The organism is Amycolatopsis sp. NPDC005003 (assembly GCF_053600695.1).
In genome coordinates this window covers 1-57,671 of record NZ_JBSGAI010000013.1, presented here as the reverse complement: position 1 = coordinate 57,671, position 57,671 = coordinate 1, and the positions used below count along the sequence as shown (strand labels likewise).

Genomic DNA, 57,671 nt, shown 5'->3' with positions numbered 1-57,671 from the left:
CCCGACCGGCGGCATGGCCGCGACCAGCGCGTCGAACGCGACGAAGTCCACGCCCTGCAGCACCGGCCGCCACCGGGCCTCCGCCGCGTCGCCCCGCCGGAGGAGCGTCGGCAGCACCCGCCCGCGCCGCACCAGATCCGCGGCCAGGCGTGCCACGGCCCGCAGGTGGGTGACCGAGGAACCGTACGAGGCCGACTCGTCGAGGTCGTCCAGCTCGGCGACGTCCACGACCAACGCCGGCACCGACCACGGCCGCAGGGACGGCGCCGAGCCACGCCGCTTGCCGCCCGCCGCCGTCTCCGTCTCCGCGGAGGCGAGCGGCCGGTTCGTTCGCGACGGCAGCAGCAACGTCACCGACGTCGGCTTGCCGGGGTGCAGCGCGGTCAGGTCCGCGCTCGAGACCGCGAACGGGTGCGAAAGCGCGATCCGGGCGGAACGGCTCGACGTGCCCACCGGCCCTCGGTCGCGCTCCGCCCAGATGACCAGACCCCGGCCCGGCGACCACAGAGCGTGCACCACGGGCAAGGTCCGGGCTCCTTCCACCGATCCGGGATCCCACAGATCGTCGCACGGCGGACTGACCGGTGTTGTGGTGGTTCACGGGTGCGTGCCGCCCGCGTGCGCTTGCCGCCTTCCGGGGGTTTCCGGAGCTGGGCGCAGGATCCGCCAGCACAAGTAGACGCACACACCCAGCGTCGGCGCGCCGCCCAGGAGGGTGGCCGCGATGCCGAGCGGGATCAGCTCTTCGGCCAGGTACAGCGGCACCAGCACGGCCGCGGCGATGGCGTACTTCGCCAGGAACACCGCCGTGCACACGTAATAGCGCCGCCGGTCGCGGGGATCTCGCCGCCAGGCCGTGCGTTCACCGCGCGCTGTGCCCACCACCAACCCGATGAGCGGCCGGCGCACCAGGATGGACACCAGGAACAGCACGCCTCCGGCCAGCTGCCAGAGGATGGACGTGAAGTAGAAGTCGACCGCGTTTCCGGTGCCCCCGGCCAGCAACGCCGACACCCCGACCACGATCAGCCCGACCGCCGGCTGCCAGGCCTTGCCCGCGGTGCACAGCCGCACCACGGCGAAGGCGAACACGGCTCCGACCGCGATCAGCGCGGCGGTCAGCACCTGTGCCGTCGACAAATACGCGACGAGGAACAGTGCCCGTGACGCGACGCTCTCGGCGACCGTGCGCCAACCGCCCACCGCGCCGAACAACGACAGGGACTTCTGAGTGAGCATGCCGAAGCTCATGCGGGCGCCTTCGCCGTGGCAGCCGGGAAGCTGTTGCGGCGCATCGTGTCTTCGTAGGCGCCGATCGCGTCGAGCAGGCCGAGCCGGCCGCGCCGCACCTCGGTGAGGGCCTGGCAGAGGCGGCGTGCGTCCTGCATGGCCAGGTTGCCGCCGAAGCCCGGGGCCAGGTGGATGGCGTCACCGATGACCGTCACCGGACTGGCCGGCCAGCCCGGCATCGGCGGGATCGTGCCGCTTCGCAGCGCGACGGTGACGTCCGGCCACGCCTCGGCGACGATCGCCCGCAGGGCCGCGGGCAGGTCCGCGGTCAGCTCCTCGGCCCGGCGCCTCACCGCCGCCGGTGATCCGGCCGGTCCGAGCCGCTCCCGCGTGCTGGGCACGGCCCACATCACGTAGTCCTCGAGCCCGGCGACCGCGCCGGGGTGCAGGGCAGGCAGCCACCGCCGCCGCGCGGCCACGGGAGACTCGGTGAACCGCAGCACGCCGAACACCATCATCGTGCCGCGCACCCGCACGGCGGCGGGGCTGTCGCCGATCAGGCCGGGCAGCCCGGCGCCGGCCACGGCCCGCAGCGGAGCCGCGCCCATGATCATGCGTCGTCCCGTGTCCACCACCCGCACGTCGGGCAGGTACCGGCGGCGCACCGCCGAACCGACCCCGTCCGCGCCGACCAGGACGTCCGCGGTGTCCGTGCCGCCGTCGGCGAACCACACCCGGACGCTGCCGTCGGCGCGTTGCTCGAACCGCGTGAACTCCGCCCCGAACCGGACCACGTCCTCCAGCCCCGTCAGCAACACCGCCCGCAGCAACGGCCGGTGGACCTGCCGGCCGGGCCGCGGCCGGCCCGCCGTCCCGTCGGACGGCTGCCTGCCCGCGACGGTGAGCTCTCCGTCCACATCGGACAGTGTCAGGGTCTGCTCCCGCGGCCCGCCCGTGGTGGCCGTCGCCATCGCGAAGTGCGCCGGAGGCAGGCACGCCCGCAGCGCCGAAACGCCCCGGTCGTCGACGTGCAGGCTGATGCCCTGGGGACGTCCCGCCGCGCCGTCCCGCTCGTACACCGCGACGTCGATCCCGGCCCGGCGCAACCCTTGAGCCAGCGTCAGGCCGCCGAGACCGGCGCCGACCACCACCACTCTCATCTCGCCATCCCCATTCTTCATCGCTTGGTGAAGACCACCGTACGGCGGGTTCGCGCAAAACTCCACCGAGCGATGAAGAAAGGTGTTAGGCTTCCGTGGCCATGACGGAACACGACACCCACCGCCCCGGGCGCTGGCGGTCCGGCGCGGAGAGCAAAGAGCGGATCCTGCGGACCGCCCGCGAGCTGTTCGGCCGGCACGGCTACCGCGGCACGACCGTGCGCGCCATCGCCACCGCGGCGGGCGTCGACCCGGCGATGGTGTTCTACTTCTTCGACACCAAACAGGGCCTGTTCAGCGCCGCGATCGACATGCCGGGCAGCGTCCCGCCCGCCATCGCGTCGATCTTCACCGGCGACCTCGCCACCCTCGGCGAGCGCATCGTCCGGACCCTGGTGGAGAACCTCGACAGGTCCGATCGCACCCCGCTGGTGATGCTGACCAGGTCGGCACCCACCGACGCGCAGTCCGAAGCGCTGCTCCGCGAATTCATCGACCGGGAGATCACCGACCGGCTCGCGGCGCTGCTCGGCACGCCGGACGCCGTGCAGCGGGCGAGCATGGTGAACGTCCAGATCCTGGGGCTGGCGGTGGCCCGGTACATCGTGCGCATCGAGCCGATCGCGTCATCGCCGGTCGACGAGCTGGCCGCCACGTTCGGCCCGCTCGTGCAACACTGCCTGACCGGACGAACAGCACCATCGTGAGCGCGGGCAAGTGCGTCCAGGTAGCGGATTGGACGGCGCCCGCGCTTCGCTTAACGTTGTTCCCTCGTCGTTCTACCGGGGGAGCCGGAATGCGGTGCTGGGGAAGTCTTTGCGTCGTCGCCCTGGTTCTGACCGGCCTCACGGTGCCGTCGGGCCCGGCGCACGGCACCGTGCCGGAGACGTCGTTCGCGGCCACCGCGGACCACTCGACGCCGGTCAAGGCGATGGTGGTCGGCGACTCGATCAGCCAGGGCAGTGCGGGTGACTTCACCTGGCGCTACCGGTTCGACAAGCACGAAACCGCGGCCGGCGCCCAGCTTTCCCTCGTCGGCCCGCACGACGACCTGTTCGACAACGTGGCGGACACCTGGAACGACAACCACACCTACGCCGATCCCGCGTTCGCGCAGCGCCACGACGCCGCCTGGGGCGAGTCGATGAGCGGGGCCGCCGCCCACATCGGGTCCGACGTCGCCACCTACCACCCGGACTACCTGCTGGTTCTGCTCGGCAACAACGACCTCGCCTTCGGCATCAGCGATCCCGCGGGCACCGAGGCGAGCCTGCGCACGTTCGTCGCCAATGCCCGCCAGGCCGGCTCCGGCGTGCAGTTCGTCTTCGGCACCCTGCTGCCCAGCCAGCGCACGCAAAGCGACGCCGGGTACGCCGCCGCCGTGGCCGATTTCAACACCCGCCTCCGGCGCACGGCCGCCGAACTGTCCACAGCGGACTCGCGGCTGTCCGTCGCGGAAACCGGCCGGGACATCGACCCGTCGGCCGACCTGTGGGACGGCGCGCACCCGAACGCACAGGGCGAAGTCAAGATCGCCGCGGCGTTCGCCGACGCATTGGCGGGCAACCTGTCCGTCGGAGCGCCGTATCCGCGGCCGTACCCGTCCGTCCCGCTCGGACCGCAGGTCGCCCCGCGGCTGACCGCCACGCCGGGCAACGGGCAGGCCGGCCTGTCGTGGACGCTCTCCCCCGGCGCCACCGGCTACTACGTCCACACCAAGGACCTCACCGCGGGGGAAACGACGTTCACCCGGCTTCCGTTCCCCGTTCCCGGACCGGCGTGGACGGCCGGCCTGCTGACCAACGGCCACACCTACGAGTTCCAGCTCAAGGCCACCAAGGGAACGGCCGAAGGCGTGTTCTCCACCGTCGCCACGGTCACCCCGGCCGGGCCGGCCCCGGACGCGGTGACCGACCTGTCCGCCAGTCCGGGCAACGGGTCCGTCACGTTGTCCTGGACACCGGTGGCCAACGCGACCGGCTACTACGTCTACCGCAAGAACGTGACCGCCGGCGAGACCACCTTCACCCAGCTCCCCTGGCCGGTGCCGGGTCCGACGTGGGTGGCCGAGCTGCTGAACGCCGGCGAGACGTACCAGTTCCGGCTGCAGGCCACCAACGGCGACGTCCGCGGCGGGCTGTCCGATGTCGCCACGGCCACGGTCACCGGCGTGACGCCCGACGCCGTCACGAACCTGTCGGCGAGCCCCGGCAGCGGGAACGCGACGCTGTCGTGGAGCCTCTCGCCGGGCGCGACCGGCTACTACGTGTACCGCAGGAACGTCACCGCGGGCGAGACGACCTTCACCCAGCTGCCCTGGCCGGTGTCCGGCCCGTCCTGGCTGTCCGAAGGACTGACGCCGGGCGGCACGTACCAGTTCCAGGTCCAGGCGGCCAACGGCCGGCTCCGCAGCGGACTGTCCAACGTCGCCACGGCCACCGTGGCCGGGCCGGTACCGGCGGCGCCATCCGACCTGACCGCCCGGCCGTCCGGCCGCGGTGAAGCGACCCTGTCCTGGACGCCGTCGGCGAACGCGACCGGCTACTACGTGCACGTCCGCAACGTCAGCGCCGGCGAAACCACGTTCACCAGGCTCCCGTGGCCGGTCGGCGGACCCACCTGGGTCAGCGCCGGTCTCGTGCCCGGCGCGCGCTACCAGTACCGCGTCCAGCCGGTCAACGGCTACCTCACCGGCGGCCTGTCCAACACCGCCGACGTCACCTTGACCGCCGCCGTCACCGAGCTGCGGGCGACCGCGGGCGCTTCCGGGCCGCGGCCGGCTCGAGCACGGTGAAGGTGGTGTCCGCCGCGACGATCGGCCGGGTCACAGTGCCGGGGGCAGGCCCAACCAGGGTTTGCCGCCGGCGTCGAACCCGGTGAGCTCGGCGATCTTCCCGTCGACGACGTGCAGCGCCGCGACGGCGAACAGCCGGTGCTCCGGGTCGCCGGGGGTGCGGAGGTACAGCGCGGCGGCGGGCATGCGGTTGACCGTCGTGGTGGTGCCGCGCCAGTCGTCGTGGCCGGGCCGGAAGAGCCCGCCGGACACCCAGCCGTCCACCGCGGCTTCGGCCGTTGTGGTCACCGCGCCCGAATCGGGCAGCATCGCGAAGCGCAGGTCGTCGCGCAGCAGGGCGATCAGCCCGTCGAGGTCGTTGCGCTCATGGGCGTCGATGTACGACTTCACCACGCCGCGCTCGTCGTCCGACAGCTCGTGGGTGGCGGGGCTGCGCCAGTCGAGGCGGCGACCGGGCAGTTGCCGGCGCATCGTCACGCGCGCCCGCTGCAGAGCGCTGGTCACCGAGGCGACGGTCAGCTCGAGCGAGCCGGCCGCGGTGGAGGCCGGCCAGCCCAGGACGTCACGCAGGATGAACACCGCTCGCTGCCGCGGCGGCAGGTGCTGGACGGCGACGACGAACGCCAGCTCGATCGTCTCGCGCGCCACCACCGAGTCCTGCGGGTCGTCCGGCAGCATCCGATCGGGGTACGGCTGCAGGTGCCGCAGCTCCGAGGCCGTGCCCGGCATGGGTGTGCGGTCGGTGCGCTTCTCCAGGAAGTCGAGGCAGGCGTTCGTCGCGATCCGGTACAGCCAGGTCCGCAGCGCGGCGTGGCCCTTGAACGACTCCCGCTTGTTCCAGGCCCGCAGGAACGTCTCCTGCGTCAGGTCCTGGGCGTCCTCGTAGTTCGCGAGCATCCGGTAGCAGTGCACCTGCAACGCACGCCGGTGGCGCTCGGTGACGAGCGCGAACAGCGCCGGGTCACCCGCGCGGACCGCCGCGATGAACGTGGCCTCGTCGGCGCCCAGCGGTCTGGCGTCGGTCATGGTCGTCGATCCTTCCACCGGTTCGAGGGTCACCAGAACCGACGGCGGGGCGCGGAATTCTTGATCGGTGAGCCGGGCGTACGTGACCCACGCCACATCTTTCGTCGCCCTGCTCGGGGCGGCACGTCCGTGCTCAGCCGGCCGCCCTGTCCCCGGTGCGCAGCCGGCGCAGGCTGTCGACGATCAGGTCGAGGCCGAAGGTGAACTCGTCTTCCAGTGGCACCGGCAAGGAGTCCGCTACCGCGTGGGTGGCTGGGAAGTCCGCGGGCGGCAGGTCGTGGAAGTGTGCCGAGGCTCGCGCTTGTTCGGCGTCGTTCGCGGTTCCGGTGAGCTGGATGGCGAAGCCGAGGACGTAGCGCGAGAGGGTGGCGTAGGCGCGTGCCGCGACGCTCGGGGAGAGCCCGCCGTCGAGCAGGACGGTCAGGCAGCGTTCGCGCAGCATCATGGCGTTCGGTCCGGTCGGGGTCTGCTCGATCAGCAGGGGTGCGAGCTTCGGGTGCCGGCCCAGTGTGTCGAACATCGCCTGGGCGACGGCCCGGCAGGCCTGGTCCCAGCGCAGCTCGGCCAGCGTCTCAGGGTCGAGTTGGACCTCGCCGAAGACCCGGTCGATCACCTGGGTGATCAACGCCGCCCGGTTGCCGAAGTGGCGGTAGAGGGTGGCCGTGCCGGATTCGAGCCGTTGGGCGAGCGTCCGCATGGACAGCGCCTCGGCGCCTTCCTCGTCGACGAGTTGCAGCGCCGTCGCGAGGATCCGGTCGAGCGGGACGGCGGGGCGGCCGCGGGACCGGCGGGCGGCCGCGGCCGGCGAGGACGAGCTTGTCACCCGGTGATTATGGCCGCTGTTGACACGCCGAACAATAACGGCAACACTGTTGCCATTATGGAGAGCACGCAGTCTCTGGCCATCGACGGCCAGCGCATCCACTACGTCCGCGCGGGCCGGGGGCCCGCGGTGGTGCTGTTGCACGGCAGCGGGTCGTCGTGGCCTCCGCGGAGGGAGGTGGCCGGATGAACCGCGTCCTGCTGCGCGGCGCGCGGGTCGTCACCATGGCACCGCACCGGCCCGACGCCGAACACGCCGACATCCTCATCGACGGCGACACCATCGCCGCCGTCGGCGGAAACCTCGGGAAAACCGGCGCGGAGATCGTCGACGTCACCGGCCGGATCATCATGCCCGGCCTGGTCAACACCCACCTGCACACCTGGCAGACCGCCCTGCGCGGCGTCGGCGCCGACTGGACGCTCGCGGACTACCTCGGCCGCATGCACGGCGCCGTCGCCCGGCACTACCGCCCCGAGGACATGCGCATCGGCACCCTCGCCGGCGCGCTGAGCCAGCTCGACCGCGGCACCACGACCGTCGGCGACTGGTGCCACAACACCCCCACCCCGGACCACACCGACGCCGCACTCGACGGCCTCGCGGCCTCCGGCATCCGCGGCGTCTTCCTGCACGGCACCCCCTACTCCGCACCCGACGCCACCCACCCCGTCAGCGAGATCGACCGGCTGACCACCGGCCCGCTGCTCACCATCGGCATGGCGATCCGCGGCCCGCAACTGTCCACTTCGGACGCCGCGGTCGCCGACTTCCGCGCCGCCGCCGAACGCGGGCTCGTCGTGTCCATGCACCAGAGCGGCGGCGCACCCGGGCCCGCCTGGGCGGCCGTGCGGGCCGCCGGGCTGCTGGGCCCGGCCACCAACGTCGTCCACGGTGCCGGGCTCACCGAAGAGTGGATCAAGATCCTCGTCGACGCCGGCGCAAGCCTCACCAGCACGCCCGAAAACGAACTCGGCCAAGGCCACGGCTTCCCCGTCACCGGGCACCTGCTCCGGCTCGGCGCCGCACCGTCGCTGGGCACCGACACCGACGCCGTCACCCCCGCCGACGTGCTCTCCGCCGCCCGCATCGCCCTGGCCCACCAGCGCGGCCACGACCACGACCACCACCGGCAGACCACCGGCTCCTTCTCCCTCACCGCAACGATCACCGCCAAGCAGGCACTCGCCTGGGCCACCGTCGAAGGCGCCCGCGCACTCGGCCTCGCCGACCGCGTCGGCCGGCTCGAGCCCGGAATGCAGGCCGACCTCGTCGTCCTCGACAGCTCCGGTCCGGATCCGGTCGCGGCCGCGCTGTACTCGAGCGCCGCCGACATCGAAGCGGTCATGATCGCGGGGCGCTGGCGCAAACGCGCTCACACGCTCGTCGACGTGGACCTCGACGTCGTGCGGGCGCAGTTGCGGGAATCCACGGCCCGCCTCCTCCCCCACGCCGGCAGCTGATGGGCAGGCGGGACGAACTCGCGAGCCGCACCCGCAGCGATCTGCTGGCCGCGGCGAAGCGCCTGTTCGCCGAACGCGGCTACCTCGACACGAGGGTCACCGACATCGCCGCCGCGGCCGGCCGCGCCGTCGGCTCCTTCTACTCCCATTTCCGCGACAAGGAACAGCTCCTCGCCGTCCTGCGCAGCGAACTCGGCGCACCGGCCGAGCACGCGGCCGGGGCGGACGCGCTCCGCGAGCAGGTCACGGCCTGCTGGACCGCGCTGCGCACCCACCGCCCCACCGCGATCGCGCTGCTGCAGTCGGCGATCGCGGAGGCCCCGGCCTCCGGACGGCTCTGGGACGAGCTGACCGCACGGACGGCACCCCTGCGGCGCGTCCTCGAAGACCGCGGCGACCCGCTCGGCGATCCCGAGCTGTCGGCGGCGGCCGTGGGCGCCATGCTCGCCGGCCTCAACCACGCCCTGCCGGTCGACGACGGCCGCGTCGCCGAAACCGTCGTGAACCTCGTCCTCTACGGCCTGCACGGTCGTCCTCGGTGAAACTTTCGCGGTGACTTGACGCTCGCCGCGCGCCACTCCACCATGCTGTCGGCCAGGAAATCCAGCCAGGGGAGGCTTCCGTGACGGCTGCTCGGCGACGGCGGAAGCGGCGAACGGTCACGGCGGCCGGCCTGGCGACGTGCCTCCTGGCCGTCACGCTCACGGCCCCGCCGGTCTCGGCGGCGACCGGGCCCGCGCTGGCGGTCGACGTCTCCGCCGCCCGGCACCCGATCAGTCCCGGCATCTACGGCCTCAACGGCGGCGATCCGGCGTTCAACGCCGAAATCGGCCAGACGGTCGCGCGGTGGGGCGGCAACGCCACCAGCCGGTACAACTTCCGGAACCGCACCTACAACACCGGCAGCGACTGGTACTTCGAGAACATCGTCGCCGACCAGGAACACTCCGTCGAAGGCATGGTCGGCGCCAATCTCGGCCGCGGCATCAAGCCCGTCGTCACCGTGCCCCTGAGCGGGTGGGTGGCCAAGGACTCGCCGTCGTCGCACCCGTTCGCCTGCGGCTTCCCGGCGACCCGGTTCCCGCAGCAGGACAGCTTCGACCAATGGGACCCCAACTGCGGCAACGGAAAGCTCGGCCAGCAGAACCTGACCGGCGTGCCCGCCGACACCTCGATCGCCGTGGACGCGGCGTTCGACGGTGAGCTGGTGTCGCACCTGGTTGCGCAGTTCGGCACGGCGGCGCAGGGTGGCGTGCCGATCTACGAGCTCGACAACGAGCCGGTGCTCTGGTCCAGCACGCACCGCGACGTGCACCCCGAACCGGTGTCGAACGACGAACTCGGCGGCAAGGGCACCGCGGCCGCCGCGGCGATCAAGGCCGCGGACCCGACCGCGGCGGTCCTCGGCCCGTCCGGCTGGGGCTACTGCGAATGGGTCGCGTCCGGAGTGGACGGTTGCGGACCGGGGGCCGACTCGGCCGCGCACGGCGGGCTCAACCTCTCCCAGTGGTACCTGAAGAACATGAAGGACTACAGCGACGCCCATGGCGGGCAACGCTTCCTCGACTACTTCGACCAGCACTTCTACCCGCAGATCAGCGGCGACAAGACGCCGGAAGCCAATGCGCTGCGGCTGCGGTCGGTCCGGTCGCTGTGGGACCCGACCTACGTCGAGGAGTCCTGGATCGGCCCCAGCGGGGTCAACGCGCCGCCGCTGCAGTTCATCCGCACGATGAAGTCGTGGGTCGACCGGTACTACCCCGGGACCAAGACCGCCATCACCGAATACAACTGGGGTGCCCTGGACGACATCAACGGCGCGCTGGCCGAGGCCGACATCCTGGGCGTCTTCGGCCGCGAGGGCCTCGACCTCGCCACGATGTGGGGCGAACCCAAGCCGACCGACCCCGGCGCGTATGCGTTCCGGATGTACCGCAACTACGACGGCGCCGGCAGCCGCTTCGGCGACGTCAGCGTGTCGGCCACCGCAGCCGACCAGGGTCAGCTGGCCGTGTACGCGGCGCAACGGTCCTCCGACCAGGCCCTGACCGTCATGGTCGTCAACAAGACCGGTGGCGACCTGACCTCGCCGCTGTCGGTGGCCGGGTTCGACAACGCCGGTGCGGCACAGCGGTTCACCTACGGCCCGGCGAACCTGAACGCCATCGTGCGCGGCGACGACCTCCCGGCGAGCGACGGCCGGATCGACGCGACCTACCCGGCGAATTCCATCACGCTGCTGGTGCTGCCCGCCGCCGGCTGCACGGCGAGCCTGCAGGTCAACGGCGGCTGGAGCACCGGGCACGTCGCGACGGTGACCGTCACCAACAACCGCCGCACGCCGATCACCGGCTGGCGGGTCGGCTGGACCTGGTCCGGCGACCAGCGGATCACCAACTCGTGGAACATCGCCGTGAAGCAGAACGCCGCGAGCGTGGTCGCCACCGACGCCGGCTGGAACGGCCCGATCGGCGCGGGTGGCAGCACCACCTTCGGGTTCCAGGCGACCGGGGCGCCACCCACGAGACTGACCTGCACACCTGCCTGAGGACGCCGGAGTCTCAGGTCACCTTGATGACGACCTTGCCCGCGGCGTGCCCGGCCTCGACGGTGGCGAGGGCGGCCGGGGCGTCGGACAGGGGGTGGATCGCCGTGATCGGTGGGGCGAGCACTCCCTCGAGCGCCAGGCGGGCGGCGCGCTCCAGGTTCTCGCGGTCGAGCCGGCGCTCGACGAACCGGCCGCCGATCCCGGACACGGACTGGTCGCCCACGGCGATGACGTCACGGCGGTTACGCGCCAGCGGGGCGACCGTCCGCAGCGAGGCACCGCCGACCAGGTCGACGATCCCGTCGAAGCCGTCGGGAACCAGCTCGCGGGCCGCGGCGACGACGTCCTGCGTGGTGTAGTCGACGAACCGCACCCCGGCGGCCTCGGCCTGGGCGCGTTTGGCGGCGCTGCCGGTGCCGATCACGTGCAGCTCGCGCGCCGCGGCCAGCCGGGCGACGGCGAGGCCGACCCCACCCCCGACGCCGTTCACCAGGATCGTGGCGCCGGCCGGCAGGCCGAGCTGGTCGAGCGCGTCCACCGCGGTCGTCCCGGCCACCGGCAGCGTCGCCGCCACGGTGGCGGACAGGCCCGCCGGGATGCGCGCGGTGTTCGGCGCGGACAGCACCGTCGTCTCGGCGTAGGTACCGCCGCCGGTGAGCGCGAAGCCGAAGACCGCGTCCCCCACCTCGAGCCCGTCGACGTCCTCCCCCAGCGCGAGCACGGTGCCCGCTGCTTCCATGCCCAGCACGTGCGGGAACGGCCGCCCGCCGTCGAGCCCGGGGACCAGGCCCGCACGCAGGAGGTGGTCGAGGGGGTTAACCCCGGCGACGTCGACCCGGACCAGCACCTCACCGCGACCGGGAACGGGATCGGGGCGGTCGAAGAACTCCTGCACCTCGGGTCCGCCGTGCCTGCCGAAACCCCACGCCTGTCCCATTTTCCGCGCCTTCCGGATGTCCGGCCCGGTGGTTCCGGGCACTGCGGCCATCGTGATCCTTGACATCGGTGTCAGGGGCAACGGGCTGAGGCGCGGGTCACACTCCTCAGGCCAGCTTCGCCCGGTGCCGGCTGTTGGCGCCGAGCAGCTCGTCGAGGGCGTCCCGGGTCTCGGTCAGGTGCGCGATTTCCGCGTCGATCCGGTCGCGCTCGCGCTGCATCGTGGCGAACGCGAACTCGGCGACCCCCAGGTCGCCGGGCATCTCGACGCACGGCAGCACCGTCGCGATCACCCGGCTGGACAAGCCGGCCTCGAACAACTGGCGGATGAGCGACACCCGCTCGACCGCGGCGTCGGAATAGTGCCGCTGCCCGGCGCCGGAACGGGTGCTGGTCAACAGGCCCTGCGTTTCGTAGTACCGCAGGGAGCGCGGACTCACGCCGGTGCGCCGGGACAACTCGCCGATCCTCATGCTTCGAAGTTACGCCCGGCCACGACGCCGCCGCCTGGCCAGGTCAGTCCCCGCTCCCCTCGATGGCGGCCAGCGCCTCGACCGCTTCGGGCGAGCCGGCCTCGGCGGCCTTGCGGATCCAGTCCAGTCCCTCGGCCTGACGGCCCGTCTCCCACAGCAGGTAGCCGAGCTGGTACTTGATGATGGGCTCCGGACGCTCGATCGCGCGCCGGTACCACGTCTCGGCTTCCTCGAGCCGGTCCTGCTCGTGGAGCAGCGAGCCGAGCATCGCCATGAGCGTGGTGTCACCGAGCTCCGCGCCCGCCCGGTACCGGCTCTCGGCCTCGTCGAGCCGGCCCGCCTCCGCGGCCTCGTAGCCGGACGCCCCGAGGAGGCCGGGGTCGAGTTCGTGGACCCGGCGGAACCACCGCGCGGCCGGTTCGCGCTGCCCGTCCCGCTCGTGGAGCGTCGCCAGGTTCAGCGCGGCGTCGGCGTCCCCGCCGCCGGCGGCCCGCTCCCACCAGGTCCTGGCTTCGTCCATCCGCCCCGCGTCGGCGAGGACGGCGGCGAGGTTGTTCATCGCTCCGGCGTCGTCTTGGTCGGCGGCCTGGCGCAGCCATTCTTCCGCTTCGGGGTCGCCGGCCAGGTAGAGGTGGGTGCCGAGTTCGAGCATGGCGGCGACGTAGTCGCGCTCGGCGGCCTGGCGCCACCACCGCATGGCCTCGGCCGGCCGATCGGCGTCCCGGCAGAGGATCCCGAGGTTGTACATCGCTTCCGGCCAGCCGTCTTCGGCGGCGCGACGCCACAACTGTTCGGCCTCGTCCACCGCCCCGGCCTCGTGACGCAGCGCGCCGAGGTTGATCGACGCGGTGACGTCGCCGCTCTCGAGGGCCCGCCGGTACCAGTCCTCGGCCTCCTCGAGCCGGCCGGCTTCGGCGGCCAGCTCGCCGAGGCAGGCCATGGCTTGCTCCTGACCGGCGTCGGCGGCGCGCCGGTAGAGCTCCACCGCCTCCGCCGTGCGGCCCGTCTCCCGCAGCAGGTCCGCGAACGGGTACACCGCGGCCCAGCCTTCGCCCTCGATCGCGGTGCGGTACGCCGCTTCCGCTTCGGCCGGCCGACCCAGGTCGTGGAGGACGACGGCCCGGTTGTACCGCGCGATCCCCCGGACCGTCTCGTCCCGCGCGTCGACCAGCCGGGCGTACCCGGCCAGCGCCTCTTCCACCCGGCCCGCTTCGGAATGTTCACCGGCGACGGACAGCATGGCCCCCTCGTGGCCCAGTTCGGCCGCGCGCCGCGTCCACTCCCGGCTCTCCTGCCGTTCTGCGTCGCTGACGTCCTCACCGATCAGCTCGGAAGCCACCACCAGCAGGCCGAAGTGGTTCATGGCATCGGCATCGCCGGCTTCGGCGAGCCGGCGCCAGATCGTCCGCGCGATGCCCTTCTCTTCCCGGCGCGGGAGGTTCTGGCTGTACAACGCGTTGAGCACCGCCCGGACGACGGCGACGTCCGCGTGCTCCGCAATGGCCGTCCACAATGGAGCGTCCAGGGCCCGGTTGGGTGGTGCGCCGTCCGCCGCCGCGTCCTGCACCAGCGCGTCGGCGACCTGGTAGCCGTCGGTCGCCCCGGGCGCGGTCCCGACCGCCCACAGGAGACTGCTCTGTCCCCGCACCGGTTGCTGTGCCCACGCCAGCGCGTTCGCGAACCAGTCCGCCCGCGCCTTCGGCCGCTGCCGTTCGGACAACAAAGCGGTGGTGACCGCCTCCAGCAGCCTCCGGGGCACCGTGTCCGGGTGCCCGGCCCGGCGGCACAGCGTCGCCGCCGTCACCACGAGCACCCCGAACTCGTCCGGCCCGTGCCGCCAGCGCCGGATCAGGTCGGGCACCGCGGCCAGCGCCTCGGTGACCCGGGGGCCGGCTCGCGCCGCTTCGTGCAACCGGGGGTCGGGGATCGCCTCCAGCCGCGCCAGCTCCGCCGCGGAAAACGTCGCGGAGACGTCTTGGCGGTGCGCGCGCCGGAGGATCAGCCGGGCGTCCTTGAACAGGTCGCGGTCCGGGTCGGCGGGGGCCGCGGAGAAGCGTTCGACCGTGTCCGGCCAGCCGGTCCCCACCAGGATCACCCGGTCCGTGTCGAGCAGGCGGTCGACGGTGGCCGCGGTCAGGGCGTCCGAGCCGGCGAGGAAGTTCTGGATCTCGTCGAGCCACACCACGGTCCCGGGCCGTCCCGTGGTCAGGGCGGTGACCTCGCGGGCCGATGTGGGGTGCAGGAACCGCCAGCCGCGTAGCGGCTCCTGGTCGAGCGCCTCCACCGCCATCCGGGTCTTGCCGGCCGCGGAATCCCCGACCAGCAGCAGGAATCCGCCCGACGCCGCGGCGCCGGCCAGCCACGCCCGCACCCGTTCGTCGGCGTCACGCGGCACATAGCGCGGCAAGGACGGCGACAACGCCTCGTCGTGGTACTCCGGCAGGGGGATGGCGGTGTGGACGCCGAGCCTGGTCCACCGGTCGCCGCCCTGCTTCCGGGCCGCGGCCAGCGCCTCGGCCACGGTCGGCAAGCGCGTCGAGCGGACCACCGCGGGCAGCTCGGCGGGCCGCGCGTGCTTGCGCAGCCGCTCGATGGCCAGGGGGACGACCACCCCGAGCAGCGCCGTGCCGGCGGCCGCCACCGCGGCCCAGAGTGGCGAGCCCACCACCCGCAGCATCGAGAACCCGGCGAGTCCCGCCAGCAGAACGGAGACCAGTGTCCACAGACGGACGGCTTTCCAGCCCAACCGGCTCCCCCTCGGTCCGTTTCACCCGCTCGACGCTCCGGGAATCGTACGCGCGCCGCGGGCGGCCGCCCGCTCGCGAGGCGCGCCACCCCGGGTGCCATCTGCACGTAACCGCAGGTCAGCTCCCTGTCACTACGCCGATCGGATGTGACAACTGAGCCGTTCGTCCCGACATATCCGGTATGGGCACACCCCAGCGCCCGTATCCGAAAGGAAGTGGACAACGATGTCCCACCACCTCAGGAAGAGACCGCGCGCCGCCGTCGCGGCGGTCGCCGGCCTGCTCGTCCTCCCGGCGATCGCCGCCGTCTCCGTGCCGGCCTCGGCCGCGCCGGCCGGCTGTGACACCCGGACCAACAACACCGTGCAGCTGATGCTCGAGTGCGTCACCGTCGGCGGGGTGCGGGTCCACCAGCAGGCGCTGCAGAACGCCGCCGACGCCAACGGTGGCACGCGGGCCTCGGGCACGCCCGGCTACACCGCGTCCGCGGCCTACGTCGAAAGCCAGGCGCGCGCCGCGGGCCTGAAGGTCACCACGCAGGACTTCGACTTCCCGTTCTTCCAGCTCAACAGCCAGGCCATGGAGCAGGTGGCGCCGCTCTTCCGGCTGTTCACACCGGGCACCGACTTCAGCACCATGACCTACTCGGGCAGCGGGAACGTCACCGCGGTGACCCAGGCGGTCGACCTGATGCTGCCGCCGGCCCCGGTGCCGTCCTCGACGAGCGGGTGCGAGGCCGCCGACTTCGCCGGCTTCGTCGCGGGGAAGATCGCCCTGCTCCAGCGCGGTACCTGCGCCTTCGCCGACAAGGCGGCCAACGCGCAGGCCGCGGGCGCGAGCGGCGTGATCATCTTCAACGAGGGCCAGCCGGGCCGCACCGACGCCTTCGGCGGCACGCTCGGCGCGCCGGGCATCACGATCCCGGTGGTCGGCACCAGCTTCGACATCGGCGTCAGCCTCCAGGGCGCGACCGTGCACCTGGCCACGAGCACCGTCAGCCAGATCCGGCAGACCCGCAACGTCCTCGCCGAACTGCCCGGCGCCCGCACCGGCGGCAACGTCGTGATGGTCGGCGCGCACCTGGACTCGGTGCTCGCCGGACCCGGCATCAACGACAACGGCAGCGGCACCGCGACGATCCTCGAGGTGGCCAGGATGTTCGCCAAGGCCAAGCCGACCAACACGGTGCGGTTCGCCTGGTGGGGCGCCGAAGAGCTCAACCTGCTCGGGTCGGCGCACTACGTGCAGGGCCTGACCCAGGCCGAAGCGGACCGGATCGCGTTGTACCTGAACTTCGACATGGTCGCCTCGCCGAACTTCGTCCGGTTCGTCTACGACGGCGACGGCTCGGCCGGGCTCAGCGCCCCCGGTCCCGCCGGCTCCGGGGCGATCGAGAACGTCTTCCTGAAGTTCTTCGCCGGCCGCGGGCTCGCCACCGAGCCGACGGCGTTCGACGGCCGCAGCGACTACGGCCCGTTCATCGCGGTCGGCATCCCGGCCGGTGGCCTGTTCACCGGGGCCGAGGGCGTGAAGACCGCGGCGCAGGCGGCGACCTACGGCGGCACGGCCGGCGTCGCCTACGACAGCTGCTACCACCAGGCGTGCGACACGTTCGCCAACAACAACCTCGTGGTGCTGGACCAGAACGCCGACGCGATCGCCTACTCGACGGTCACGCTGGCGTACAGCACCGAGCTCGTCAACGGCGTGCCCGGCCGCACCCCGCCGGGCTCGTCGCGTGGGCCGGTCGCCGGAAAGCCGGGCGACGCGGCGAAGTAGGGCCGAAAGCACGGCGGGCTCCCGGCATCCGGGCGCCCGCCGTGCGCGGCGATCCGAAGCCTGCCCCCCGGCGGTGACCATGCCGGCACGGACCGCGCTCCGGCGCAGTCACCCCAGCATGGCCTTGCCGACGTGGTCGCCCCCGCCCGTGGCGCCCGGCAGCACGAAGTAGTACCCGCCGCCGAAGGGCAGGGTGTAGCGCTCCAGCGCCTCGCCCGCCAACCGCCGCTGGATCGTCGCGAAACCCCGCTCCACGTCGCGTTGGAAGCAGACGAAGAGGTGGCCCGCCCGCCCCTCGCCGTCGGTCGACGAGTAACCGCGCCGGAGGATCCGGTGGGCTTCGCTCTCCGGCGTCCGCGGGTTCGCCCGCCGGATGTGGGCGTCCAGGGCGATCACTTCGCCCCGCGGGTCACCCGCGTAGTCCGGCGCGTCCTGTTCCCGCTCCCGGCCGAGCGGGGCGCCGCTTTCCTTGGCGCGGCCGAACACCCGTTCCTGGTCCGGCACGGGTTTCGCGTCCCACGTCGGCGTGGCCAGGCGGATGAGCCGGACCACCTGGTAGGTGCCGCCCGCGCACCACGCGGGCTCGTCGTCGCCTGGCTGGACCCAGACGAGCCGGTCCATCAGCGCGGGGTCCGCCGCGTCCGGGTTGCCCGCGCCCTCGCGGAACCCGAACAGATTCCGGACCGGGCCGTCGGGGTGGAACCCGGCCTGGCGCCAGCGCGGCACCAGGCCGGGGATCTTCGCGCCCAGCGCGCGTTCGATCGGCCCGGCCGTCGCGGCGCCCGCCTGGACCAGCAGGTCCCCGTGACACCAGTCGGGGTCCAGCACGTCGCTGCGGAACGCCGGCATCGGGGTCAGCAGGCGGGGCCGTTCGATCCCGAAGCGCCCGTCGAACAACGACGCCCCCACCGCGACCGTCAGCGTGACGCCCGGTACCGGGGCGCTCAGCGCCCGCAGGATCGCCGCGAGCCCTTCGCGGTCGCGCGCGGTCACGTCGAACGCCGCCAGCTCGACCCGGGGCGGGGCCGGCGTCACCACGCCCGGCTGCCGGGGACCGGCGGCCCGGCGGGGCGGCTCCGCCGCGGGGGCGCACCCGGCCAGGCCGACGGCCCCGACCGCGGCCAGGAACGCCCGCCTGCCGACCGTCACGGTTGCCTCGCCAGGCCCACGGCGATCGAGCCGGTCGAGGCCGACCAGGGCTCCACCAGCACCACGTAGGTGCCGGCCACCGACAGGGTGGGCAGGTCGTACGGCGTCAGGTTCGTCCGCGGGGTCCGGTCCACCAGCCTGGTGCCGTCCGGCCGGAACACGGTCACGTTGAAGGCCGTGCTCGGGGTCATGGTGCTGCTGCCGAACGTCAGCCGCAGCCGGTCGCCGCTCGCGCCGGTGAACGAGAGCTGGCCATCCTGCCCGGCCCGGCTCACCGTCACCGTCGCCGCCGCGCCGCCGGCCGTGATCGTGCCCGCGACGACCGGCTCGGACAAGGTCAGCGTCACCGTCCCCGTCGCGCTCCGCATGGAGCTGACCACGAGCTCGTACCGGCCGGTCGACGGCAGCGGGGCGAACGTGTAGCTGTCCGGGCTGTTCAGCCCCGCGGCGGAGTCGAGCTGCGTGCCGTCCGGGTTGTTCGCCGCGACGTTGAACTCGGTGAAGCCGGTGGTCCCGGCGGTCGTCGCGAGGCCGAGCCGCTGCCCGGCGGTGCCGTCGACGGTGACCCGCGCGTGCTGCCCGGGCCGGGTGAGGGTGACCGGCTTGGCCGCGCCGGTGGTCGTGAGGGCGCCGGCCGCCACGTCCTCCGACAGCCAGACGGTGACCGCACCGGTGCCGCCGCCGACCAGGAGCTCGTGGCTGCCCGTCCCGGTCAGCGCGGCGACGGACGCGCCGCCGCTGTGGGCGGTCACCGGAACCGGCGCGCCGTCCGGTCCGGTGACGGACGCGGTCGGGTTCAGGCTGGTGTCGGTGTACCCGATGCCCAGCCGCTGCCCCGCCGTCCCGTCGAACCGCAGCCGCGCGCTCTGGCCCGGCCGGGACAGCGTGAGGGCCTTCCCCGCGCTCGTCGTCGTCACGCTGCCACCGTCCACTTCGGACGAAAGCCACAGCTTGCCGCCGCCCGCTTCACCGAAGTAGAAGCCGAAGACGAGCCGGTACCGGCCGGTGGTGGCGGCCCGGAAGCGGCCCGAGTAGCGGCTGAAGGCGAGCTGGGTGCCGCCGACCTTCGCGTTGTCCTGGTCGAACACGTCCACCGACAGCAGCTGGAACTCGGGCTGATCGGTGAACCCGAAGTCGTACCAGGTCCCCGCCGCGGCGTCGAACCCGACTTCGGCGAGCTGACCGGCCTTGGCCAGCGTGAACGAATAGCCCTGTGCCGCGGTGTCGGTGCTGCCGGCCAGCTTGCGGGCCAGCTGCGCGGTGACGCTACCGGTGCCGGCGCCGTTCGGGTCGACGAACAGCGAGTACCGGCCGGTCGCCGCCAGCGTCGGCAACGGCGCCGAACGGGCGTTGCTCGCCGTGATGAAACCCGGCCCGTTGTTGGGCTCCACCGTCGTCGCCCGCCCGGCCGGGTCGGTCAGCCAGAACCGCGCGTTGGTGCCGATCGAGTTCGCCGTCACGCCGAAGCCGAGCCGGTCGCCCGCCGCGCCGTCGAACCCGAACCGCAGCACCTTGCCCGCCGGGACGGCCGCGGTGACCGCCGCGCCTTCGACGGCGAGCGTTCCGCCGTCGACCACGTCGGCCGCCCCGGCGACGGTGAAGGAGTAGGTCGCCGGTGCCGACAGCACCCCGCCGTCTGCCGCCCGCACGGTCAGCGTCCGGGCCCCGGCCGCCGTCGGCGTGATCCCGACCGAAGCTCCGCCCGTGGCGGCCACTTCGGACGGCGACGCGTCGGTGTCGAGCTGGTAGACGTACTTCGTGACCGCCCCGGACCCACCGGGCTTGAACGTGAAGGTGCCGGGCAGGCCGACGCCGCCGTTGGCCTGCGCTTCGGCCGGGTAGTCCGACGAGGTCACCACCGGCGCCGCGGGCGGGGGCTGTTCGGCGACGATGAAGTCGTACACGAACACGTCGGACGGCTCGCCGACGCCGTTGAAGGCGCGCACGGTGAGGGTGCGGTGCCCGGCCGCGGCCGGGGTGACGGTGACGGTCGCGCGGCCGTCGGTGGCGGTCACCTCCCTCGCCGTCGCCTCGCCGTCGAGCTGGTAGGAGTACTTCGCGACCGGCACGGCGTCCCCCGGCGCGAACGAGAACGTGCCCGCCACGCCGGCGCCGCCGTGCGGCCGGCTGTCGGAGGGGTAGGTCGCCGACGTGACCACCGGCAGGCCGACCGGCGGCTCGGCCAGCACCAGCTCCCAGTGGGTCAGCGTGCCTTCGTCGAAGCCGAAGTTGTCGGTCACGACCAGCTTCCACGGCCCGTTGGCGTCCACAGAGGACATTCCGGTGAGCGGGTAGGTCGCGTCGAGGTCCGTCGCCGCGTCGTTCCCGTCGGCCTCCTTGAGCACCTTCTCCAGGCCGTTGGGCGCGGTGATCTTCACCGACAGGTCACCCCGGAACGGGTGTTCGGCGCGCACGCGCACCCGCGCGGTGGCCGCGACCTTGCGCGGGCAGGTGGTGACGTCGATCGTGCTGGTGACCGAACCCTGGTCGGGCACGGGACGGCGGGTGTCGTCGGCCAGCGCGCACACCGCCCGCGGCGGCACACCGGTGTAGAGCAGCTTGTTCGGCGAGCCCGTGCCGAGGTCGGCCGGCTTCAGCACGCCGGAGCTGGCCTGGCCGAGCAGCGTGGCGGTCACCTCGGCCGGGGTCAGGTTCGGGGACTGGGAAAGCAGCAGCGCGGCGGCGCCCGCCACGTGCGGGCTCGCCATCGACGTGCCGCGCAACGTCACCGTCGCGGTGTCGGTGGCGTTGTGCGACGACTTGATCGACTCGCCCGGCGCGAACAGGTCGAGGCAGGTCCCGTAGTTCGATCCGCTGGTGGGGCCGGTGGGGGTGTCCTTCCAGTCGCGGGCCCGCTCGTCGACCGGGTTGCTGGCCCCGACGGTGATCGCCTCGCGCAGGGCGGCCGGGCTGGCCAGGCAGGCGTCCCGGTTGTCGTTGCCCGCGGACACGACGTACGTGATGCCCGAGGCGATGGAGTTCTTGATCGCCAGTTCCTCGGCGTCCGACTTGCCGCCGCCGAGGCTCATGTTGACCACCGCCGGGCGCTGCGCGTGCTGGGTCACCCAGTCGACGCCGGCGATGATCTGGCTGACCGTCCCGAAATTCTCGCAGCTGAGCACCCGCACCGAGATCAGCTTGGCCTTCTTGGCCACGCCGTAGGTCGTGCCGCCGATCGTGCCCGCGACGTGGGTGCCGTGCCCGACGGTGCTGCAGTCCTGTCCGTTCCAGCCGTCGCCGATGGCGTCGAACCCGACCGTGGCGCGGCCGCCGAACTCCGCGTGCGAGACACGCACGCCGGTGTCCATGACGTACACCGACACCCCGGCGCCGGCGGCTTCGGCGTAGGTGTACTCGTCGTCGAGGACGGTGCTGTGCTGGTCCACCCGGTCGAGGTTCCACGGCGGAGTCGTCTGGGTCCCGGTGCCGCGCACGACGGTGTCGGCCTCGACGCGCGCCACGCGCGGATCGGCGGCCAGCCGCTTCGCTTCCGCCGCGGAGGCGTGCACCGCGAACCCGCTCAGCGCCGCCCCGAAGGTGCGGCTGACCCGGCCACCGTGTTTCCGGGTGAGCGCACCGGAACCCGAAGCCGCGGCGGTGCCGGGTTTCAGCGTGACGATGTAGCTGCCGTCGACGACCTGCGCGCCCGCGGGCTCGTGCACCTGCCCTTCCTGGGCCTGCGCCGCACCCGCGAAGACCCCCGCGAACACCGATCCCGCGGCGGCCGCCGCGAGCAGCCGTCTCCAGCCCGCCAACGCTTGCATTGCTCCCCCAGGTTCTCGGATCACTGCTTCGGAGATGTCACTGTGCGGTGAGCCGGATCCTCACCCGCTGCGCTTCTTCCGGGACGTCGAGCCAAACGCGGATCCGGGCGACACCGGGCGGCGCCGGGTAGTGGTGGCGGAATTCCTCACCCACCATGTCCGCCACCTCGAACCCGTCCTCGAGGATCCGGAACGGACCGTCGAAGACGAGGGTTCCCTCGTCTTCACCGTCGTCCAGGGAGACCCCGACGTCCACCGGCTCCAGGCCGCCCTGCGCGACCGCGACGGTGAGGCACTCCTCGTGGCTGTCCACCGGTGAACCCGCCGGATCCTTTTCGGGTATCCCGATGGTCGAGCCCACGGCTTCGATCCGGAGCAGGCCCCACGGCACGTCGACGCTGAATCGGTCCATTTCCTCAGCCAATCTGCACCGGCACCGGCACTAGTAGTCCGTGTACGGGTTTATCCCGTCGCGGCCCATCTGCGCTGCGGCCCGGCCCTGGTTTCCGCTGCACAACTTACAGTGGGGCAACAGTATCTGCGGTCCGTTGCCGGTGTTGAACGTGGACACCGGCTGGTGGTCCTTCACCCAGGTCCCGCTCGGGTAGCCCGACGACGTGGCGCCGCAGCTGTGGCAGCCGTAGGTGTTGCCGATCCGGTTCATCTCCCGGATCTCCTCCGCCGTCCAGTCCCGGCCGGGCCCGCGTGCGGTGATCCACTCCTGGGCGTTCGGCCCGGGGTAGAACAGCGCGCAGGCTTCCTCGCTGTACCCGCCTGCCTTGCCCCCGATGTTGTGGACGAGGACCGGCGCGTCCCCGGCGAGCACGTAGTACGTGTGCAGGCCGTCGACGGTGAGGTTGTGCACCCGCTGCACGGCCGTGCGCCGGTCGGTCGCGGTGACCTGGACGAACGTGCCCGCCGCGGTGCGCAGCAGGTCGCCGGGGCGCAGGTCCTTGGCCTCGCGCCATTCGCCGGGCCCGGCGACCCAGAACGGGTGGCCGTCGGTGCCGGTGATCGTGGAGTCGGCCCGGCCGTCGTGGTCGACGTCGACCGAGATGTCGACCAGGTTCTTCTGCCCGTCACCCGCGATGGTCGCGGTGACCACGCGCTCTTCGGTGCGGCCGGTCGCCGGGTCGGTGGCCAGCACCTTCTCGCCCAGCTTCACCTCGGCGATCGGCTTGCTCGAGCCGTCGGCCATCCGCACCCGGGTGTCGGGCGTGAAGCTGTTCGAACCACAGCCGTTGCCCGAGGACGCCGGCTTGGTGCCCAGCGGGTCGGTGAGCCGGGTCGGCTGGTTGCCCACGTAGCCGTAGAGGTTGTCGCCGCCCTCGAACCCGATCGGGTCCTCGCTGAGGAACCGCTGCAGCACGGGGCTGTAGTACCGGGCCCGGTTGAAGTACAGCCCGGTGCCGTCGTCTTCGCGCCCGGCGTACCGGACCGAGTTGCCGCGGTCGTCCCCGGTGACGTAGGTGCGGCCGAACGGTTCGTAGGTGTACGACGCGCCGGCACCCGTGTCGTCGACCACCCCGACCGTGCTGCCGATGTTGTCGGTCAGGTAGCGGCGGGTGACGCCACCGGATTCCCGCAACTGGAACCCGTCGACGCCCGCCGAGGTCATCGTCGCGGTGACCGTCCCGTTCACCTTTTCCTGCACCGGGTTGAGGCCGTCGTACAGGAAGTTCGTGGTGACGCCGTTGACCGTGCGGCCCTGGCGGCGGCCGTCCGCGCCGTAGACGAAGCCGGCCGTCACCCCCGGTGCGGTCTCGCCGGCCAGCTGGCCGCGGGCGTTCCAGCTGTAGGTGGCCGTCCCGTCGGAGATCAGGTTGCCGTCCGGGTCGTGGGCGATCGGCGTGGAGCCGATCGCGCGGATCCGGTTCGCCTGGTCGTACGTCGCCGAGCCGAACTGTTCCGGCAGCATCGCGCGGGAGTAGCTCCCGCTCGTCCTGATCGGCAGGCCGGCGCCGTCGTAGTCGTAGGCGAGCTGGCCCAGCACCGTCGTCCCGGACCGGTAGGTGATCGACTTGGTCTGCCCGGCGGCGTCGTAGGCGTAGGTCTGGGACACCCCGCCACCGGGTGCGCCGATCCGCTCCGGCCGCCCGGCGCTGTCCCGGCTGACCGTGGTCACCGCGGTCCCGCCCTGCTGCACCTCGGCGAGCGCGCCCGTCGCGTCGTAGACCTGGCGCACCGTGGCCAGGCCGGGCACCGTCATGATCCGGTCCCGCGTGCCCACGCTGTAGGCGTAGGACACGCTGCCGTGCGTGGTGGTCTCCGCCTTGATGCGGTCGAGGCCGTCGTAGTCCGTGGTCGCGACGCCCGCCACGGAGTCTTCGGTCCGCTTCAGCCGGCCGGCGAGGTCGTAGCCGAACTTCGTGGTGCTCTCGGTGCCGTACCGGCTCTCCTGGCGCCGGTCGAGTTCGTCGTAGTCGTGCTCGGTGGCGATGCCGCGACGGCTGGTGTGCTTCTTGAGGTTGCCGTTCTCGTCGTAGTCGGCCAGCTCGGACTTGCCGAGCGGGTCGGTCACCTGGTGCACCCGGTCCATCCGGTCGTACTCGAACACGGTCTGCCCGTCACGGGCGTCGGTGACCTTGGTGCGGTTGCCGTTCTGGTCGTACTCGTAGGACATCCGGCGGCCGAGCGGGTCGGTGACCGAGGCGATTTCGTTCACCGCCGTGTACGTGGTTTCCGTGATCGCGCCGCGGGGGTCGGCCGTCAGCACTTCCCGGCCGGTCGCGTCGAACCCGGCGGTCGAGACCCGGCCGAGCTGGTCGGTCGTGCGGACCGGGTCGGCGCCCACGTAGTCCGTCGTCGAAGACTTGTCCGCCGGATCGGTGACCTTGGTGACCAGTCCCTTCTCGTCGGTCACGTAGGTGGTCTTGCGGTTCAGCGGGTCGGTCACCGTCTGGACCGCGCCCCGCGCGTCCAGGCCGTAGACCGTGTCCTTGCCGTAGGAGTCGGTGTGCTTGGTCAGCTCCCCGTGCGGGCCGTTGCGCTCGAACTTCTCGGTGCGCGCGTCCGCGGTGCCCGCCAGTACGGTCTGCTCCTTGATCTGACCGTTGTCGTCGTAGACGTAGGAAGTCTTGCGCTGCAAGGGATCCGTGCTCGACTTCAGCCGGACACCGTCGGCCTCGTACTCGTTCGTCGTGGTCGCCGCGAGTGCGGTGCCGAAGGCCTTCGTGTCGGTGAGCACCGCGCCCGCCGCGTTGAAGGTGAACCGCCGGACGTGCCCGCGCGGGTCGGTGACCCGGGTTTCGGTGATCGCGTCGCCCGACTCGACGTAGTCGAACTTCGTGACCCCGTTGTCGGCCGCGGTCTGCTGCTTCACCCGGCCCTTGGCGTCGTACTCGTTGAGCAGGAACCGGATGCCGCGGCCGTCGGTGATGGTCTTGAGCAGCCCGTTTTCCCAGGTGTAGCGGGTGATCCCGCCGCCGAGCCCGGTGACCGACTCCAGGTGCCCGGTCGCGTCGTAGGTGTAGGAGACGCGCCGGCCGAGGTTGTCCTCGATCGAGGCCACCCGGGGCGGGTTCGCCGCGTCGTAGGTGAACCGCACCCAGCGGCCGCTCGGCGAGGTGATCTGGGTGACCGGCCCGTTGGCGCGGACCTTGCCGTCGGTGCCCGGCGGCGCGGTCGCCCTGGTCAGGGTGGTGGTGTTGCCGAACTTGTCCCGGATCTCCTGCAGCGGCGCCTCTTCGCCGATCACCATCACCGTGCCGTCGCGCAGGGTGACGTCCCAGCCGCTGTCGACCCACCGCACGACCGAGCCGTCGAACCGGGTCGGCGTCGGGTCGGCCTTGAACACCGCGCCCGCGTAGTCCTTGCCCGGTGACGTCCGGCGGTAGTGGATCTTGCTGCCGTCGGCCTGCACCAGGTCGAACTCCTGGAACGTGAACTGCCCGATGACCCCGGGCGACCACGGGTAGAGCCCGTAGTTGAAGCTCGTGCCGACGCCGAAGGTGCGGATGTCGGTGTCGCCCTGCTGGTAGGTGCGCTTGATCTCGATCGGCGCGATGTCGTCGACGACCATGTCGGTCGTCTCGTCGACCAGCAGCCCGGTCGACGGGTCCACCGGGTCGCCGACCCGGGCCCCGTTGGGCCGGGGCGCGATCCGCGGCGGGTTCATGCCGGGGACCGCGGTCATCGCGCCGGTCAGCCGGTAGAACCGCACGCTCGGGTCGGGCACGATCTGCGTGCCGTCGGGCGACACCGTGCCGTAGCCGTAGATGTGCCAGCCCTTGCCGTCCGGGTCGTAGTTCCAGAACTGGGTGCGGGTGCCCGGCGGCTCCTTCGTGTAGTTCGGGTAGACGATCGTGGCGCCCTCGGGGAAGAGGTAGCCGCCGCCCGGCTGGACGGTGAAGTACACCGGGACCTTCGTCGGCGGCAACGGAAACGGCGGCCGGTCGATCGGGATCGGCGTCAGGCTCAGCTCGGTGGCCACGGTGCCGTCGGCGTCGCGGACCACCGTGCCCGCCGGGAGGCGCACCTCGAGGCCGGGGATGGCCTTCGTGGTCAGCACCGTCTCCTTGGTGGTCGGGCTCGGGATCCGCACGGTGGCCGCGGCGTCGATCTCCGGCAGGAACACCGTGTACGGCAGCACCAGCACCTGGCCGTCCTGCAGGTCGACGCCGATGTCGAAGGCGCCGAACGGGCGCCCGCCGGTGCCGACCGCCGTCCGGCCGTCGACGCGGAGCACGACGTGGCCCGCGGCCAGGTCGGTCAGCGCGAACTTGCCCTGCTCGTCGGTGGGGACGTGGTGGCCCGCCACGCTGACCGTGACGCCGGTGAGCGGCTGCCCGGCGGTCGACTTGACCTGCCCGACCACGCCGGTGAAGCCGACCGGGAACTGCAGCGGCCGGTCCCGGACGGGCTGCGGGTCGTAGCGGGTGTTCCAGTCGGTGCCGTTCAGGTTGGCGCGGTCGGGCTGCCAGCCGCCGGACGGCGTGCAGTTCGACGGCGCCGGCGCCGGTTTCGGCGCGGGCGGCGCTTCGGGGACGCCCAGCGCCCGCGCCGGCTTGCCCACCGGGGGCGGCGGGTCGGCCGGGGTGCACTTCGGGGTGACCGGCTTCGGCGGCTCGGCCGGGGTCTGCGCCGAGGCCACGGCGGCGGCCGCGGGTTTGGAGATCGCCACGGTCATCGTGCCGGTGACGCCGCCCGCCGGGTCGAACACGAGCGTGTAGGTGCCGGTCTGCTTGAGCGCCGCCATCTTGAACCGGTCGAACGACATGAACGAGTGCCGCGGCGAGACCGTCCCGTCCGGGGCGATCAGGCTGTAGTAGGCGCCCGTGTTGTTCGGGAACGTGCGGGTGATGTCGAGCTGCAGCACGTCGTTGGCCGTGCCGTCGAAGGTCAGTTTCCCGTTCTGGCCCGGCCGCGCGATGGTGATCGTCCGCGCCGCGCCGCCGATGTCGGCCTTGCCGCCGTCGGCCTCGCCGAACAGGGCGACCGAAAGGTCGCCGGCGACCGGGATGCTGCCGTCGTCGATCGGCTCCAGCAGGACCCGGTACTCACCCGCCACCGGCAGCGCGATCAGGTCGAGCCCGGTGGCGCCGCCGCCCAGGTACTGCGCGGAGTAGAAGTCGAGCTGGGTGCCGTCCGGCTTGAGGATCTTCAGCTTGGCGAACGGGATGTTCGCCGACGCCAGCCCGAGGGTGAGCCGCTGCCCGGCCTGTCCGGTGAACTTCGCGGCGATGGTCTGCCCCGGCACGGTGACCGACACCGCCCGCGCGGGCGCGTCGAGCGTCAGCGCGCCGAGGTCCTGCGGTTTCGACGCGGCGATGGTCACGTCGCCGGTGGTGGCGTAGCCGGGGTCGAGGTGGATCCGGTACCGGCCGGTCTCCGGCAGCGCCGCGATGTCGAGGGTGTTCTGGAAGGTGCTGCTCACCAGCTTGCCGCCGGTCGGCTGGTACACCCGCATGGTGAGGGTGCCGGGCAGGCTCTTGAGCCGGGCGAACAGCCGCAGCGGCTCGTCCTTGACGCCGTCGTAGTCGAACCAGTACTCGCGGCCCGGCCGGTCGAAGGTGACCTTGGTCTGGGCGTTGACCGGCAGCGTGCCGCCTTCGATGCCCGTGGTCAGCCAGCCCTTGGCGGTGCCGACGGCCTCCCAGCCGCCCATGAACAGGTTGTGCTCGCCGTTCTTGCGGATCGGCAGCGGCTTGATCTCCTGGGTGCCGGTGCGCAGCTCGACCTGGTTGCCGTCCGGCTCCACCATGATCCCGCTCGGGTAGCCGGGGCGGCCGTTCTCGCGCAGCGTGTTCTCGGTGATGCCGAAGCGCAGCGGCTTGTTCTGCACGCCGGTGAACGGCATCCGCACGGACTGACCCGGCCGGTTGATCTTCATCAGCGTGCCGGCCCCGTCGACGGCGAGCCTGCCCGCTTCGATCACGCCGGACAGCCACACCTTGCCCGCGCCGAGCTCGCCGGGGGCGAAGGTGACGCCCAGTTTGAACGTCCCGGTCTGCTTGGCCTGGAAGACCATGGTCGGGATGTACTCGGTGAGCGAGGCCTTCCACTGGTAGGTCCGGCCGTCCGGCTCGGTGACCAGCATGTCCCACGTGTTGGTGGGCATGCTCAGGTCGGTCAGGCCGAAGCTGAGCCACTCGCCCGCGGTGGCGGTGAACGGGATCTCCGTGCGCTGCCCGGCGACCGACACGGTGAACGGCACGCCGGTGCCGTCGCGGGTCAGCTTGTCGCCGGTCAGCGTGTGGGACGCGGTGATCCGCACCTTGCCGGCGGCGTTGTCGTCCGGCGCCACCACGATCGTGTAGGTGCCGTTCGCGCCGAACACCGGGATGTCCTGGCGCAGCGTGCTGCCCGCCCACAGGTCGAGCGGGTCGCCCATGGTGCGGCGGGCGAAGTCGCCGCCGTGCGGGGTGAACATCCACATGGCCGAGCGGACCGGGACCGTGTTGTTCTCCAGGTCCAGGTGCAGCCGCTCGCCGACCTTGCCCTCGACCAGGACGACCGCCGCCTTGCCCGCGGGGATGTCGAGGTCGAGCGGCCTGCCGAGCTCGATGCGGCCGCCGGACACGAGCTGGTCGACGACGAACCCGCGCGGGGCGACCAGGAAGTCGCCCGTGCTCGTGGCCTGGCCGCCGGGCGTGCGCACCGAGATCCGGCCGGAGCTCGCCGCCGCCGGGACCTCGACGACCAGCTTGCCCGGGTCGGCCTGCTTGACGCGGGCAGTGGTCTGGTGGAACAGCACGACGTTGCGCGCCGGGTCCGGGTCGAACCCGGTCCCGGTGATGGTGACGGTGTCACCGGAGTTGGCGCGGTCGGCCGAGACGCCGGAGATGGCCGGCGCCGGGACGCCCCGGGTGACCGTGAACGGGCTGCGGCTCGTGGCCGACTTGCCGCCCGCGGTGACCTTCACCGCGCCCGCGCCGGTGCCCGGCGGCACGACGACCGAAAGCCGGTTGGTGCTGGCCGCGGTGACCTGCGCGGTGACGCCGTCGAACGTCACCTGGTTGTCGGCGGCCTGCACGGCGAAGCCGGTGCCGCTGATCTCGATCGTGCTCCCGATCGGGCCACGCGCGGGGACCAGCGCGAAGATCGACGCGGTGTCGGCGCGGTACCGGTCGGTCGCCTCGAGGTTGCCCGCCGCGTCGTAGCGGTAGGCGGCGGCTTCACCGGAGTTGTTGGTCACGCCGGCGAGCTGGCCGGCCGCGTCGTAGAAGTAGTCGCGCGGCCCGGCCGGCGCGCCCACCGCGAAGGTGTACTTCGCGGGTGCGGAAAGCACGCCGGACGAGGTGACCTTGGCCCACACCGTGAGCGTGCGCCAGCCGGAGCGGACCGGGGTGAGCGACAGCGTCGCCGTGCCCGTGCCCGCCGTGACCTCGGTCGGGGCGGCGTCGGTGTCGAGCTGGTACCGGAACGCGTCGGCCCCGACGGTTCCCTGCGAGCGCAGGGTGAACGAGCCGGCCTGGGCGAGGCTGCCGTGCAGCTGCCCGTCCGCCGGGTAGTCGGTGGAGCTGACGGTCGGCACGTCCGGGGTCGGGGCCGCGCCCGCCACCAGGAACGTGTAGACCGCCGGGGCGGAGGCCGAACCCGCGCCGCCGAGGGCCCACACGGTCAGCGTGTGCGTGCCGCCGGTCGGCGGGGTGACGCGCGCGGTGACCTCGCCGGTGCCCGGGACGTCGGTGGTCGCGCCGTCGTCGAGCTTCCAGCGGAACCCGGAGACCGGCGTCGTCCCGGACGGCCGGAAGGTGAACGCGCCTTCCCGGCCCGCGTCACCGTGCGGCTGCCCGTCGTTCGGGTAGTCCACAGAGGACACCGAGGGTGCGTCCGGCGCGGCGAGCTGGGCGACTTCGAAGACGTAGTTCGCCGGCGCCGAAACCGCGCCCGCCGCGGTGAACGTGCGCACGGTCAGCGTCTGCGTGCCCGCCGTGGCCGGCGTGATCTTGACCAGCACCTTGCCGGCGCCGGCCACCTCCGTGACCGGGCCGCCGTTCAGCTGCCAGCGGTAGCCGGCGATGGCGGTCGAGCCGGTCGGGCGGAAGGTGAAGGTGCCCTCCCGGCCGGGCGCGCCGTGGGGGGCGCCGCCAGCCGGGTAGTCGGCCGAAACCACCTGCGGCGCACCGGGTCCGCCCGGCGGGTCGGCGACGACGAAGGTGTACGTCGTCACCGGCGACACCGTGTTCTCGGCGCCGAGCGCCCGTACCGTCAGCCGGTGCTGGCCCGGGGTCGCCGGGGTGGCCTTGACCGGCACCTCGCCGGTGCCCGCGACGTCGGCCGGGCCGCCGTCATCGAGCTGCCAGCGGTAGCCGGTGACCGGCACCGCACTGCCCGGCTTGAGCAGGAACGTGCCTTCGCGGCCCGGCGCGCCGTGCGGCTGCCCGTCGGCCGGGTAGTCCGTCGACGACACGGCGGGCGCGGCGGGCGGCTGCGCCGGCTGGGCGACGACGAAGGTGTGGACCGACGGCGGCGAAACCAGGCCGCCGGGGGTGACCGCGCGGACGGTCAGCGTCCGGGTGCCCGCCGAGCCCGGGGTGAGGCTCACCGAGAGCTGGCCGGTGGCCGGCGTTTCCGTCGGCACCGGGTCGGTGTCGAGCTGGTACACGAACTTCGCGATCGGCACGGTGTCACCGGGCCGCAGGACGAAGGTGCCCGGCCGGCCGGCCCCGCCGTGCGGCTGGCCGTCGTTCGGATAGTCCACGGAGGACACGAGCGGCGCGGCGGGCGGCACCGGCGCCGGCGTACCGGGCCCGGCCGCGAAGATGCTGGGCCGCGGCACCTCGGACCCGGCCGCGAAGTGGCCGTGCCACTGGACGCCGGTGCCGAACCGGGCGCCGTCCGAGGGCGCGACGAAGACCTTCGACGTCGTGCCCCGGGTGAAGGAGACGACGTCGAACTTGCCGTCGCCGGTGAAGTCGCCGACGCCGGGCAGCTCGTCGCCCGGGGCGAACCCGGCGTGCCACTGGCGGGCGGTGCCGAACGCCGACCCCGTCGACGTCGCGGCCGTCACCTGGCCGCCGGTGAAGGCGACGACGTCGTCCTTGCCGTCGCCGTCGATGTCGGCGACCGCGCCGCGGGCCGCGTCCGGCGCGAAGTTGTCGTGCCACTTGACCGCGGACGACGCGAACTTGGTGCCGTCGGACAGCGCGACGAACACGTCGGCCGCGTCGCCGCCGGTGAAGGCGACGATGTCGTCCTTGCCGTCGCCGTTCACGTCGCCGGCCGCGGGCATTTCCGTGCCACCGGCGAAGGAAGCGTTCCACTTCACCGGGGTCGGCGCGAACTTGGTGCCGTCCGACAGCGCGACCCAGACGCTCTTGTCGGTGCCGCGGGTGAACGACGCGATGTCGTCGCGGCCGTCGCCGTCGAAGTCGCCGACCAGCGGGATCTCTTCGCCGGCGGCGAAATGGCTCTGCCACTTCACCGGGGTCGGTGCGAACTTCGTGCCGTCGGACCGGGCGACCCACACGCTCGCGTCCGTACCGCGGGTGAAGGAGGCGATGTCCGCCTTGCCGTCGCCGTCGAAGTCGCCGGTCAGCGGGATCTCGCTCTGCGCGGCGAACTGCTCGTGCCACCGCACGCCGTCCTGGACGAACTTCGTGCCGTCGGACAGCGAAACGTAGACGTCCGCGGTGTCGCCGCGGGTGAACGTGACGACGTCGTCCTTGCCGTCGCCGTTGAAGTCGCTCTTGACCTTCTTGTGCCGCGGCGCGTCGGCGACCACGAACGTGTAGGTGGTCGCGGCCGAGGAGTAACCGGTGGCGGTGAGCGCGCGGACGGTCAGCTTGCGGGTGCCGGACGCGGCCGGGGTCAGGGTGAGGTCGAGCTGCCCGGTGGCCGGCACCTCCGTCGGCTGCGTGTCGGAGTCGAGCTGGTAGACGAACTTGCTGATCGCCACGCCGTTGCCCGGCTTCAGGGTGAACGTGCCGGGGCGTCCGGCCGCGCCGTGCGGCTGCCCGTCGGCGGGGTAGTCCGCGGAGGAAACCACGGGCGCGGCGGGCTGCGCGGGCGGCGAGCCGAGGTAGGAGACGCCCAGCGTCGGGCGGAGCAGCGGTTCCGGCGCCTCGTCGGAGAGGAACAGCACGCGCTGCTGCACCGTCGCCTCGTCGCGCAGCTTGACCTCGAAGCCGTAGTTGGCCGACGGGGTGTTCACCCAGTTCTGCACCATCCCGGCGTTTTCCCAGACGTGCCAGGTCGGCCGGTCGGCGACGCCGGACACGAAGTCCGCGCGAGCGCCGATGTCCCCGCCGGGCGTGGTCCACGCGGTCGCCGTCGAGGCCCGGTTCCAGGTGGCCTGGTCCTCCACGAACGGCTTGGTGAGGGGGTGCCCGTCGAACGTCGCGCCCGACCCGTTGGAGTAGAACGCCCACAGCGACAGGTCCGCGTCGACGACGGTGGTGCCGGGCGGGATCGCCGAGACACCGTCGAACTTGACGATCGTCCGGGTCTTGCCGAAGGTGGTGCCGTTGTTGCCGACCTGCAGCCACGGCTGCCCGTTCAGCACGTTCAGGTTGGTGTTCGCCTGGGTGGCCGAGAGGGTGGTGTCCGCGCTCGCGCGGAAGATCTGCCGGACCTGGCCGGCCTTCGGCGTCCGGGTCAGCTGCGTCGCGCCCGGGATGACCTGGCCGTCACGGGTCTTGACGGCGATCATGTAGTAGGCGGCGTTCCAGCCGAGGTCCGGCGCGCTGTCCGGGGTGACCGGCGCGGTGGTGTCGACGAACCGGCTCGCCTGGGGCGCCAGCGAAGTGACCAAAGTGGACGCCGACGGCGTGTATACCTGCGAAACCGACCGGTGCACCTGGTATTCGACGATGTCGTCGTTCGGGTTGGCCGGATCCGGGTCGGTGTAGGGCGACCAGGCCAGTTCGGCGCCGGTGGCGTAGGTCTTGGTGATCGGCTCCAGCGCGGCGCCGGGGCGCCCGTAGGTCAGCAGCAGCTTCGGGAAGGTCTCGGTGTCGCCGTTGTAGACGAAGTCCCCGGCCAGGTAGATCGCCCCGCCGCGGCCCAGCGTCTCGTCGGTGGCCTTGAGCAGGAGGCCCTGGTTCTGGCTGGTGCCGGAGACCCACGACTGCGCGATGTTGCGGACGTCCCACTCGGACCAGGTGTGCGTCACGCCGTTGCGCCGGACCGCGGTGGACAGGCCGGCCTCGGCGAACGCGGCGGCGGCGGTGTTCCAGGTGGCGGTGCTCGCGTTCCAGGCGGCGGTGACCCGGCGCGCCTCGATCGTGACGTCGTTGGCGTCGGTGTAGAGCTCGTTGTCGTAGTAGGCGCGCAGTTTCGCCGAAGCGACACTGGTGCCCGCGGGCACCACGGACGTGTCGAACCGGACCAGGCTGCGGGCGACGCCGGAGTTGTCGGTCCCGACCGACAGCTGGTACGACCCGGCGTCGTTGCGGGTGGGGGTGTCCGACCACAGCTGGACGTCCTGGCCGCCGTTCGACGACGTCTCGATCTTGATGGTCGGGTCGATCACCACGGGGTAGGTGCGCTCCGGCGCGGCCAGCCACCCGCGATCGGCCTCGACCACCACGGTGATCCGGTCGCCCTGCTGCTCCACGCGTTGGGAAACGGCGTCACTGCGGGACTTCCCGTGCACCGACTTCGAGCCGGGGGTGGCGTCGGTCATGAACGGCTTGGGCATCACGTACAGCGGCGGCCCGTCGGACGTCGCGGGGAAGAAGCCGATCGACCCGTCCGGCTGGGCCCGCGCGATCACCCCGCCGAGCCGCAGGGTGAACCGGTAGGTCGCGTCCTTCGGCGGCGCGGCGAGGACGATGTCCTCCTTGAGCGCGTCCGGGGTCACCCGGTAGGTCACTTCGGCACCGTCGAAGGCACCGGGGTAGCTGACCGAGTTGCGGGCGACCTTCGGCTCGATCCCGCGGGGCGGCCCGTCGATCCCCAGGTCGACCTGGGTGCCGCCGAGGGCGAAGCTCGTCAGCCGGTCGGTCCGGTTGCCGAACCGGCTGGCGAAAGCGTTGGTGTCGTTGGCGAAGACGTAACCGTCGCGCGCGTCCTCGCGCACGGTCGGGTCGATCGGCTGCCAGGCGCCTCGGCCGTCCCGGTAGTTCTGCGCACGCGCGGAGACTTCGGCTTCGTACTGCCCGTTGGACAGTTCGAAGACCCGCGCCCCGGCGGTCCGCCGGTCGGCCAGTTCACGCACGCGCTTCGGCGGCCCGGCGTCCTTCCCGGCCGCCGCGCTCTGGTCTGGACCTTGGGCGACGAAGGGCGAAGAAGCCGGCAGCCCGACGGACACGACCGCGAGCACCAGTGCCAGGACGCAGACTTTTGACAGCACGAAAAAACGACGCGACTCGCGCACCGATCCCCCCACGTCATGGACCGGCGGCCACCCTCCCCCCAAGGTGGAGAAGCCTACCGATCTTGCGTGGACGAGCCTAGCGAACCCGGCAATCCACCCCACAGGGCCAAACAGGCTATTTCGTCACCGCGAACCGGCGGCCGCCTTCAGGCAGCCGACCATGGCGGTCCGGGCCTTTTCCCCGGCGGCCGGCGGCACGGCCTGGCCGTTCAGGAAGGCGGCGCGTTCTTCCTCGGTCGCGTAGGTCACGTACCAGTCAGCGAGACACTCGACGGCCTGGTCCGGCGTTCCCTCGGTGCGGGGGTCGGCCTTGAGCTTCGCGACGAAGGCTTCGCGAGCGGGTGGCTCGTCCGCGCAGGCGGAGAGCGTTCCCGCGAGGACGAGCGCAACGGCCGCACCGGCCAGCCGGGCGAATCGGGTCATCAGGCCAGGGTAGCGGCGAAAGCAAGAGGCGGGTGGCAGATCGTCGTCGGGGCGAACCTCGGAGTCCACAATGGACCGTTTCGGAGCTTCAGCCCACCACGTCGAAGGCGGCCTCGCGCAGCTGACGCCGTGAGGTGATCCCCAGCTTGCCGAAGACCTTGCGCAGGTGCCATTCCACGGTGCGCGGGCTGAGGAACAGCCTCGTGCCGATCTCGGGGTTGGACAGGCCTTCGCGGGCGAGGCGCGCGATCTGGAACTCCTGGGCGGTCAGCTCCTCGGCGGTCCCGGCGGTGCGTTTGCGGACCGTCTCGCCGGTCGCCAGCAGCTCGCGGCGCGCCCGATCCGCGAACGCCTCCAGGCCCATCGCCGACGTCATCGCGTGGGCGGTGCGCAGGTGTTCCCGGGCGTCGGCCCGGCGGCCCTCGCGCCGGAGCCACTCCCCGAACAGCAGGTGGCTCCGGGCCAGCTCGACCCGCAACGGCGTGCCGGTGAGCAGCGCGATCGACGCGGCGTAACACTCTTCCGGCGTGTCGCCGGCCAGTGCACGCAGCCGGGCGTCGAGCGCCCGTGTCCACACCGTCGGGCGCGGCCGCGCCCGGTCGGCCATCCGGTTCCGCGCGGCGGCGACCAGGTCGTCGTCCCCGGTGCGCGAAGCGGCTTCCGCCAGTTCGGCCGTCGCCAGGGCCTGGTGGCCGACGGTGTCGTGCTCGAACACCCGGTGCGCCGCGTCGCGGGCGAGGTCGTGGCGGGCGAGGCCGTTGCCGAGCACCGCGGTCGCGTAGTCGGCGAACCGCACGACCCGGCCTTGGCCGCGCTCAGCCGCCTCCGCGGCCGCCCTCGCGATCTCCGCGGTGTCGCGGCCGCGCAAGGCGGCGAGCAGGATCGCGCTGTACCCGACCGGACGGCCCCCGGTGACCTCGGCGAGCAGGCGGTCCTCGTCGACGAGCGCCTGTGCCGCGGGCAGGTCGCCGGCCGCCAGGTCGTGGTTGGCCAGGAAGTTGAGGGCGAACTGCAGCTGGACGAGCGCGCCGGTCTCCCGGGCCAGCCGGACCTGACGCTCGGCGAACGCCCGGCCGGCCGGGTAGTCCAGCAGCTCGGTCGCCAGCGTTCCGCCGGCCCGGTTGCCCAGCAGCCACAGCAGGCGCCCGGGGTGCTCACCACCGGTGTCCAGCGCCCGGACGGCGTCGATCGCCTCGGTCATCAGCGGGACGGCCGCCGCGTAACCGTCGGTGAGCCGGGTGGCGAGCGCGTCCAGCACGAGGTCGACGGCGGTCGGTGGGCCCTGGGCCGCGGGTGCCGCACGCGCCCGCTTCGCGGCTTCGAGCCCGGATCCCGCCCACACCGCGGCGCCGAGCGCCTCGAGGTACGTCTCGCGGGCCTGGTCACCGTCGAAGCGTCCGGCCGCGCGCAGGAGCAGCTCCGCCGCGTCGCCGCCGCGCCGCTGGTCGAACGCGATCTGCCCGCGCAGCCGTTCGACCTCGGCGTCCCGCACCGGATCCGGCGGGCCGGCCTCGGCCGCGCCCAGCAGGCTCAGCGCGGTTTCCAGCGCGCCCGCGCCCCGCTTGGCCCGGGCCGCGGCGAGTTCCCGCCGGGCGCGCCGCGCCGGATCGGGCGTGAGCGTGGCCGCCTGCTCCAGCAGTGCCGCGGCGGCGACGAGACCGCCGCGGGCCTGGGCCCGGCCGGCGGACCGGTCCAGCTCGGCCGCGACGTCTTCGTCCGGGACGACGGCCGCCTGGGCGCGGTGCCACGCCCGCCGGTCCGGGTCGACGCCGGCGTCGGTCACCGCGGCCAGGGCCCGGTGCACCGCCCGCCGCTCCCGGGCCTCGGCGGACCGGTAGACGGCCGAGCGCACCAGCGGGTGCCGGAACCGGATCCGCGCGCCGAACTCGATCAGCCCGGTCGCCTCGGCGGCCGCGGCCGGGTCGGCGCCCAGGCCGAGCTCCCCGGCGGCGCGCCAGAGCAGGGTGGCGTCCCCCAGCGGCTCCGCCGCCGCGACCAGCAGCAGTTTCCGGGTGTCGGGCGGCAGTGGTGCGAGCTGCTGCAGGAAGCAGCGCTCGAGGCGGTCGGCGAGCGCGTCGCCGCCCGCGCGGCGGAGCCCGTCGGTCTGCTCGGCGGCGGTCCAGAACCTCGGCAGCTCGACCAGCGCCAGCGGGTTGCCGCGGGTCTCGGCGACGATCCGGTCGCGCACCCGGGCGTCCAGCGGGCCCTTGAGCGCCGAGTCCAGCAGGGCGTTGGCGGCCGCGTCGCCGAGGCCGCGGACGGCCAGCTCCGGCAGCCCGCCCAGGTCGAGCTCCTCGGCGGGTTCGCGCACGGCGAGGACCAGGGCGACCGGCTCGGCCAGCAGCCGCCGCGCGACGAACGCGAGGGTCTGCGCGGACACCCGGTCGAGCCACTGCGCGTCGTCGACCAGGCACAGCAGCGGCCGGTCCTCGGCGGCTTCGCCGAGCAGGGTCAGCACCGCCAAACCGACCAGGAACCGGTCCGGCGGGTCGCCCACGGTCAACCCGAACGCCGTGCCGAGCGCGGACCGCTGCGGCGCCGGCAGGTGCTCGATCCGGTCGAGGAAGGGGGCACACAGCTGCTGCAGCCCGGCGTAGGGCAGCTCCCGCTCGGACTCGACGCCGGCCGTCCGCGCGACCCGGCAGCCCGCCGCCCGCGCGGCCACGTGCTCCAGGAGCGCGGTCTTGCCGATCCCCGCCTCACCTCGCAGCACCAGCACCCGGCTGTGCCCCGCCCGCGCCGCCGCGAGCACGCCGTCCAGCGCGGCGAGCTCGTCGCCGCGGCCCAGCAGCTCCGGACCAGCCATCCCCGGACCCTAGCGCGAACCCCGGGCCCCCGGCCCGGGCAAGACCAGGGTGTCTCACGGGGGCGAACGCGTTCCCGGGAGACGAGGGTGGTGGCGAGCGGCGAGACCCGCCACCACCCCCGAAAGGAGCCCGATCATGGACATGAAGCTCGAAGTCGTGGTCCTGCCCGTCACCGACGTCGACCGGACCAAGCACTTCTACAAGACCCTCGGCTGGCGCGAAGACGCCGACATCGTCTTCGGCACCTCCCGGGTGGTGCAGCTGACCCCGCCGGGATCACCCACCTCGGTGCACTTCGGCACCGGCCTCACCGACGCCGCCCCCGGCTCGGTCCGCGGCACCTACCTCGTGGTCGAGGACATCGAAGCCGCCCGCAAGGAACTCGCCGAGCTCGGTGTGGACGTCAGCGAGGTCTTCCACCGCGACGAGACCGGCGCGTTCGCCCCGGGCGTGCACCCCGGCCGCGGCACCTACTCCTCCTTCGCCTCCTTCAGCGACCCCGACGGCAACACCTGGCTGCTGCAGGAGATCACCACCCGCTTCCCCGGCCGCGTGACCGGCGTGACCTACGGCTCGACGCAGCAGCTGGAGCAGGCGCTGCGCGAAGCCGCGGCCGCCCACGGCGAGCACGAGAAGGAAACCGGGCAGTACGACGAGGAATGGCCCGTCTGGTACGCCCAGTACATGGCCGGCCACCAGGACGCCTGAGCCCGGCCCCCTGCGCCGGCCGCTTCGAAGCGGTCGGCGCCCCGTGACTCCCCAGCGGCCCGCACGGCGTCCAGTCGCCGTTGGCGGCCCGGCGGCGTCGCGGTTCCCGTCGCGGACCGCCGCCGTGCCGACCCGTCGCGGCTGCCGCTCGCCGGGCACCGCGACGCGGGTGGTCGCACCGGTGAACTCGCTCCGGTTCAGCGCAACCCGCTTGCCGCCGAACTCACGCCGTTCTGCTCGGCCCCGGCCTGCGCGGAACCGATCTGGGCGGAGCTCTGGCCGGCCGCGGTGCCCTGGACGGCGAACTCCGGGGCGACCCCCTCGCCGGCCTCCGCGGACGCGCCATCGCCGACGTCGAACGTCGCCACCAGCACGGCCACCCCGAGCATTCCCCGCAAGAGCATGGGTCTCATTCTCCTCTTCGACGGTCGATCGCCTGCGCCCGGCTTCCGGATCCGGGCACCGGAAATCTTCCACCGTGCGGGGTGGCCGGTGCTTGGAAAAAACCGACATCGGCCGGCAGGGGAACGCTCGTCACGTCGCCGATCACCCGTTGCCGGACCAGTGGCCCGGATCCGGTCGTCCGGTGTTCGGCGAGGAACCGGGAAACCGACCGCCCGGTCATCGACCGGAACTCCCGGTCGAGGTGGGCCTGGTCGAAGAAACCGCACCCGGTCGCGGTGCCCGCCGTCGGTGCGCAGGCGAGGAGCTCGCGCAACGCCCGTTGGAACCGCACGATCCGCGCGGCCGCCTTCGGCGTGTGGCCGACCTGTTCGAGGAACCGGCGCTCCAGCTGCCGTTCGCTCCAGCCGACGTGGCCGGCGAGCTTCGCGATCGGCACCGTTCCCCCGGAGTGCGCCAGCACCTGCCACGCCCGCACCACGTGTCGCGAGCACGCCGGGCCGGCCGCCCGCCACCGCCCCAGCACCGAGTCCAGCAACGCGAACCGGCCGGCCCAGCCGTCCGTCGCGGCCAGCGCGTCCGTCAGCCCCCGCACCCGGACGTCGAGCAGGTCGGACGCGTCGACGATCCGGTTCTTCAGGTCCCGCAACGGGGTGTCGAACAACGTGAAGGCGGCCCACGGCTCGAGGACCACCTCCACCCCGTGCAGGTGGCCGTCGTGTTCACCCACCGTCGCACAGGTGCGCACGCCGGACACCAGCGACGTGAGCGATCCCGGCGTCGGGACGGCGCTGGACAGGCTCGCCAGGCGCAGCCCACGGTCGAAGTTGAGCACGATCGTCACGAAGCCGACCGGGACCTCGAGCCGCCGCCGCACTTCGCCGTGCGCGAAGCGAAAACCCCGGTAACAACGGACACCCGGCCACAGCGGCCGACCGGGAACCGCCTCCACCACCTCCCAGGTCCCCCTCGGGCAGGCGTGACGCAGTCCCGGTGTCATGTTCCTCCCCCGTGAACACGGTTTCGGCAATGCTGCCGAACCAGCCTGCCAGACGACCGCGTCACGACGCCACGAAGCTCGATCACGAAAGCAATTCCTTGCCGTGGCGCAGAACCACCGATTCCGGCCGGGGCAGCTCGACGGTCTCCCGGCGCACCGCGAGCCGCTGGTGCGCCACCGGCTGGACGACCGTGGTCGTCACCGGGCGGAGAACTTCCCCGAGCCTTGCGCGAATCGGCGTTTTATGACCTCCCCCGGGGGCCGATACGGTCGGATTCATGGAGTGGAACTTTGCGTCGGCCGGGGAACTCATGGCCGCTCTGCGTGCCGGTGAAGTGACCTCGGCCGAGCTGACCGAAGAGGCGATCGCCCGGATCGAGCGGGACGACAAGGTGATCAACGCGATCTGCGTGCGCGACTTCGACCGCGCCCGCGCCGCCGCGCGCGACGCCGACCAGGCGCGTGCCCGCGGGGAAGACCGGCCGCTGCTCGGTCTTCCGGTGACGGTCAAGGAGAGCTACAACGTCGCCGGGCTGCCCACGACCTGGGGCATCCCGTCGCACCGGGACTTCGTGCCGGCCGAGGACGCGGTCGCCGTGTCGCGGGTCAAGGCCGCCGGGGCGGTGGTGCTCGGCAAGACCAACGTGCCCTTGGGGCTGCAGGACCTGCAGAGCTTCAACGAAATCTACGGCACCACCAACAACCCGTGGGACCACGAACGCACGCCGGGCGGGTCGTCCGGCGGGTCGGCGGCGGCGCTGGCGGCCGGGTTCGGGGCGCTGTCGCTCGGTACCGACATCGGCGGCTCGCTGCGCACCCCCGCGCACTTTTGCGGCGTGTACGCCCACAAACCGACCCTCGGGCTGGTGGCGAACCGCGGCATGGTCCTGCCCGCCACCCCGGCCCTGCCGGTCGAACTCGACCTCGCCGTCGCCGGTCCGATGGCGCGTACCGCCCGCGACCTCACGCTCCTGCTCGACGTCATGGCCGGGCCGGACCCGTCGACGCTCGGGGTGGCGTACGAGCTGGACCTGCCGCCGGCACGCCACGACCGGCTCGGGGACTTCCGGGTCCTGGTCCTCGACGAGCATCCGTTCCTCCCGACCGGATCCGCCGTGCGCGCGGGCGTGCACCGGGTGGCCGAGGCGCTCGCCGACGGCGGCGCCCGCGTCGAACGGCACAGCCCGCTGCTGCCCGACCTCGCCGAAGCCGCGACGCTCTACACGCAACTGCTGTTCTCGGGCACCGTCGCGCAGTTCCCCGTCGAGGAGTACGACCAGCTGCGGATCCACGCCGCCGCCCTGAGCGAAGACGACCGGAGTCTCGACGCGGCGCGGCTGCGCGCGATGGTGTTCACCCACCGCGAATGGCTGGAGGCGAACAGCCGCCGCGAACTCCACCGCCACGGCTGGCGGCAGGTCTTCGCCGAGTTCGACGCCGTGGTCTGCCCGATCACGCCGACGCCCGCGTTCCCGCACGACCACACCCCCGACCTGCTGGCCCGCCGGATCGACGTCGACGGCGTGGAGTTCCCGTTCTTCGACCAGCTCGTCTGGGCCGGCCTGGCGACGATGCCCGGCCTCCCGGCCACCGCCATCCCGGCGGGCCGGTCCCCCGAGGGCCTGCCGGTGGGCGTGCAGCTCATCGGCCCGAGGTTCGAGGACCGCACCCCGCTGCGGCTGGCCGAACTGCTCGAGCAGAAGATCGGCGGCTTCCGGGCGCCTGAGTAGCGCTCGCGCGGCGCCCGGTCAGCCCGTGCGCCGCTCCGGGAAGCCGATCGGAGTCGCCTCCCGTCCGCGCGCGGCGCCTGCTCGAGCAGGCGCTGCGCGCCCGCCGCGGCGTGGACGACCACGGTCTCACCGGTCACAGCGGCTTGAGCGCGGTGGGCCGGTTCACGGCCAGGCCCAGTGCCTGCTCGGCCGTCCGGCCCGCCAGCGCGGCCGCCGCGGGTAAGACCACGCACTCGGCGAACACACCGAGGAATCGGTCAGGCCGGTGCGTGCCCCGCGGACTTCCCCGGCGGACGTCGCCTGCCACGCAACGACTCCGCCGCCGCGGCCGCCACCGCTTCGGCCACTGTGGACAGTGCGGGCAGGTCGAGCTTCCACTGCTGCCAGTAGAGCGGCACGTCCACCGGCCGGTTCCGCACGAGGGGCACCAGCGTGCCGTCCCGCAGCCCGGGTGCCGCCTGCACCTCCGGCACCATGCCCCACCCGAGGCCGGCTTCGACCGCGGCGACGACCATCTCCGACGCCGGGACGTAGTGCCGCAGCGCGCTCGCCCCGCTCCCGCCGAGCAACCGGACGAACGCGTCCTGCAGGTCGTCGTGGTCGTCGAACACGACGACCGGCGCCGCCGACAGGTCGTCCCGCAGCGCGCCGGTCACCCACCGCGCGACGAAGGCCGGGCCGGCCAGCGGCAGGTAGCGCAGGGCACCGAGCGGGCGCACGGAGCAGCCCTGCACCGGGGTGGCCGAGGACGTCACCGCCGCCATCACGCGGCCCTCCCGCAGCAGCGTGGTGGTGTGCTCCTGGTCCTCGCGGTGCAGTTCGAAGCAGATCGGCGGATCGGCGGCCACCCCGGCGAGGGCCGGCAGGAACCAGGTGGACAGCGAGTCGGCGTTGACCGCGATCGGCACCCGGACGGGCTCACCGCTCATGCCCAGCTCGGCTCGCGCGTCCCGCTCGAGCGCCGCGAGCCGCCGCGCGAACCGGACCACGACCTGCCCGGAGTCGGTGACCCGCACCGGTTTGGTGCGGGTCACCAGCACACTGCCGGTGCGCTGTTCGAGTGCCTTCACCCGCTGGCTCACCGCCGACGGCGTCACGTGCAGCACGGCCGCGGCGGCGTCGAAGGTCCCGGCATCGACGACGGCGAGCAGGGTCCGGACCTGGTCCAGCGGCAGATCGGTCATCACGGTCACTGATGTTAACGGGAAATCGTTAGCTGCCCTGTCGACGCCGGGCCGCCGGCCGCGTTCCTTCCGCCTGGCGTGGCTATGGTCGGCCGGTGGCCGCCTTCGCTCGATAAGTCGACTTCTTCGCCTGGTTCCCGCACACGTCCATCGAGCACCACCGCCGCGTCCCCGGCCGGGACGTGTCCAGGAACAACGCCCCGCAGCGGGCTCCCTCGCACCGCCGGACCCGCGCGAACTCCGGCGACGTCACCAGCTCCAGCGCGTCCCGGGCCAGCAGCGCCAGCATCGCCGACGCGGGATCCTCCGCCTGCCAGCGCAGCTCCCCCGACGGCGTCAACGCGGGCGCCGGCACCGGCAGCGCCGCCGTCCGGTTCAGCAGCTGCCGTGTCGACGGGCGCGCCGGCCCCGTCAACAGCTCGTGGATCGCCTCGCGGACCGCGCGGGCTTCGCCGGCCGACGCCGGCCGGACCGGGGCGGAGAAGGGGCCGAACTGGTCGATCCACGCTCCCCACGCCGACGCGTCGGGCAGCTCCTCGGTCTCCGACGGCGTCCCCCGGTACCGGAGCGTCCGGATGAAGTCGAGGCACCGGCGGCCCGCGCCCGAGCGGAATCTGTCCGTCATACGGGTCACAGTACGCCGGAACCGGTTTGACTGGTACCGTCGGGAACCGATCAAACCGGTTCCGACCCTGGGGGCGCAGATGACCGAGACCGAGCAGAAGGCCCCGCCCGGCTGGCTCGTGCTGCTGCTGGCCGTCTCCTGTGGACTGACCGTCGCGAACCTCTACTACGCCCAGCCGCTGCTCGCCGAGCTGCGGCAGACGTTCGGGGTCGGGGAGGCCGCCGCCGGCGGGGTCGTCACCGCCACCCAGATCGGGTACGCCGCCGGGATGCTGCTGCTCGTCCCGCTGGGCGACCGGCTGGAGAACCGCGGGCTGGTCGCGACGCTGCTCGCGGTCGCGTGCGCCGGGCTGGTCGCCACCGGGATCGCGCCCGGGTTCGCGGTGCTGCTGATCGCCTCGCTGGCCGTCGGGGCGGCGTCCGTCGTGGTGCAGATCCTCATCCCGTTCGCCGCCGACCTCTCCCCCGACGCCATCCGCGGCCGGATCGTCGGGCGGGTCGTCAGCGGGCTGCTCTTCGGGATCCTGCTCTCGCGCGTCGTCGCCAGCCTCCTCGCGGAGGTGACCGGCTGGCGCGTGGTGTTCCTGATCTCGGCCGGGGCGATGGCCGCGCTCGCCCTCGTGCTGCGGTTCATCCTGCCGCCGCGCGCGCCCAAGACCGACGTCCCCTACGGCGAACTGCTGCGCTCCACCTTCGCCATGGCGCGGAAACACCCCGCGCTGCGCCACCGCGCGCTCTACCAGTCGGCGATGTTCGGCGCCTTCAGCGCGTTCTGGACGACCATCGCGTTCGTCCTGACCGCACCGCCGTTCAACTACTCCCAGCTGGGCGTGGGCCTGTTCGCGCTGGCGGGTGCGGCCGGGGCCGCGGTGGCGCCGCTGGCCGGGCGGTGGTCGGACCACGGCCACGGCCGCAAACTCACCGCGGGCGCGTTCGCGCTCTGCGCCGCGGCCTTCGCGCTCGCCGGGTTCGGGGCGCACAGCGTCATCCTGCTGGCGATCGCCGCGATCGCCGTCGACACGGCGGTCCAGGCCACCCTGGTGACCGGCCAGCACGTGATCTACCAGCTCGACCCGTCGGCCCGCGCCCGCGTCAACAGCGTCTACCTCGGCACGTTCTTCATCGGCGGCGCGATCGGCTCACAGGCCGGCTCGATCGCCTACCACCTGGGCGGCTGGACGGCGGTCGTCGTGTTCGCCGGTGTGCTGCCGCTGCTCGGCCTGGCCGGGATGACCCGCACCCGGGTCTAGGAGCGGCACGGCCGGAAGTAGTGCCCCGTGATGTACCGGCCCACGCCCGTGCCGAGCCGGGTGCCGTCGACGTCGGCGGACCTGAAGTGGATGCCGGCCCAGATGCGGGCTCCGACCACTTCGGCGGTCGCCTGCGAGAAGCTGCCGAAGTGCCGCGTGGTGCCACTGTCGACGCTGAACGCGCTGAAGGGCACGTCGTCCCGGCCGAAGAAGTGCGCGTACGCCGTCATCTGCGCGGCGGTGCGGCACGTGTGGCCGGACGGGTAGTCGGGATTCGGCGGGGTGACCACCAGCGGCGTCCAGCCGGGATCCTCCTCGGTGGCCGGGTTTCCGTCGGTGCCGGCGAGGCGGATGGCGGTGACCGGCCGCCAGGAGTGCCAGAACTCCTTGTCGTTCGCGCAGGCGATCGCGCCGTCCGTGCCGGCGAAGTCGGCCAGGGCGTAGAAGCGCGCGGTTTGCAGCACGCTCAGCTTCTGCGTGAGCGCGAGGTCGCGCTTCATGCCCCAGCTGACGGACCGCCGGTCGTGCCACCAGAGCGCCGCGTCGGTCTGGTCGGCGGTGCGGACGGTGCTCGTCGCCGAGCCGAGCCGCTTCACCTCGGCGAAATCGCGGGCGTACGCGCGGCTCGTGACCGAGGGCGGCCCCGGCGTGCGGAACATCGTCGCGTCCGGGACGGCGAACGGCTTGAGGAAACCCACCCAGGCGCCGGTGTTTTCGAAGGCCGGCGGCGTGGGCCGGTACTGACCCGGCTCGGCACCGACGGTCCAGAGCCGGGGATCGAAGGCGCCGTCGTCCTGCCGTGCGGTGATCATCGCGGCGGCCGCCTGCGCGCCGACCCGGATGCCGCCCCGCTTCGCCGGTCCGTCCGGGAGCCCGGCGAGCCAGTCGTCGTACTGGACACGCAGTCTTTCCCGCTGTTCCGGGAAGATCGCGTCCAGCACCCGGTAGGCGGCGGTGCCGACGGCGGCGTCCGCCGACTCCCGGCCGGTGGCCGGCGGGGCGACCAGGTAGGGCTCGTACGGCGTGCCCTCGATCGCGTTCACCGCGTCGTAGACCGCCCCGCTGACCATCGCGAACCCGCGCCCGGCGACCTGCGGCGGCGACTGGTGCGCGACGTCCCAGATCGCGGTCTGCGCGTTGAGGTCCCAGACCACGACCGCGTTCGGGGCGGCGGCCGCCGCCGGTGGCGCGAACGGCGCGGTGAGTGCGAGCGCCGCGAGAACCGCCGCGCAGCGTGCCTTGACCATCGTCAACCCCAGACGTTTCGCATCGACACTGCTACGCAACGTATCGCCACCCGGCCCGCGGGGGCAATACTCCTTATGCGAAGGTCGTCCGGTTCGCCGCCACCCATTGCGCGTACGTCGTTCCCGGCCGGCCCAGCAGTTCCTCGACGACGCCGGTCGGCACCTGCGGGTGCCGCAGGGTTTCCGCGAAGCCTTCGAGCAGCCAGCCCACGGCCTCTTCCGGGATGCCGAAGCCGATCCACTGCGCGCGCTGCTCGTCCGGCGTCAGCTCGCGGAAGCGGATCTCCTTGCCCAGCACCGAAGCCAGGGTCTCCACTTGGCCGCGCAGGCTGATCGCCTCGGGTCCACTGAGGACATACGTGGCCCCGATGTGGCCCTCCGCAAGGAGGACGCGCGCAGCCACCGCCGCGATGTCGCCGAGGTCGATGGGCGTCTGCGTCGCGTCGCCGTAGGCCATCGCCACCTCGCCCGCCCGGACCATCGGCGCCCAGTCGAGCGTGTTGTTCATGAACGCGCCGGGCCGCAGGAAGGTCCAGGCGAACCCGGCGTCCCGGACGGCGGCCTCGACGGCGCCGTACTCGTGCCCGCTGGAGCCCTCGTGCTCGTCACCGACGCTGCTGCCCGACAGCGCGACGACCCGCTCGGCACCCTCGTCCGACGCCAGCTCGCAGAACCGCCGGACCGTCCTCGCCATCGGGGCGAGGTACACCGCCGACACGCCCTTGAGCGCCACCGGCAGGGTCGACGGCCGGGCCAGCGACCCGACGACCACCTCGGCCTCCGGCGGCAGCTTCGCGCGTCCGGGGTCGACGGTCAGCGCCCGCACGGGCACGCCCGCCGCGACCAGTTCATCGACCACCAGGCGCCCCACGCTGCCGGTCGCCCCCGTCACCAGAATCGTCATGCGCATCCTCCTCATTCCCGTATGCCGTACGAGATCGTACGGCATACGGGAACGCCGGTGCACCGGAACCGGGACTTTCAGGAGGTGATGGTCGGCAGTTCCGGCGCCGCGACGTCGTAGACCTTGCCGTCCTGGGTGAGCAGTGCCGCCAGGACCTTGGCCTTGCGGTCGGTCTGCTCCGCGGTCCCCCAGCGGACGATCTTCCCGTTGGCCAGCGTGAACTCCACGCTCGCCGGCGTCTTCGCCGTCGCCGTCGTGACCTGCTTGAGGAGCTGCTCCGGGATCACCCCGAGCACGGCCGTCACCGCGCGCGTCACCGGGTCGTCCGCCGACACCTTCGGCAGCTTGAGCTCCGGCAGGCCCGGCGGGCGCGCCGAGACCGTCTTGAACACGACGCCGCCGCCGTCGACGAGGTGGACGCCGTCGCCGCCCGGGCCGCTGTCGAAGAACGCGATCGCCGTCCGCTCGGTCACCGTGATCTCGACCGTGTTCGGCCACGAACGGGACACCTCGACCGTCGCGATGCCCGGCATCGCCGCCACCCGGTCGCGGATCTCGTCGGTGCTCAGCCGCAGCATCGGCTTGTCCGCCGGGACCGCCGCCACCGTGCGGATCTGGTCGGCGGGCACCGTGCGGGAGCCGCTGACCGCGACGTCCTGCACGCCGAGCATCGAGCTGAAAAACAGCAGGTAGACCAGCGCCACGACGGTCAGCACGGACAGCAGCGCGACCCACCGGCGGCGGATCTCCACCTGCCGGTTGGGCCGGTTGCGCGGGCTCGGCTTGGTGCGCTCGGCCCGCGTCCGGCGGCGCTCCTCCTCGGAGCGCCGCCCCCGCCGTTGGCGGGCCAGGGCGGCGCGATCCGGGACGTCCTCTTCCGAAGCCGAGGAGGACGGCGGACGGCGTTCCCTGGTCGGACTCATGGCCTCAGCGCTTGTCCAGCTCGGCGAGGATCTCCGGGCCCAGCTGCGTGACGTCGCCCGCGCCCATGGTCACCACCAGGTCGCCCGGCTTCGCCAGCCCGGCCACCAGCGGCGCGGCGACGTCGAACGCGGGTTCGTAGTGCACCGACGCCGTCACCTGGTCCGCGATCAGCGCGCCGGTGACACCCGGCTCGGGCTCCTCGCGGGCACCGTAGACGTCCAGCACGACGACCTCGTCCGCCAGGGACAACGCGGAAGCGAACTCGGCCGAGAACGTCTTGGTCCGCGAGTACAGGTGCGGCTGGAACACCACGATCACCCGCCCGGACCCGGCCGCCGTCCGCACCGCGCGCAGCTGCGCGGCCACCTCGGTGGGGTGGTGGGCGTAGTCGTCGTAGACGCGGACGTCGCCGGCCCGGCCCTTGAACTCGAAGCGACGCCGGACGCCGCCGAACGCCGCGATCCCCTCGACCATGCCTTCGACCGGCGCGCCCAGCTCGATCCCGGCCAGCAGGGCCGCGACCGCGTTCAACGCCATGTGCTCGCCCGGCACGGCCACCCGCACCGCCAGCTCCGAGCCGTCGAGCAGCAGCCGCACGACCCCGCCGTCCGGCGCCGGGACGTAGTCCAGGACCCGCGCGTCGGTGGCCGTGCGGCCGTAGCGGCGGACCCGCACGCCCAGCTCGGCGGCCTGCTTGCCCAGTTCGTCGGCCGCCAGGTCGTCGGCGCAGACGATCAGCAGCCCGCCCGGCACGATCCGGCTCACGAACTCGGTGAACACCTTCGTGTAGGCCTCGGCCGTGCCGTGGTGGTCCAGGTGGTCCGGCTCGACGTTCGTCACCACCGCGACCGACGGCGAATAGGTCAGGAACGAGCCGTCGCTCTCGTCGGCCTCGGCGACGAAGACGCCACCCTCGCCGTGGTGGGCGTTCGCACCGGACTCGTTGAGATCGCCGCCGATGGCGAACGACGGGTCGAGCCGGCAGTGCTGCAGCGCCACGGTGAGCATCGACGTCGTCGACGTCTTGCCGTGCGTGCCCGCGATGCAGGCGACCCGGTGGCCCTCCATCAGCCCGGCCAGCGCCTCCGCCCGGTGCAGCACCGGGATGCCCGCCGCGCGCGCCGCGGCCAGCTCGGGGTTGGTCTCCTTGATCGCCGTCGAGACGACCACCGCGGACGGCGGCTCGGCAAGCGCGGAGATGTTGGCGGCCGCCTGGCCGACGAAGAGCTCGGCACCCTGGGCCCGCAGCGAGAGCAGCGCCCGCGACTCCTTGGCGTCCGAGCCCGAGACGAAAGCGCCCCGGGCCAGCAGGATCCGGGCGATCCCGGACATGCCGGCCCCGCCGATCCCGATCAGGTGCGCCCGGCGCAGTTCTTCGGGCAGTTCAGGCTGTGTCGACTCAACCACGCGCGGCCTCCAAGACGATCCGGGCGAGGGTTTCGTCGGCCTCGCGGTGGCCCATGCCGACCGCCGCCGCGCTCATCTTCGCGACGCGGTCGGCGTCGGTGACCAGCGGGACGACCAGCTCGGCGACCTTGGCCGGGCTCAGCTCGGCGTCGTCGATCATCAGCGCGGCCCCGGCGTCGACGGCAGGGCGGCCGTTGGTGGCCTGCTCGCCGTTGCCGATCGGCAGCGGGACGAACACCGCGGGCAGCCCGACCGAGGTCACTTCGGCGACGGTCATCGCGCCCGAGCGGCAGATCGCGACGTCGGCGGCCGCGTAGGCCAGGTCCATCCGCTCCAGGTACGGCACCGGCACGTACGCCGGCTTGCCCGGGAACTCCTGCACGACCAGCGTGTTCTTCGGGCCGTGCGCGTGCAGGACGCCGACGCCGGCGTCCGCGAGGTCCTTCGCCGCACCGGACACGGCGGCGTTGATCGACTGCGCGCCCTGCGAACCGCCGAACACCAGCAGCGTCGGCGCGTCCGGGTCCAGGCCGAAGAACTCGCGCGCCTCGGCCCGCAGCGCGGCCCGGTCCAAGGCCGTGATCGACCGCCGCAGCGGGATCCCGACGACCTCGGCGTTCGGCAGCGTCGTCCCCGGAACGGCGACGGCGACGCGCTTGGCGAACCGCGCGCCGACCTTGTTCGCCAGGCCGGCCGACTTGTTGGCCTCGTGCACCACGATCGGGACGCGCCCGCGCGCGGCCAGGTAGGCGGGCAGGGCGACGTACCCGCCGAAGCCGACGACGACGTCCGCGCCGACGCGCTCCAGCACTTCGCGGGTCTTGCGGACCGAGTCGCGGACCTTCAGCGGCAGCTTGACCAGCTCCGGCGTCGGCTTGCGCGGCAGCGGCACCGGCGGGATCAGCTCCAGGGGGTAGCCACGGGCCGGGACCAGCTTGTTCTCCAGGCCGCGCTCGGTGCCGAGGGCGACGACCGTCGCGTCCGGTCGCAGCCGCATCACGGCGTCGGCCAGGGCGAGGGCGGGTTCGATGTGTCCTGCGGTGCCACCTCCGGCGACCACGACCACGGGGCCCTTCCCCGCGGCGGCTCGCTCGGTTCCCTTGACGGGCTTACTCACCTATGACCTCTCCGGTTCGCGGTACTCCGGGTACCACGGCTCGCTGTTGTCCGCGCGGCCCCGCCGCGAGACGTGGCCGTGCTCGTCCGTGCCGCGCTGCGGCGCACCGGTTCGCGGACCGACCTGCGTCGTTCCTGTGCCGGGGCGGGCCGGGCCGCACGGGGCGCCGGCCTGGCCGCCTTCGCCCCACTTCGCCCCGCCGCCTTGCGCGTGGCGGGCGGGCGGTACGGGTCGGGCGCGGGCAGCCGCAGCAGACGCCCGAATTTACCCGGCCCCTGTGTGCGCAGTGCGGCCACCGCCTCCGGTTCGTGCCGGGCGGCGTTCGCGAGCACGCCCATGATGAGCATGGTGATCACCAGCGAGGTGCCGCCGTAGGAGATGAGCGGCAGCGTGACACCGGTGACCGGCAGCAGGCCGACGACGTAGCCGATGTTGATGCCGGCCTGGGCGACCAGGAACACCGTCAGCGTGCCGGAGACGATCCGGATCCACGGGTCGATGTTGCGGGTGGCGATCCGCAGGCCGACGATCGCGACCCCGCCGAAGAGGGCGAGCACGACGACGCAGCCGACCAGCCCGAGCTCCTCGCCGATCAGGGCGAAGATGAAGTCGTTCTGCACGTTCGGCAGGTAGTTCCAGCTGGCCGCGCCCTGGCCGAGGCCCTTGCCGAGGACGCCGCCGTCGGCGAGCGCCAGCTTGGCCTGGTTGGCCTGGAAGCCCTCCGCGCTGACGTCGGCGTCCGGCGAGAGGAACGACATGACCCGGGCGAGCCGGTAGGGCGCGATGAGGGCGAGCACGAGCACGCCGGCCAGGCCGCCGGCGAGGATGACGCCGAACAGCCGTTTCGGGGCGCCGGCGAACCACAGCAGCGCCAGCAGCACCACGGCGAGGGTGACCGTGCCGCCGAGGTCGGGCTGCAGCATGACCAGGGCGAACATCAGCAGCGCGATCGGCACCACGGGCACCAGCAGGTGCCGCCACTGGTGGATCACGTTGTACTTGATCACCAGGATGTGGGCGCCCCAGAAGGCCAGCGCGACCTTCGCGGCCTCGACCGGCTGGAAGGTGAACTCGCCGATCTTGAACCAGCCCTGGGAGCCGTTGACCGTCGAGCCGAGCGGGGTGAGCACCAGCACCAGCAGGCCGAGGCAGATCACCGTCGCGGTGGCCGACATCCGCCGGATCCGCTCCAGCTTGACCCGCAGGCCCAGCCAGAACACGACCGAGCCGAGCGCGACGAACACCAGGTGCTTGATGAACAGCGAGTACACACCGCTGCCGGTCTTCGGGTTGTAGGAGGCGACCGAAGACGCCGAGAGCACCATGACGATGCCGATGACGGTGAGCACGCCGGTGAGGGCGAGCACCAGGTGGAACGACGCGAGCGGCCGCGAGAGCCACGCGGTCAGCGCGGTCCGGAACGCGACGAAGCCGCTCTCCTTGCGCTCGCGGCGCGGCCGCTTCGGCGGCGGTTCGGGCTTGGGCTTGGTTTCAGCTGTCGTCACTCGGCTCCCCCGCTGCGTCGTCGCGGAGGACATGCACCGCCGCGGCGAACGCGTCGCCGCGTGCGCCGTAGTTCGGGAACATGTCCAACGACGCCGCGGCGGGTGCCAGCAGCACCACGTCACCGGGCCGGGCCATCGCGCTGGCCGCACTCACCGCCGCAGTCATGGGTTCATGGTCACCCGGACGGAGGCTGTTCACCGGGACATCCGGCGCGTGTCGCGCGACCGCGGCGGCGATCACGGGTGAATCGACACCGAGTAGCACAACTCCGCGGAGGCGGCCGGCGATGCTGCTCACGAGTTCGTCGACCGAGGCGCCCTTGAGCTGGCCCCCGGCGATCCACACGATCGACTCGTGCGCCCGCAGCGACCCCGCGGCCGCGTGCGGGTTGGTCGCCTTCGAGTCGTTGACGTACCGCACCCCGGCCACTTCGGCGACCTCGACGGCCCGGTGCGGGGCCGGCTGGTACTCGCGCAGGCCCTTCAGCACGGCTTCGGGGGTGACGCCGTGCGCGCGGGCCAGCGCGGCCGCGGCGAGGGCGTTCGCGACGTTGTGCGGGCCCGCCGGGCGGACGTCGGACAGCGTGGCGAGCTCCTCGGCGCTGTTCGCCGGGTCGGCGACGAAGGCGCGGTCGACCAGCAGGTCCTCGACCACGCCCAGCTCGCCGGCGCGCGGGGTGTCGAGCTGGAAGCCGACGCGGCGGGCGCTCTCGGGGGCGTGCTCGGCGGCGATCCGGGTGGACCAGTCGTCGTCGGCGTTGTGCACCGCGACCTTGGCCCGGGCGTAGACCCGGCCCTTCGCGGCCGCGTACTCCTCCATCGAGCCGTGCCAGTCGATGTGGTCCTCGGCCAGGTTCAGCACGACGGCGGCGTCCGGGGCCAGCGTCGAGGACCAGTGCAGCTGGAAGCTCGACAGTTCGACGGCCAGCACGTCGTAGCCCGCGCGGACCGCGTCCAGCGCCGCGTAGCCGATGTTCCCGCAGGCCACGGCGTTCGCCCCGGCCGCATTGAGGATCGATTCGAGCATGCCGGCGGTGGTCGTCTTGCCGTTGGTGCCGGTCACCACCAGCCAGGACGGCGGGTGCTCGCGCAGCCGCCCGACCCGCCAGGCCAGTTCGACGTCGCCGATGACCTCGATCCCCGCCTCGGCCGCGGCCACGAGCAGCGGCGACGTCGGCCGCCAGCCGGGGCTGGTGACGACGAGGGCCGTTCCTTCCGGCGGCTCGGTCAGCCCCGGCACCAGCTCGGCGCCGAGGCCGTCGAGCTCGGCCAGGCGCTCGGCGTTGCCGTCGGTGACGGTGACGCGGGCCCCCAGCTCGACCAGCACCGGGACCACCGACTTCCCGGTGACCCCGGCTCCGGCGACCAGCACATGACGACCGTCGAGATCCACGGTCAGCCTCCGAGGCCCAGCTGCTCGCTGTAGAACAGGCCGAGCCCGAACATGCAGCAGATCGCCGAGAGCAGCCAGAACCGGATGATCACCGTGGTTTCGGCCCAGCCGGCGAGCTCGAAGTGGTGGTGGAACGGCGCCATCCGGAACAGCCGGCGCCGGGTCGTCCGGAACACCGCGATCTGCGCGACCACCGAGATCATCTCGACCATGAACAGGCCGCCGATGACGATGGCGAGCAGCTCGGTACGGGTCGTCATGGAGAGCCCGGCGACCAGGCCGCCGAGGGCCAGCGAGCCGGTGTCGCCCATGAAGATCTTCGCCGGGGCCGCGTTCCACCAGAGGAACCCGACGCAGGCGCCGGTCGCCGCGGCGGCGACCACGGCCAGGTCCAGCGGGTCGCGGACGTCGTAGCAGGCGGCCGCCGGCGCGTTGGCGCAGGACAGCCGTTCCTGCCAGAACGAGATCACCACGTAGGTGGCGAGCACCATCGCCGCCGCCCCGCCGGCCAGGCCGTCCAGGCCGTCGGTGAAGTTCACCGCGTTCGACCAGCCCGAGATCACGATGTAGCAGAAGATCACGAAGATCACCGACGGGAAGGTGATCAGCGCGAGATCACGCACGTAGGAGAGGCTCTCCGACGCGGGCGTGATGCCGTGCTCGTTCGGGAAGTTCAGCGCCAGCACCGCGAACGCGACGGTGACCACGAGCTGCCCGACCAGCTTCGCGGTCTTGTTCAGCCCCAGGTTCCGCTGCTTGCGGATCTTGATGAAGTCGTCGAGGAACCCGACGATCCCCAGGCCCACCGCGAGCATCAGGACCAGCAGCCCCGACGCCGTCGGCGCGCCGCTGCGGGAGTTGAACATCCAGTTGATCAGGTGTGCGGCGAAGTACCCGACGACCATCGCGATGATGATCGCGACCCCGCCCATGGTCGGGGTACCGCGCTTGGACTTGTGTCCCTGGGGGCCTTCCTCGCGGATCTCCTGGCCGAAGCCCTGCCGGGAGAACACCCGGATCAGGTAGGGCGTGAGCAGGATGGAGATCAGCAGGCCCGCCGCGGCCGCGATCAGGATGCTGATCACGCGTCACCACCGTTCGAGCGATTCTCGGAGTTGTCGGTTTCCCGGGGTTCGAGCAGGGCCTCGGCGACCCGCCAGAGGCCCGCGGCCTTGGAGGCCTTGACCAGCACCACGTCCCCCGGGCGGAGCTGATCATGCAGCAAGGCGACGGCGGCCTCGACGTCGGGTACCAAAGTGGATTCCTCGCCCCAGGAGCCTTCCTGGTGCGCACCCTGGTGCATGGCCGCCGCCTCGGGCCCGATGACGACGAGCTTGGCGATGTTGAGCCGGACGACGAGCCGGCCGATCTCGTCGTGGGCGGTGACCGAGTCCGCGCCGAGCTCGCCCATCACGCCGAGCACGGCCCAGGACCGGCGGCCGGTGTCCCGCGTCATCGCCGCGAGGGCCTTCAGGCCGGCCCGCATCGACTCGGGGTTGGCGTTGAACGAGTCGTTGAGGATCGTGACGCCGTCTTCGCGCGTGACGACCTCCATCCGGCGCGCGGAGCGCCGCTCGAGGTTCGAGAGCCGGGTGGCGATGTCGGCCGGGCTCACACCCAGCTCCAGCGCGACCGCCGCGGCGGACAGCGCGTTGCCGACGTGGTGCTCGCCGTGCAGCGGCAGCTTGACGTCGGCCTCGCCGGCCGGGGTGATCAGCCGGAAGGACGCGCGGGCCTCGTCGTCGACGGTGATGTTCTCCGCGCGGACCTGGGCGGACGGGCTTTCGCCGACGAACACCACCCGGGCCTTCGTGCGGCTCGCCATGGCCGCGACCAGCGGGTCGTCGAGGTTCAGCACCGCGACGCCGTCTTCGGGCAGGGCCTCGACCAGCTCGCCCTTGGTCTTCGCGATGCCTTCGCGCGAGCCGAACTCGCCGACGTGCGCGCTGCCGACGTTGAGCACGACGCCGATCTTCGGCGGCGCGATCTCGGCGAGGTGGGCGATGTGGCCCGGGCCTCGCGCGGACAGCTCCAGCACGAGGTGCCGAGTCCGGTCGTCGGCCCGCAGCGCCGTCCAGGGGTGGCCGAGCTCGTTGTTGAACGACCCGGGGGGCGCGATCGTCGGGCCGAGCGGCTCGAGCAGCTGCGCGATGACGTCCTTGGTCGAGGTCTTGCCGGAGGAGCCGGTGACGCCGACGACGGTCAGCTCGCCCTCGGCCAGGCGCTGCACGACGTGCCGGGCGAGCTTGGCCAGCGCGGCCAGCACCGCGGCGCCGGAGCCGTCCTTGTCGCCGGTCAGCGCGACCGACCGCGCGTGGGCCTCGCCCGCGCCGATCGGCGGGACGACGATCGCGGGCGCGTCGACCTCGCGGGCGGCCAGCACGGCCACGGCGCCCGCCTCGACGGCCTGCGCGGCGAAGTCGTGGCCGTCGACCTTCTCCCCCGGCAGGGCGACGAACAGGCCGCCGGGGGTGAGCTTCCGGGTGTCGAACTCCACGGTGCCGGTCACCTGCGTGCCCGGCTCGGCGCGGTGCAGCCGGCCGCCGACGACGTCGGCGATCTCGGCCAGGCTGAGCACGATCACACACTCACCTCGAGTTTGTTGCGGATGGCCGCGGCCAGCTCGTCGCGGTCGGAGAACGGGTGCACGACACCGCCGGCCTCCTGGCCGGATTCGTGCCCCTTGCCGGCGAGGAAGACGATGTCGCCCGGCCCGGCGAGCGAGACGGCGTGCGCGATGGCCTCGCGGCGGTCGCCGATCTCGAGGACCTCGCCGCCCTCGGCGGGGCCGACCGCGCGGGCGCCGGCGAGCATGGCGGCGCGGATCGCCGCCGGGTCCTCGGAGCGCGGGTTGTCGTCGGTGACGATCAGGACGTCGCTGCGGCGGGCCGCGGCCTCGCCCATCATCGGGCGCTTGGCGGTGTCCCGGTCGCCGCCGCAGCCGAGCACGGTGATGATCCGGCCCTCGGTGCGGGCCCGCAGCGCGTCCAGGCCCTGGGCGACCGCGGCGGGCTTGTGGGCGTAGTCGACGACGGCGGTGAACTCCTGGCCGACGTAGACCCGCTCCATCCGGCCCGGCACCTGGACCTGGGCGAGCCCGGTGACGATGTGCTCCAGGCTCACGCCGGCGGTGCTCAGGATCGCGGCGGCGAGCACGGCGTTGGCGACGTTGAACTCGCCGGGCAGCGGGATCCGGGCGGCGGCGCGGGCGCCGTCCGGGCCGTGCAGGGTGAACGTCTGCTCGCCCTGCGGGGTCGCCTCCAGGTCGGTGGCCTTCCAGGCGGCTTCGGTGCCCGGATCGGTGGTCACGGTGATCGTCCGCGGCGTGAGCAGGGCCTGGCCCCACGCGCTGTCGACCACGACGACCTCGTGCGTCGAGCGGCCGTCGAACAGCAGGGACTTCGCGGCGAAGTACTCCTGCATGTCCTTGTGGAAGTCCAGGTGGTCCTGGGAGAGGTTGGTGAAGGCGCCGACCGCGAACCGGGTGCCGTTGACCCGGCCCAGCGCGAGCGCGTGGCTGGAGACCTCCATCGGCACGTGCGTGACGCCGCGCTCGACCATCACCGCGAGCAGCGCCTGCAGGTCCGGCGCCTCCGGCGTGGTGAACCCGCTGACCAGGCGTTCGCCGGCGATCCGGGTCTCCACCGTGCCGATCAGGCCGGTGGTCAGCCCGGCCGCCGCCAGGCCGGCGTCCACCAGGTAGGACGTCGTGGTCTTGCCGGAGGTGCCGGTGACGCCGAGGACGGCCAGCTTCAGGGAGGGCTCGCCGTAGATCCAGGCGGCGATCTCGCCGAGCGCGGCGCGCGGGTCGGCGTGCACCAGGATCGGGACGCCGGCGTCGCGCAGGGCGGGCCGCTCGGCGCCTTCGGCGTCGGTGAGGACGGCGACGGCCCCGGCCGCGACGGCCTGGTCGCTGAAGTCGGCACCGTGGGCACGGGCGCCCGGGAGCGCGGCGAAGAGGTCACCGGGCAGCACGTGCTGCGCGCGCAGCGTGGTGCCGGTGACGGTCAGCTCGGCCGCGTCGGGCGAGCCGGCGATGAGGCGGGCGTCCGCCCTGGCGAGCAGCGTCGCCAGCGGGACCGGGTCGATGCGCGCCGGGCGGGGCGGCGCGGGCACCGCTTTCACCGGGCTTTCCGGCACCTGGGAACTGGACGAGGACACGGACACGGCCAAGAGGCTACCGGCGGGGTGTTCGGGCACCCGCACGCGGTACGGCGATTGCGTGCGGGCCGGGCACATGTGCTAAACGGCGATCTCAACACCCTTGCCCCGCAACACTTTCCCCGCCGCCAGCTGATGTGGACACTCTGCCGCGGCCTGGTCGTGAGCCTGGACGATGACCGGGCCGGCGATCCGCGGCAGCACGTGCGCCGCCACGATCCGGCGGTGCG

At 72.9% G+C, this 57,671-nt stretch carries 38 protein-coding genes (1 of these 38 running past the window's edge); 10 read left to right on the top strand and 28 right to left on the bottom strand.

The genetic code is table 11. The features are described 5' to 3' along the window. The 3 genes from ACWED2_RS17170 to ACWED2_RS17160 all read right to left on the bottom strand — a co-directional run. Nucleotides 1-525: the 5' portion of a DEAD/DEAH box helicase gene (locus ACWED2_RS17170; protein ID WP_449691451.1), read on the bottom strand. Its footprint begins 2,508 nt before the window's first position; 525 of the gene's 3,033 nt are visible here — the first part of the coding sequence; it begins with the start codon at nucleotides 523-525; its stop codon lies off the left edge, out of view. 72 nt (nucleotides 526-597) lie between these two features. Beyond that, on the bottom strand, nucleotides 598-1,251 hold the full coding sequence (locus tag ACWED2_RS17165; RefSeq protein WP_449691450.1) for a DUF3159 domain-containing protein: 654 nt from the start codon (nucleotides 1,249-1,251) through the stop codon (nucleotides 598-600). Next, the gene (locus tag ACWED2_RS17160) at nucleotides 1,248-2,390 is read right to left on the bottom strand and encodes an FAD-dependent oxidoreductase (RefSeq protein WP_449691449.1); all 1,143 of its coding nucleotides are present in this window, start codon (nucleotides 2,388-2,390) and stop codon (nucleotides 1,248-1,250) included. Before ACWED2_RS17160 ends, ACWED2_RS17165 begins: the two co-directional genes overlap by 4 nt. Before the next feature lie 101 nt (nucleotides 2,391-2,491). Here ACWED2_RS17160 and ACWED2_RS17155 point away from each other — a divergent pair, with 101 nt between their 5' ends. Both ACWED2_RS17155 and ACWED2_RS17150 read left to right on the top strand, forming a co-directional pair. Beyond that, nucleotides 2,492-3,097, top strand: coding sequence for a TetR/AcrR family transcriptional regulator (locus ACWED2_RS17155; protein ID WP_449691448.1), 606 nt, complete (start codon nucleotides 2,492-2,494; stop codon nucleotides 3,095-3,097). Between the two features lie 89 nt (nucleotides 3,098-3,186). Then, nucleotides 3,187-5,184, top strand: coding sequence for a fibronectin type III domain-containing protein (locus tag ACWED2_RS17150; protein WP_449691447.1), 1,998 nt, complete (start codon nucleotides 3,187-3,189; stop codon nucleotides 5,182-5,184). A gap of 30 nt (nucleotides 5,185-5,214) precedes the next feature. On the opposite strand, the gene ACWED2_RS17145 is transcribed toward ACWED2_RS17150, so the two are convergent. Then, complete coding sequence (locus ACWED2_RS17145; protein WP_449691446.1) at nucleotides 5,215-6,210, bottom strand: RNA polymerase subunit sigma-70; 996 nt, start codon at nucleotides 6,208-6,210, stop codon at nucleotides 5,215-5,217. Between the two features lie 133 nt (nucleotides 6,211-6,343). Continuing rightward, nucleotides 6,344-7,033, bottom strand: coding sequence for a TetR/AcrR family transcriptional regulator (locus ACWED2_RS17140; RefSeq protein WP_449691445.1), 690 nt, complete (start codon nucleotides 7,031-7,033; stop codon nucleotides 6,344-6,346). 57 nt (nucleotides 7,034-7,090) lie between these two features. Between ACWED2_RS17140 and ACWED2_RS17135 the strand changes: the two genes are divergently transcribed. From ACWED2_RS17135 to ACWED2_RS17120, 4 genes are all read left to right on the top strand, one after another. Continuing rightward, nucleotides 7,091-7,222 carry an alpha/beta fold hydrolase gene (locus tag ACWED2_RS17135; protein ID WP_449691444.1) on the top strand — a complete coding sequence of 44 codons (132 nt, stop codon included), beginning with the start codon at nucleotides 7,091-7,093 and terminating at the stop codon, nucleotides 7,220-7,222. Then, nucleotides 7,219-8,496, top strand: a complete 1,278-nt coding sequence (locus ACWED2_RS17130; RefSeq protein ID WP_449691443.1) for an amidohydrolase family protein — start codon at nucleotides 7,219-7,221, stop codon at nucleotides 8,494-8,496. Before ACWED2_RS17135 ends, ACWED2_RS17130 begins: the two co-directional genes overlap by 4 nt. Further along, complete coding sequence (locus ACWED2_RS17125; protein WP_449691442.1) at nucleotides 8,496-9,038, top strand: TetR/AcrR family transcriptional regulator; 543 nt, start codon at nucleotides 8,496-8,498, stop codon at nucleotides 9,036-9,038. The genes ACWED2_RS17130 and ACWED2_RS17125 overlap by 1 nt, the downstream gene beginning before the upstream one ends. 80 nt (nucleotides 9,039-9,118) lie before the next feature. After that, nucleotides 9,119-11,044, top strand: a complete 1,926-nt coding sequence (locus ACWED2_RS17120) for a glycoside hydrolase family 44 protein (protein ID WP_449691441.1) — start codon at nucleotides 9,119-9,121, stop codon at nucleotides 11,042-11,044. A gap of 13 nt (nucleotides 11,045-11,057) precedes the next feature. Here ACWED2_RS17120 and ACWED2_RS17115 read toward each other — a convergent pair whose 3' ends face one another. The 3 genes from ACWED2_RS17115 to ACWED2_RS17105 form a co-directional block, all read right to left on the bottom strand. Further along, nucleotides 11,058-11,981: a quinone oxidoreductase family protein gene (locus ACWED2_RS17115; protein ID WP_449691602.1), complete on the bottom strand. Its 924-nt coding sequence runs from the start codon at nucleotides 11,979-11,981 to the stop codon at nucleotides 11,058-11,060. A 106-nt stretch (nucleotides 11,982-12,087) separates the two neighbouring features. Next, the gene (locus tag ACWED2_RS17110) at nucleotides 12,088-12,453 is read right to left on the bottom strand and encodes a MerR family transcriptional regulator (RefSeq protein ID WP_449691440.1); all 366 of its coding nucleotides are present in this window, start codon (nucleotides 12,451-12,453) and stop codon (nucleotides 12,088-12,090) included. A 43-nt stretch (nucleotides 12,454-12,496) separates the two neighbouring features. Further along, a complete protein-coding gene (locus tag ACWED2_RS17105; RefSeq protein WP_449691439.1) occupies nucleotides 12,497-15,199 on the bottom strand; it encodes a tetratricopeptide repeat protein in 2,703 nt (900 codons plus the stop codon). Nucleotides 15,200-15,425: 226 nt separating this feature from the next. On the opposite strand from ACWED2_RS17105, the gene ACWED2_RS17100 reads away from it, so the two are divergent. Next, the gene (locus tag ACWED2_RS17100) at nucleotides 15,426-16,979 is read left to right on the top strand and encodes a M28 family metallopeptidase (protein ID WP_449691438.1); all 1,554 of its coding nucleotides are present in this window, start codon (nucleotides 15,426-15,428) and stop codon (nucleotides 16,977-16,979) included. Between the two features lie 108 nt (nucleotides 16,980-17,087). Here the strand turns inward: ACWED2_RS17100 and ACWED2_RS17095 are convergent, their stop codons facing one another. The 6 genes from ACWED2_RS17095 to ACWED2_RS17070 form a co-directional block, all read right to left on the bottom strand. Then, nucleotides 17,088-18,128 (bottom strand): Dyp-type peroxidase, encoded by a 1,041-nt coding sequence (locus ACWED2_RS17095; RefSeq protein ID WP_449691437.1) that lies wholly within the window; start codon nucleotides 18,126-18,128, stop codon nucleotides 17,088-17,090. Further along, on the bottom strand, nucleotides 18,125-21,892 hold the full coding sequence (locus ACWED2_RS17090; RefSeq protein ID WP_449691436.1) for a S8 family serine peptidase: 3,768 nt from the start codon (nucleotides 21,890-21,892) through the stop codon (nucleotides 18,125-18,127). The genes ACWED2_RS17095 and ACWED2_RS17090 overlap by 4 nt, the downstream gene beginning before the upstream one ends. 37 nt (nucleotides 21,893-21,929) lie before the next feature. Further along, nucleotides 21,930-22,304, bottom strand: coding sequence for a hypothetical protein (locus ACWED2_RS17085; protein ID WP_449691435.1), 375 nt, complete (start codon nucleotides 22,302-22,304; stop codon nucleotides 21,930-21,932). 30 nt (nucleotides 22,305-22,334) lie between these two features. After that, on the bottom strand, nucleotides 22,335-34,631 hold the full coding sequence (locus ACWED2_RS17080) for a DNRLRE domain-containing protein (RefSeq protein WP_449691434.1): 12,297 nt from the start codon (nucleotides 34,629-34,631) through the stop codon (nucleotides 22,335-22,337). A gap of 147 nt (nucleotides 34,632-34,778) precedes the next feature. Next, nucleotides 34,779-35,078: a hypothetical protein gene (locus ACWED2_RS17075; RefSeq protein ID WP_449691433.1), complete on the bottom strand. Its 300-nt coding sequence runs from the start codon at nucleotides 35,076-35,078 to the stop codon at nucleotides 34,779-34,781. A gap of 88 nt (nucleotides 35,079-35,166) precedes the next feature. Further along, nucleotides 35,167-37,884: a helix-turn-helix transcriptional regulator gene (locus ACWED2_RS17070; protein ID WP_449691432.1), complete on the bottom strand. Its 2,718-nt coding sequence runs from the start codon at nucleotides 37,882-37,884 to the stop codon at nucleotides 35,167-35,169. Nucleotides 37,885-38,020: 136 nt separating this feature from the next. Between ACWED2_RS17070 and ACWED2_RS17065 the strand changes: the two genes are divergently transcribed. Next, nucleotides 38,021-38,593 carry a VOC family protein gene (locus ACWED2_RS17065; RefSeq protein WP_449691431.1) on the top strand — a complete coding sequence of 191 codons (573 nt, stop codon included), beginning with the start codon at nucleotides 38,021-38,023 and terminating at the stop codon, nucleotides 38,591-38,593. Between the two features lie 197 nt (nucleotides 38,594-38,790). Here the strand turns inward: ACWED2_RS17065 and ACWED2_RS17060 are convergent, their stop codons facing one another. After that, entirely contained in the window at nucleotides 38,791-38,997 is a 207-nt protein-coding gene (locus tag ACWED2_RS17060) for a hypothetical protein (protein ID WP_449691430.1), read from the bottom strand. 5 nt (nucleotides 38,998-39,002) lie between these two features. After that, the gene (locus ACWED2_RS17055) at nucleotides 39,003-39,872 is read right to left on the bottom strand and encodes a helix-turn-helix domain-containing protein (protein ID WP_449691429.1); all 870 of its coding nucleotides are present in this window, start codon (nucleotides 39,870-39,872) and stop codon (nucleotides 39,003-39,005) included. A gap of 401 nt (nucleotides 39,873-40,273) precedes the next feature. On the opposite strand from ACWED2_RS17055, the gene ACWED2_RS17050 reads away from it, so the two are divergent. Further along, nucleotides 40,274-41,725, top strand: a complete 1,452-nt coding sequence (locus ACWED2_RS17050) for an amidase (RefSeq protein ID WP_449691428.1) — start codon at nucleotides 40,274-40,276, stop codon at nucleotides 41,723-41,725. A 257-nt stretch (nucleotides 41,726-41,982) separates the two neighbouring features. On the opposite strand, the gene ACWED2_RS17045 is transcribed toward ACWED2_RS17050, so the two are convergent. Both ACWED2_RS17045 and ACWED2_RS17040 read right to left on the bottom strand, forming a co-directional pair. Continuing rightward, entirely contained in the window at nucleotides 41,983-42,909 is a 927-nt protein-coding gene (locus ACWED2_RS17045; protein ID WP_449691427.1) for a LysR family transcriptional regulator ArgP, read from the bottom strand. Nucleotides 42,910-42,991: 82 nt separating this feature from the next. Further along, on the bottom strand, nucleotides 42,992-43,534 hold the full coding sequence (locus ACWED2_RS17040) for a CGNR zinc finger domain-containing protein (RefSeq protein ID WP_449691426.1): 543 nt from the start codon (nucleotides 43,532-43,534) through the stop codon (nucleotides 42,992-42,994). A 79-nt stretch (nucleotides 43,535-43,613) separates the two neighbouring features. Between ACWED2_RS17040 and ACWED2_RS17035 the strand changes: the two genes are divergently transcribed. Further along, complete coding sequence (locus tag ACWED2_RS17035) at nucleotides 43,614-44,783, top strand: MFS transporter (protein ID WP_449691425.1); 1,170 nt, start codon at nucleotides 43,614-43,616, stop codon at nucleotides 44,781-44,783. On the opposite strand, the gene ACWED2_RS17030 is transcribed toward ACWED2_RS17035, so the two are convergent. From ACWED2_RS17030 to ACWED2_RS16985, 10 genes are all read right to left on the bottom strand, one after another. Further along, nucleotides 44,780-46,030 (bottom strand): vanadium-dependent haloperoxidase, encoded by a 1,251-nt coding sequence (locus ACWED2_RS17030; RefSeq protein WP_449691601.1) that lies wholly within the window; start codon nucleotides 46,028-46,030, stop codon nucleotides 44,780-44,782. The two genes, ACWED2_RS17035 and ACWED2_RS17030, sit on opposite strands and share 4 nt — an antisense overlap. 73 nt (nucleotides 46,031-46,103) lie before the next feature. After that, entirely contained in the window at nucleotides 46,104-46,934 is an 831-nt protein-coding gene (locus ACWED2_RS17025) for an NAD(P)H-binding protein (RefSeq protein ID WP_449691424.1), read from the bottom strand. Between the two features lie 77 nt (nucleotides 46,935-47,011). Then, nucleotides 47,012-47,857, bottom strand: a complete 846-nt coding sequence (locus tag ACWED2_RS17020) for a cell division protein FtsQ/DivIB (RefSeq protein WP_449691423.1) — start codon at nucleotides 47,855-47,857, stop codon at nucleotides 47,012-47,014. A gap of 4 nt (nucleotides 47,858-47,861) precedes the next feature. Next, the gene (gene murC, locus ACWED2_RS17015) at nucleotides 47,862-49,265 is read right to left on the bottom strand and encodes a UDP-N-acetylmuramate--L-alanine ligase (RefSeq protein ID WP_449691422.1); all 1,404 of its coding nucleotides are present in this window, start codon (nucleotides 49,263-49,265) and stop codon (nucleotides 47,862-47,864) included. Beyond that, nucleotides 49,258-50,382, bottom strand: a complete 1,125-nt coding sequence (gene murG, locus ACWED2_RS17010) for an undecaprenyldiphospho-muramoylpentapeptide beta-N-acetylglucosaminyltransferase (protein WP_449691421.1) — start codon at nucleotides 50,380-50,382, stop codon at nucleotides 49,258-49,260. The genes murC and murG overlap by 8 nt, the downstream gene beginning before the upstream one ends. Continuing rightward, the gene (gene ftsW / locus ACWED2_RS17005) at nucleotides 50,379-51,887 is read right to left on the bottom strand and encodes a putative lipid II flippase FtsW (protein ID WP_449691420.1); all 1,509 of its coding nucleotides are present in this window, start codon (nucleotides 51,885-51,887) and stop codon (nucleotides 50,379-50,381) included. Before ftsW ends, murG begins: the two co-directional genes overlap by 4 nt. Further along, nucleotides 51,874-53,280 (bottom strand): UDP-N-acetylmuramoyl-L-alanine--D-glutamate ligase, encoded by a 1,407-nt coding sequence (gene murD / locus ACWED2_RS17000; RefSeq protein ID WP_449691419.1) that lies wholly within the window; start codon nucleotides 53,278-53,280, stop codon nucleotides 51,874-51,876. The genes ftsW and murD overlap by 14 nt, the downstream gene beginning before the upstream one ends. A gap of 2 nt (nucleotides 53,281-53,282) precedes the next feature. Beyond that, nucleotides 53,283-54,365 carry a phospho-N-acetylmuramoyl-pentapeptide-transferase gene (gene mraY / locus ACWED2_RS16995; protein ID WP_449691417.1) on the bottom strand — a complete coding sequence of 361 codons (1,083 nt, stop codon included), beginning with the start codon at nucleotides 54,363-54,365 and terminating at the stop codon, nucleotides 53,283-53,285. Next, nucleotides 54,362-55,864, bottom strand: coding sequence for a UDP-N-acetylmuramoyl-tripeptide--D-alanyl-D-alanine ligase (locus ACWED2_RS16990; protein WP_449691416.1), 1,503 nt, complete (start codon nucleotides 55,862-55,864; stop codon nucleotides 54,362-54,364). The genes mraY and ACWED2_RS16990 overlap by 4 nt, the downstream gene beginning before the upstream one ends. Beyond that, on the bottom strand, nucleotides 55,861-57,405 hold the full coding sequence (locus tag ACWED2_RS16985) for a UDP-N-acetylmuramoyl-L-alanyl-D-glutamate--2,6-diaminopimelate ligase (RefSeq protein WP_449691600.1): 1,545 nt from the start codon (nucleotides 57,403-57,405) through the stop codon (nucleotides 55,861-55,863). The genes ACWED2_RS16990 and ACWED2_RS16985 overlap by 4 nt, the downstream gene beginning before the upstream one ends. Between the last annotated feature and the right edge of the window lie 266 nt (nucleotides 57,406-57,671).

Excerpts from the sequence above, each read along its gene's own strand:
- ACWED2_RS17160 (WP_449691449.1), bottom strand. The coding sequence starts at position 2,390 with ATGAGAGTGGTGGTGGTCGGCGCCGGTCTCGGCGGCCTGACGCTGGCT.
- ACWED2_RS17135 (WP_449691444.1), top strand. The coding sequence starts at position 7,091 with ATGGAGAGCACGCAGTCTCTGGCCATCGACGGCCAGCGCATCCACTAC.
- ACWED2_RS17125 (WP_449691442.1), top strand. The coding sequence starts at position 8,496 with ATGGGCAGGCGGGACGAACTCGCGAGCCGCACCCGCAGCGATCTGCTG.
- ACWED2_RS17145 (WP_449691446.1), bottom strand. The coding sequence starts at position 6,210 with ATGACCGACGCCAGACCGCTGGGCGCCGACGAGGCCACGTTCATCGCG.
- ACWED2_RS17085 (WP_449691435.1), bottom strand. The coding sequence starts at position 22,304 with ATGGACCGATTCAGCGTCGACGTGCCGTGGGGCCTGCTCCGGATCGAA.
- ACWED2_RS17025 (WP_449691424.1), bottom strand. The coding sequence starts at position 46,934 with ATGACGATTCTGGTGACGGGGGCGACCGGCAGCGTGGGGCGCCTGGTG.
- ACWED2_RS17040 (WP_449691426.1), bottom strand. The coding sequence starts at position 43,534 with ATGACGGACAGATTCCGCTCGGGCGCGGGCCGCCGGTGCCTCGACTTC.
- ACWED2_RS17100 (WP_449691438.1), top strand. The coding sequence starts at position 15,426 with ATGTCCCACCACCTCAGGAAGAGACCGCGCGCCGCCGTCGCGGCGGTC.
- ACWED2_RS17075 (WP_449691433.1), bottom strand. The coding sequence starts at position 35,078 with ATGACCCGATTCGCCCGGCTGGCCGGTGCGGCCGTTGCGCTCGTCCTC.
- ACWED2_RS17035 (WP_449691425.1), top strand. The coding sequence starts at position 43,614 with ATGACCGAGACCGAGCAGAAGGCCCCGCCCGGCTGGCTCGTGCTGCTG.
- ACWED2_RS17050 (WP_449691428.1), top strand. The coding sequence starts at position 40,274 with ATGGAGTGGAACTTTGCGTCGGCCGGGGAACTCATGGCCGCTCTGCGT.
- ACWED2_RS17150 (WP_449691447.1), top strand. The coding sequence starts at position 3,187 with ATGCGGTGCTGGGGAAGTCTTTGCGTCGTCGCCCTGGTTCTGACCGGC.
- ACWED2_RS17155 (WP_449691448.1), top strand. The coding sequence starts at position 2,492 with ATGACGGAACACGACACCCACCGCCCCGGGCGCTGGCGGTCCGGCGCG.
- ACWED2_RS17060 (WP_449691430.1), bottom strand. The coding sequence starts at position 38,997 with ATGCTCTTGCGGGGAATGCTCGGGGTGGCCGTGCTGGTGGCGACGTTC.
- ACWED2_RS17070 (WP_449691432.1), bottom strand. The coding sequence starts at position 37,884 with ATGGCTGGTCCGGAGCTGCTGGGCCGCGGCGACGAGCTCGCCGCGCTG.
- ACWED2_RS17110 (WP_449691440.1), bottom strand. The coding sequence starts at position 12,453 with ATGAGGATCGGCGAGTTGTCCCGGCGCACCGGCGTGAGTCCGCGCTCC.
- ACWED2_RS17065 (WP_449691431.1), top strand. The coding sequence starts at position 38,021 with ATGGACATGAAGCTCGAAGTCGTGGTCCTGCCCGTCACCGACGTCGAC.
- ACWED2_RS17090 (WP_449691436.1), bottom strand. The coding sequence starts at position 21,892 with ATGCAAGCGTTGGCGGGCTGGAGACGGCTGCTCGCGGCGGCCGCCGCG.
- ACWED2_RS17020 (WP_449691423.1), bottom strand. The coding sequence starts at position 47,857 with ATGAGTCCGACCAGGGAACGCCGTCCGCCGTCCTCCTCGGCTTCGGAA.
- ACWED2_RS17115 (WP_449691602.1), bottom strand. The coding sequence starts at position 11,981 with ATGGGACAGGCGTGGGGTTTCGGCAGGCACGGCGGACCCGAGGTGCAG.
- ACWED2_RS17030 (WP_449691601.1), bottom strand. The coding sequence starts at position 46,030 with ATGGTCAAGGCACGCTGCGCGGCGGTTCTCGCGGCGCTCGCACTCACC.
- ACWED2_RS17130 (WP_449691443.1), top strand. The coding sequence starts at position 7,219 with ATGAACCGCGTCCTGCTGCGCGGCGCGCGGGTCGTCACCATGGCACCG.
- ACWED2_RS17045 (WP_449691427.1), bottom strand. The coding sequence starts at position 42,909 with ATGACCGATCTGCCGCTGGACCAGGTCCGGACCCTGCTCGCCGTCGTC.
- ACWED2_RS17165 (WP_449691450.1), bottom strand. The coding sequence starts at position 1,251 with ATGAGCTTCGGCATGCTCACTCAGAAGTCCCTGTCGTTGTTCGGCGCG.